A 55644-nucleotide genomic window follows, 5' to 3' on the forward strand; every position below is an offset into this window, starting at 1 on the left:
CGAGACGGGCACCATCGTGCTCAAGTGCTTCCTGCACATCTCCGCGGACACCCAGCGCGAGCGGCTGCTGGCCCGGCTCGACGACCCGGACAAGCAGTGGAAGTTCAAGCCCGGTGACGTCGACGAGCGCCAGCACTGGCGCGACTACCAGCGTGCCTACGAGACCGCGCTGGAGCGCTGTCACACCGACGCCGCGCCCTGGTACGTCATCCCGGCCGACCGCAAGTGGTACCGCAACTGGGCCGTCGCCCGGCTGCTGCTCGACGCGCTGCGCGGCATGGAGCTCGACTGGCCGGCGCCTGACTACGACGTGGCCGAGCAGCGCGCGCGGCTCGAGGCGGACAGCGACGCGTGAGGCCGGCATGAGATCGGTCCGCGCCACCCGCTACGTCACGCCGCTGCGCGAGGGAGGCTCCCTCCCCGGCGTGGTCGAGGCCGACGACCTCGGCGTCTACGTCTGCAAGTTCCGCGGCGCCGGCCAGGGCGTCCGCGTCCTGGTCGCCGAGGTGGTGGTGGCCGGCCTGGCCGCGCTGGTCGACGTGCCCGTGCCCGAGCTGGTGGGCGTCGACCTCGCGCGCGACATCGCGCGCTACGAGGCCGACGAGGAGGTCCAGGACCTGCTCACCGCGAGCCTCGGGCTCAACCTGGGGGTCGACCTCCTGCACCGCGCCTTCGGGTACGACGCGTCGTACGAGCCGGATCCCGACCTCGCGGGTCGCGTGCTGTGGCTCGACGCCCTGACCGCCAACGTCGACCGCTCCTGGCGCAACCCCAACCTGCTGCTGTGGAGCGGGGCGCTGTGGGCCATCGACCACGGGGCGGCGCTCTACTTCCACCACAGCTGGCCCGGCGGTGGCGGCAGCCCCGAGCGGTTCGCGGGCCAGGCCTACGACGCGAGCGAGCACATCATGCGGCGCTTCACCCCGCAGGCGCGCGCCCAGGACACGGCGCTGGCCGCCCGGGTCGACGAGACGGCGCTGCGCCGGGTGCTGGCCGAGGTCCCCGACGAGTGGCTGGAGCCGGTCCCGGGGGCCGAGGACGCCGAGGCGCTGCGCGAGCGCTACGTCGCCTTCCTGCTCGCGCGGGTGTCGGGGGAGCGGCCGTGGCTGCCGGAGGACGGGGCGTGAACGGCTACCAGTACGTCGTGCTGCGCTGCGTCCCGCGCGTGGAGCGCGAGGAGTTCCTCAACGTGGGCGTCGTCCTCTACTCCGAGGCGGCCGGGTTCCTGGCCAGCGCCGCCCACGTCGACGACGAGCGGCTGCGCGCGCTCGACCCGGGCCTGGACCCCGCGCAGGTCCGACGGGCGCTGCGGGGCGTCGAGGAGGTGTGCCGCGGCGAGGGGCGCCTCGACCTCGCCGTGGGGGCGCGCGCCACGGCGTACGGCACCCGCGAGGCGGCCGACACGCTCGGCACCCGGTTCGGGCTGCTGCGTGCACCTCGGAGCACCGTCGTGCAGCCGGGGCCGGTGCACGGCGGCCTGACCGAGGATCCCGCGGCCGAGCTGCCGCGGCTGTTGGCGGCGTACGTCGGCTGAGGCCTCAGACGGGGACGAGCTCGACGGCGCCGACGGCGTAGCGGGCGAGCACGGTGCGGGCCAGCTCGGGGTCGGCCCCGAGCGGCTCGGAGACCGCGACGGCGCCGGCCTCCAGGGCCAGCTCCGCTGCGCGGTCGGGCAGGAACCCGGGCGCGAGGAACATCGAGGCGACCGCCACGTGGCGACGACCCTCGCGACGGAACGCACGGACGGCCTCACCGGTCGCCGGCGGGGCCGAGGAGGCGAACGCCGCGACGACGGGCAGGTGGTGACGCGCGCCCCACACCCGGGCCAGCCGGGCGACGGCCTGGTTGGCGACGGTGTCCGAGGACCCCGACGCGGCCAGGACCAGGGCGTCGAGCTCACGCACCCGCGCGCCGCGCAGGGCGTCGCGCAGCCGTGCGTCGAGGACGCCGAGGAAGGCCGGCTCCAGGCCGAGGATGCGGGTGGCGCGCACCTGCAGGCGGGCGTGGCGGTCCATGGCCTCCTGCACGACCCGCGGCACGTCGACCTTGGCGTGGTAGCCCTCGTTGAGCAGCAGCGGGACGACGACGACCTCGTCGTGGCCCTCGGCGACGAGCCGGTCGACGACCGCGTGGAAGCCGGGCTCGGCCAGCTCGAGGAAGGCCGCCTCCACACGCAGGTCGGGGCGCAGCCGGCGGGTCTCGGCCGCGAGGGCCTCGACGGTGGCGGCCGAGCGGGGGTCACGGCTGCCGTGGGCGAGGGTGACGAGGGCTGGAGCGGTCACGTTCCGGCTCCCTTCGAGCTCGTGCGGCGGACGCCGTTGTCCGGTGCGGGTGGTCGCCGGGGGACCGGCGGGGTGTCGGGTGGGACGGGGCGGACTACTGGTGGATGCCGCACTCGGTCTTGTTGCTGCCGGCCCAGCGGCCGCTGCGCGGGTCCTCACCGGGGGCGACCCGGCGGGTGCAGGGCCAGCAGCCGATCGAGGGGTAGCCGTCGTACTGCAACGGGTTCACGAGGATGCCGTTCTCGTCGATGTAGCGCTGCACGTCCTCGTCGGACCAGCGCGCCAGCGGCGAGACCTTGACCTTCTGCTTCTTCTCGTCCCAGCCCACGACGGGGGCGATCACCCGGTTGTGGGTCTCGGCGCGACGCAGGCCGGTCGCCCAGGCGTCGTACGACGCGAGGCCCTCGGCCAGCGGCTGCACCTTGCGCAGCTTGCAGCACAGGTCGGGGTCGGTGCGGAACAGGTCCTTGCCGTACGTCGCGTCCTGCTCGGCCACCGACTGCACCGGCGTGATGTCGATCAGGTTGACCGGCATCGTCGCCTCGACGGCGTCGCGGGTGCCGATGGTCTCGGCGAAGTGGTAGCCGGTGTCGAGGAAGACGACGTCGACGCCGGGGGTGACCTTCGCGGCGAGGTGCGACAGCACGGCGTCGCTCATCGAGGAGGTGACGCAGAACCGCGAGCCGAAGGTGGCCGTGGCCCACTCGATGATGTCCTCGGCCGGAGCCAGCTCGAGCTCGGCACCGACGTGGAAGACGATGTCCTTGAGCTCCTCGGTGCTGCGGCCCTCGGTCTCCGAGCCTCGGTAGTCGCGGGCGGCGAGCGTGGTCGGGATCGTCATCGCGGGCCCCCGGCGGTCGTGCTGCTCGAGGTGGCGGAGGCGGGGCGACGCAGCTGACCGATCATGCTGACCTTGAACGCCCGCAGGCAGGAGTGGCATTCCCACGAGCCGTGGGGGGAGGTGCCGTCCTCGGCCTCGTGCGGGCGGAGGTCCTCCTCGCCGCAGTAGGGGCAGTGGAACGGCACGGCCCGGGCGCTCACGACGCCTCCTCGGCCAGCGACTTCTCGCCACGGAGCAGGACGTCGTCGGCTCGTGTGGCCCAGGCGGCGAAGCCCTCACCGGTCTCGCGGTCCGCGAGGTAGTTGCCGACGACGGCGGTGACGTAGTCGTCGAGGCCGGCGCTGGTGACCTTGTGGGCCCGCAGCTTCTTGCCGAACTGCTCGGTCAGGCCCAGGGCGCCACCGAGGTGGACCTGGAAGCCCTCGACCTGGTCGCCGGCGTCGTCGAGCACGAGCATGCCCTTGAGGCCGATGTCGGCGACCTGGGTGCGGGCGCAGGCGTTGGGGCAGCCGTTGACGTTGACGGTGATGGGGACGTCGAGCGCAGGGAAGCGCTTCTCGAGCTCGCTGACGAGGTCGGTCGCGCGCTGCTTGGTGTCGACGATCGCGAGCTTGCAGAACTCGATGCCGGTGCAGGCCATCGTGTTGCGGCGCCAGTTGGACGGCTCGGCCTCGAGACCGAGCTCGCGCAGGTCGCGGACCACGGCGTCGACGTCGGCCTCGGCGACACCGAGGACGACGAGCTTCTGCTGCGCGGTCAGGCGGGCGCCCGCAGCGGCGTACCGCTCGACGACGTCGCCGACCCCGGTCAGCACCGCGCCGTTGACGCGTCCGGCGACCGGCGCGACCCCGACGTAGAACCTGCCGTCCTTCTGGGCGTGCACGCCGACGTGGTCGCCGCTGACGCCGGAGGCCTCGGGTGAGGGGCCGTCGAGGAGCGGCCGCTGGAGGTACTCGGTCTCGAGGACCTCGCGGAACTTCTCCTTGCCCCAGTCGGAGACGAGGAACTTCAACCGGGCGCGCGAGCGCAGCCGGCGGTAGCCGTAGTCGCGGAACACCGAGACGACGGCCTCCCACGCGTCGGGGACCTCCTCGACCGGGATCCAGACGCCGAGCCTCTGCGCCAGCATCGGGTTGGTCGAGAGACCGCCGCCGACCCACAGGTCGAAGCCGGGGCCGTGCTCGGGGTGCACCGTGCCGACGAAGGAGACGTCGTTGACCGAGGGCACGCAGTCGAGGCTGGGGTGGCCGCTGGCGGAGGTCTTGAACTTGCGCGGCAGGTTGGAGTAGTCGCGGTTGCCGATGTAGCGGCGCTTGATCTCCTCGAGCGCCGGCGTGGCGTCGATGATCTCGTCGGCGGCGACCCCGGCGACGGGGGAGCCGAGGAACGGGCGCGGCGAGTCGCCGCAGGCCTCGAGGCTGGTCATCCCGACGGCGTCCAGGCGGTCCCAGATCTCGGGGACGTTCTCGACCTCGATCCAGTGGTACTGGATGTTCTGGCGGTCGGTGATGTCGGCGGTGCCACGGGCGAAGTCGGTGGAGATCGAGCCCAGGGCGCGCAGCTTCGCGGCGTCGAGCAGCTCACCGTCGGAGCGGACCCGGAGCATGAAGAACTCGTCGTCGAGCTCCTCCTCCTCGAGCATCGCGGTCTTGCCGCCGTCGAAGCCCGGGGCGCGCTGGGTGTAGAGGCCCATCCAGCGGAACCGGCCGCGCAGGTCGGCGGGGTCGATGCTGGCGAAGCCGCGCTTGGAGTAGGTGTAGAGGATCCGGTCGCGGACGTTGAGCGGGTTGTCGTCCTTCTTGGACTGCTCGTTCTTGTTCAGCGGCTCGTTGTAGCCGAGCGCCCACTGGCCCTCGCCCTTCTTGCGGCGGGTGCGGCCGGAGCGGCCGACGCGGCCCTCGGAGGGTGCCGGGGAGGTGCTGGAGGTCATCGTTACCTGTTCCTGGTCGGGAGGGACGCGGTGCGCGCAGCGCGGATCGGCGCGGCGACGAGGCGTCCGGCGGGGCCGTGAGCTCGGCGGGTGGAGGCGGGGCTCGCGGCGCTCAGGAGGAGTGACGACACATCATGCTGCGGGTGCGACCGAGGTCGACGTGGCGGCGGGCCACGAGCCAGGTCGTCGATGCAGCGGTGATCACGGGAGCAAGTCTCACGTCGCGGACAGGCGCCCACAAATCTCGGTCTCATGCAGTGAGATGCGTGTCCGCATATTGGACGCGACGGTCCGCCCCCGGTGGCCCCGCCGAGGGGCCGCTCTAGGCTGGTCCCATGACTGACGAGCGCCTGGCCAAGACCGTCTCCTCGGCGTACGACGCCGCCCTCGAGGTCATCGCCTCGGTCGAGCCGCGTGTGGCGGAGGCCACGCGCCAGGAGCTGGCCGACCAGCGCGGATCGCTCAAGCTGATCGCCTCGGAGAACTACGCCTCGCCGGCCACGCTGCTCACGATGGGCACCTGGTTCAGCGACAAGTACGCCGAGGGCACGGTCGGCCACCGCTTCTACGCCGCCTGCCAGAACGTCGACACCGTCGAGTCCCTCGCCGCCGAGCACGCCCGCGAGCTCTTCGGTGCGCCCTATGCCTACGTGCAGCCGCACTCGGGCATCGACGCCAACCTCGTCGCCTTCTGGTCGATCCTGGCCAACCGCGTCGAGACGCCCACGCTGCAGCGCCTCGGCGCCAAGAACGTCAACGAGCTGACCGAGGAGGACTGGGAGACGCTGCGCCACGAGTTCGGCAACCAGCGCCTGCTGGGCATGTCGCTGGACGCCGGTGGTCACCTGACCCACGGCTTCCGCCCCAACATCAGCGGCAAGATGTTCCACCAGCAGCAGTACGGCACCGACCCCGAGACCGGGCTGCTCGACTACGACGTGGTCCGCGCCAAGGCCCAGGAGTTCCGCCCGCTCGTGCTGGTGGCCGGTTACTCGGCGTACCCCCGCCGGGTGAACTTCGCGAAGATGCGCGAGATCGCCGACGAGGTCGGCGCCGTGCTGATGGTCGACATGGCCCACTTCGCCGGGCTGGTCGCGGGCAAGGTGTTCACCGGCGACGAGGACCCGATCCCGCACGCCCAGATCGTCACCACGACGACCCACAAGTCGCTGCGCGGCCCGCGCGGGGGCCTGGTGCTGGCCCAGGAGGAGTTCGCGGCCGACGTCGACCGCGGGTGCCCGATGGTGCTCGGCGGCCCGCTCTCGCACGTGATGGCGGCCAAGGCCGTCGCGCTGGCCGAGGCCCGCCAGCCGGAGTTCCGCACCTACGCCCAGCACATCGCCGACAACGCCAAGTCGCTCGCCGAGGGCTTCCTGACCCGCGGCGCGAAGCTCGTCACCGGCGGCACCGACAACCACCTGGTGCTGCTCGACGTCTCCGGCTTCGGCCTGACCGGACGCCAGGCCGAGTCGGCGCTGCTCGACGCCGGCGTGGTCACCAACCGCAACTCGGTCCCCGGCGACCCCAACGGCGCGTGGTACACCTCCGGCATCCGCTTCGGCACCCCCGCGCTCACCACCCGCGGCTTCGGCCACGAGGAGTTCGACACCGTCGCCGACCTCGTCGTCGAGGTGCTCTCGAAGACCCGGCCCGGCACCAACAAGGCCGGTGCCCCGTCGAAGGCGACGTACGCCACCGAGGACGGCGTCGCCGACCGCGTCAAGGACCGCGCCGCGGAGATGCTCGACCGCCACCCGCTCTACCCGGGTCTCCAGCTCTCCTGACCGCGAGCGGGCAGTTCTGCTGGTCCCGAGCGCGCCGACCGGGCAGTTCTGCTGAGCCTGATGACGCCGACCGGGCAGTTCTGCGGCGGCCAGTCCGGCGGACGACGGCAGAACTGCCCGCTCGGCGGTCCTGGCGCGCGCAGAAGTGCCCGCTCGGCGGTCCTGGCGCGCGCAGAAGTGCCCGCTCGGCGGTGCTGGAGCGCGCGCAACTGCCCGGTCGACGGTGCTGGCGCGCGCGGAAGTGCCCGGTCGGCGGGTCAGCGCCTCCAGCCGTAGGCCACCTCGGGTCGGCCCGCGCCGCCGTAGCGAGGACGACGCTCGACCGCGCCGTCGTCGGCGAGGTGCTCGAGGTAGCGGCGGGCGGTGACGCGGGAGACGCCGACGGCCTCGGCGACCTCGGAGGCCGACATCGGTGAGGGCGTACGACGCAGCACGTCGGTCACCTGCCGCAGCGAGTCCGGGCTCATCCCCTTGGGCAGCGACGACCCGGTGCCCCGGGCCCGGAGCGCGCCGAACAGCTGGTCGACGTCGTCCTGCACCACGTCGTCGGCGGTCCCGCGCAGCTGCTCGCGGTAGGCGGCGTACTGCTCGAGCTTGGTGCGGAACGCCGCGAACGAGAACGGCTTGAGCAGGTAGAGCACGACGCCTTGCGACACCGCCCGTCGTACGACGTCGCTGTCGCGCGCCGACGTGACCGCGATGACGTCGCACAGGTGGCCGGCCGCCCGGATCCGCTGCAGCAGCCCGAGGCCGTGGCCGTCGGGCAGGTGCATGTCGAGCAGCACGAGGTCGACCTCGCCGGGGCGGGAGTCGAGCAGCCGCATCGCCTCGCCGGCCGACCGGGCGACGCCGGCGAGGTCGAACCCCGCCACCCTCCCGACGTACGCCGCGTGGGCCTCGGCCGCGATCTCCTCGTCCTCGACGACGAGCACCCGGACGCTCACGAGGGCGGCCCCAGCGTCACGGTGAACCGCGCTCCGCCCAGGTCGGAGGAGTCCACCTCGACCGCGCCGCCGTGCCGTCGGGCGACCTGGCCCACGAGCGCGAGGCCCAGGCCGCGGCCCTCGACCGCCTTGGTCGACCAGCCGCGCTCGAGGACCCGCTCCGCGTCCTGGGGAGGTACGCCGGGACCGCTGTCGTCGACCTCCACGAGCAGCCCCGCCCCGCGGTCCTCCAGCCGCAGCCGCACCTGCCGCCGGTCGGAGCCGGCCACCGCGTCGAAGGCGTTGTCGAGCAGGTTGCCCACCACCGTGACCAGCTCGCGCGACGGCACGGCCACGTCGGCGCCCACGGAGCCCGTGAGCCGCAGCTCGACGCCCTGCTCGGCGGCCTGGGCGGTCTTGCCGAGCAGCAGCGCCGCCAGCGCGGGCTCCTCGACGGCGCCCACCACCTCGTCGGCGAGCGCCTGCGCCACGGCGAGCTCCTCGGTGGCGAACTCGACGGCGTCCTCGTGGCGGCCGAGCTCGATCAGCCCGACCACGGTGTGCAGCCGGTTGGCCGCCTCGTGGTTCTGCGCACGCAGCGACGCGGTCAGCCCGCGCACGAGGTCCAGCTCGCCGGTCACCGACTGCAGCTCGGTGCGGTCGCGGACGGTGACGACGGCACCGACCTCGGCGCCGCCCCAGTAGGCGGGAGCCGAGCTGATCACCAGCACCTGGTCGCGCAGCACGTAGAGGTGGTCGCTCTCGGCGACCCGGCCCCGCGCCGCCTCGACCATCGCCGGCGGCAGCCCGAGGTCGTCGAAGCGCCGCCCCAGCACGTCGTCGGGGAGGCCGAGCAGCCGTCGGGCCTCGTCGTTGACCAGCTGCACGCGGCCGGCCTCGTCGAGCAGCACCAGTCCCTCGCGCACGGCGTGCAGCACGGCGCGGTAGTACTCGTACATCCGGGTGATCTCGCGCTCGCCCATCCCGTGGGTCTGCCGCCGCAGCCGCCGCGAGATCAGCCAGGCGCCGGCCAGCCCCACCACCAGCGCGCCCAGCGCGGCCAGCCCGATGGAGGGCAGGTCGCCGAGCAGCTGCTGCTGGATCCGGTCCAGGGTGATGCCGACCGAGACCAGCGCGACGACGCGACCGCCGTCCTCGACGGGCACGACCGCCCTCACCGAGGGGCCGAGCGTGCCGGCGTACTCCTGGGTGAAGGGGCGTCCCTGCGGTGCGGTGCCCAGGTCGCCGATGAACCTCTCCCCGATGCGGTCCGGGTCGGGGTGGGTGAAGCGGGTGCGGTCCAGCGCCATCACCACCACGAAGTCGGTGTCGGTGTCGGCGCGGACCTCCTCGGCGTACGGCTGCAGCGTCCGCGACGGGTCCGCACCGACCACGGCGGTGCGCACGGTGGGGGAGTCGGCGAGCGACTCCGCGACCGCCAGGGCCTGGTCGCGGGACTCCGCGCGGACGTCGCGGCGGGCGTCGACGGCGGCCAGTGCCACGGCGCTGACCACCAGGGCGAGCACCACCAGCACCTGGAGGAGCAGGATCTGCCGGGCCACGGGGGAGTCCCGGGGACCGCCGCGCCGTGCCATGCGCCGCATCATGCCGTACGCCGGGCGCCGTGAACCGGGCCCCGCCGCGCCAGCCGCCGCCGGGGTCCCACCCGGTGAACACAACCTACGAAAGGGTGACGGCAGTCACAGGGGGTCGCAGGATGTGGTCCAGGGCACACGCCCGTGACGCCGCACGACCAAGAGCCGGAGGACGCATGAGCAGCACCGACACCCAGGGGACGACGGTCAAGAGGGACCGCACCCACTACCTGTACATCGCGGTGATCGTCGCGGTGGTCCTCGGCATCATCGTCGGCTTCGTCGCCCCCGACTTCGCGGTGAAGCTGAAGTGGATCGGCGAGACCTTCGTCGCCCTGGTCAAGATGATGATCCAGCCGGTCATCTTCTGCACCCTCGTCATCGGTGTCGGCTCGGTCCGCAGTGCCGCCAGCGTCGGCAAGGTCGGCGGGCTCGCGCTCGGCTACTTCCTGACCATGTCGACCTTCGCGCTCGCCATCGGCCTGGTCGTCGGCAACCTGATCGACCCGGGCGAGGGCCTCAACCTCACCGACGAGACCGCGGGCGTGGGCGCCGAGCAGGCCGAGGGCGCCGGCTCCACCACCGAGTTCATCACCGGCATCGTGCCCGACTCGCTGTTCTCCTCGCTGACCTCGGGCGAGGTGCTGCAGACCCTCTTCGTGGCGCTGCTCGTCGGCTTCGCGCTGCAGGCCATGGGCCGCTCCGGCGAGCCGATCCTCCGGGGCATCGGCCACCTCCAGCGCCTCGTCTTCCGGGTGCTCGCGATGGTGATGTGGGTGGCGCCGATCGGTGCCTTCGGCGCCATCGCCGCGGTGGTCGGCGAGACCGGCCTGGACGCGCTGAAGAGCCTCGCGGTGCTGATGGGCGCGTTCTACCTGACCTGCTTCATCTTCGTCTTCGGCGTGCTCGGCACCATCTTGAAGCTGGTCACGGGCGTCAACATCCTGAGCCTGTTCAAGTACCTCGCCCGCGAGTTCCTGCTCATCGTCTCGACCTCGTCCTCGGAGTCCGCGCTGCCCCGCGTCATCGCGAAGATGGAGCACGCCGGCATCGACAAGAGCACCGTCGGCGTGGTCATCCCGACCGGCTACTCCTTCAACCTCGACGGCACCGCGATCTACCTCACGATGGCCTCGATCTTCATCGCCGACGCGCTCGGCAAGCCGCTGTCGATCGGCGAGCAGATCTCGCTGCTGGTCTTCATGGTCATCGCCTCCAAGGGCGCGGCGGGCGTCTCCGGCGCCGGTCTGGCCACCCTGGCCGGCGGCCTGTCCTCGCACCGGCCCGAGCTGCTGGACGGCGTCGGCCTCATCGTCGGCATCGACCGGTTCATGTCCGAGGCCCGGGCGGTCACCAACTTCGCCGGCAACGGCGTCGCCACGGTGCTGGTCGGTCACTGGACCGGCACGCTGAACCGCGAGCGGCTCGACGAGGTGCTCGCGGGGCGGGCGCCGTTCGACGAGATGACGATGCTCGACGACGACCACTCCGAGGGCGACCGCGCCAGGGACCTCGACGCCCCGAGCACCAGCACCGGCAGCACGACGAGCAGCAGCACCACCGGCTGAGCACGGCACCGGCACCCCGGGCCCTGGTCCGCCGCGAGGCGGGTCAGGGCCCGTCGTGCGTCCCGTCGTGCGGCTCGGTCCGGTCCAGCAGGTCCAGAGAGTACGCCGCCAGCGTGGCCCGCCGTCGGGCGAGGACCAGCAGGTCGGGGGTCGGCTCGGATCCGAGGTGCTCGAACGGGACCGCGGAGAGGCCGGCGTACAGCACCAGCTGCAGCGCGTGGGCGCGGCGTACGACGTCGGCGGGGGTGTCGTCGCCCTCGGCCCGCAAGCCCGTGACGTACGCCGCGAGGCAGGCCTCGTCGCGCGCGGCCAGCGCCCCGACGTCCTCCTCGACCGAGCGGCCGGTCTGCACGTCGCCGACGAGCAGCTGGGCCAGGTCGAACCCGACCGGAGCCGCGCCGAAGAAGCCGTAGTCGATCAGCACGAACCCCTCCACGCCCGTCGAGGTGAGCAGGTTGTGGGGGCAGGCGTCGCCGTGCGAGGCGAGGAGCGGCATCGCGGCGAGCTCGGCGGTCAGCGCCTCGGCGCGGTGGGCGGCGCCGCGCAGGCCGTCACGCACCGCGGCGAAGGGCCCGGCGAGGAGCGGGTGCTCCCAGAGCCCGTCGTCGAGGAGCGCCGGGAGCACCTGCCCGGCCAGTCGCCCGTGCAGGTAGCTCCACACCGACAGCCCGTGGCCGACGTGGCCCGCGGCCTCGCGCACCCCGGGGCTCGCGGCCAGCCGGCCGAGCAGGTGGGCGGCGACGACGTAGCGGTCCAGCCCCCAGGGCCGCGGGCGGGTCCGCACCTCCGGCAGCCAGATCGCGGCCGACAGGTCGTCGAGGTCCTCGACCAGCAGCGCGCGCGGCATCGCGAGACCCTCGGGCAGCCGGGCGCCCAGGTCGGAGCGGTAGGCCAGCGGCTCGGTGCGCCACGGCAGGCCCGCCGCCGCGAGCTCCCGCATCTCCGGTGGCACGAACGCGAAGGCCGGGTGCCGGCTCCAGCACTGCACCTGCTTGACGAACACCGACCACGTCCGGACGCTCGTGCCCCCGTCGGTCGTGCCCCCGTCGGTCGTGCCCCCGTCGGTCGAGCCCCCGTCTCCGGGGGTTCGGGCTCGTCGAGACGAGCGCCTCGCCCCGCACCCAGTGCCGCGCCGCGGTGGTGATCGCGTCGAGGTCGTAGTCGACGGGCTCGACCCTGACGCCGCGCAGCCGGACGTGCTCGGGCCGCTCGACCAGCAGGTCGGCGACGAGGGTGGTCAGCGTCTCCTCGTCCACGGCGGCGGGTCCGAGCGGCTCCAGCGCGCGTGCAGGAGTGGCGGTGGGCTGGGCCATGACGGCCTCCGATCGGCAGACGGCTCTACCACCTCGAAGGTAAACTCGCTTTATGAGTTCGGTCAAGGGAGCTCCGCCGCGCGCCGAGTGGCACGCCGCCCTGCTGCTCGGCCAGCTGTTCCGACGGCTCGGTGACGCGTTCGGTGAGGGGCCGGGGCTGCGCCAGTCACAGCTGCGGGTGGTCTCCTCCGTGCCGGCCGAGGGGATCAGCGTCACCGACCTCGCCCGACGGGTGGGCATGACCAAGCAGGGCTGCGGCCAGTTCGTCGCGGTGCTCGCCGACTCCGGCCACCTCGCGGTGGAGCCCCGGCCCGAGGACCGGCGGGTCCGGCTGGTGCGTCGTACGCCGGAGGGGGAGCGGGCGACCCACGCGGCCCGCGACCGGGTGCTGGAGCTGGAGGACGCCTGGGCGGCGCAGGTCGGGCCGGAGCGCTACCGCGTCTTCCGCGAGGTGCTCGAGGAGGTCGCGACCGGCGTCTGGCAGGCCGAGGGAGCGACCGTGCCTCAGAGCAGCGAGCGGTAGATCTCCAGGGTCCGCCCGGCGATCGCGGGCCAGCTGAAGTGCTCCTGCGCCCGGCGTCGCCCGGCCCGGCCGTACGCCGCCGCCCGCTCGGGGTCGCTGACCGCATCGACGAGCGCGGCGGCGAGGTCCGCGACGTACTGCTCGGGCTGCAGCGGCGTCCCGGTGCCGTCGGTCGCCTGCTCGATCGGGACCAGCCACCCGGTCTCGCCGTGCACGACGACCTCGGGGATCCCGCCGGTCGCCGTCGCCACCACGGCGGTCTCGCAGGCCATCGCCTCGAGGTTGACGATGCCGAGCGGCTCGTAGATCGACGGGCAGGCGAAGACGGTGGCTGCCGTCAGCAGCGCCACCACGTCGGGGCGGGGGAGCATCTCGGAGATCCAGACGACGCCGTCGCGCTCGGCGGCGAGCTGCTCGACGAGACCGCGCACCTCGGCCTCGATCTCAGGGGTGTCCGGCGCTCCGGCGCACAGCACCAGCTGCACGTCGGGCGGCAGCTGGGCCGCGGCACGCAGGAACAGCGGCAGCCCCTTCTGACGGGTGATGCGGCCGACGAAGATGACGCTCGGCCGGTCGGGGTCGAGGCCGAGCTCGCGGACACGGTCGGGGTTCGGCACCGGCTGCCAGTCCTCGGTGTCGATGCCGTTGTGGACGACCTGCACCCTGGCCGGGTCGATCGCGGGGTAGGCCCGGAGCACGTCCTCGCGCATCGCGGCGCTCACCGCGATCACGGTGTCCGCGGCCTCGTAGGCCGACTTCTCGACCCAGCTCGACACGGCGTACCCGCCGCCCAGCTGCTCGGCCTTCCACGGCCGCATCGGCTCCAGGCTGTGCGCCGAGACGACGTGGGGGACGCCGTGCAGCAGCTTGGCGAGGTGGCCGGCCAGGTTGGCGTACCAGGTGTGCGAGTGCACCAGGTCGGTGCCCGCGCACCCACCGACCATCTCGAGGTCGACGCCGAGGGTGCGGACGGCCGCGTTGGCGTCGGCGAGGCCCGTCGGGTCGGCGTACGCCGTGGTGCCGGCCTCCGCGCGCTCCCCGCCGAAGCAGTGGACGCGGGTGTCGACGCCGTCGACCGCCCGCAACGCGCGGACCAGCTCGGCCACGTGGACGCCGGCGCCGCCGTACACCTCGGGCGGGTACTCCCTGGACAACACGTCGATGCGCATGACAGCAACCTAGTGCGCGTCGGGCGCCGGCGCTCGCGCGTGACCGCGGTCACCCCTAGGGTCGTGCCATGAGTGCATCGTCGCGGCGCAAGAAGGTCCTGGCCATCGTGCTGGCGGGCGGGGAGGGCAAGCGGCTGATGCCGCTGACCGCCGACCGCGCCAAGCCGGCGGTGCCGTTCGGCGGCATCTACCGCCTGATCGACTTCGCGCTGTCCAACGTCGTCAACTCCGGCTACCTCCAGGTCGTCGTGCTGACGCAGTACAAGTCGCACAGCCTGGACCGCCACGTCACCACCACCTGGCGGATGTCGACGCTGCTCGGCAACTACGTCACCCCGGTGCCCGCGCAGCAGCGGGTCGGCAAGCGGTGGTACCTCGGCAGCGCCGACGCCATCTTCCAGTCGATGAACCTCCTCGACGACGAGAAGCCCGACATCGTCGTGGTGGTCGGCGCCGACCACGTCTACCGGATGGACTTCTCCCAGATGGTCGACGCGCACGTCGAGAGCGGCGCCGCGGCGACGGTCGCGGCGATCCGGCAGCCGATCTCGCTGGCCGACCAGTTCGGCGTCATCGACGTCGACCCGGAGGACCCCGCCCGCATCCGGGCGTTCCTGGAGAAGCCGACCGACCCCACCGGCCTGCCCGACTCGCCCGACGAGGTGCTCGCCTCGATGGGCAACTACGTCTTCGACGCCGACGCGCTGCGCGACGCCGTCACCCGCGACGCCGACGACGAGGGCTCCAAGCACGACATGGGCGGCGACATCGTGCCGGCCTTCGTGGCCCGCGGCGAGGCCGGCGTCTACGACTACAAGGACAACGACGTGCCGGGCTCCAACGAGCGCGACCGGGGCTACTGGCGCGACGTCGGGACGATGGGCTCCTACTACGCCGCGCACATGGACCTCGTCGCCCACCTGCCGGTCTTCAACCTCTACAACCAGCAGTGGCCGATCTACACGACCTACGGCCCGCAGCCGCCGGCCAAGCTCGTCGAGGGCGACGGCATGGCGCCGGTGACGGTCTACAACTCGATCCTGTCCCCGGGCGTCGTCGTGACCGGCGGCTCGGTCCGCGAGTCGGTGCTCTCGCCGTCGGTCCGCGTCGCCTCCGGCGCGCGCGTCGAGGGCTCGGTGCTGCTCAACGGGGTCAGCGTGGGGGAGGGGGCGATCGTCAAGAACGCCATCCTCGACAAGAACGTCGTGGTGCCCGCCGGGGCCCAGGTCGGCGTCGACGCCGAGGCCGACCGCGCCCGCGGGTTCGTCGTGGAGGACGGGCTGACCGTGCTCGCCAAGGGCCAGGAGGTCACCTGATGGCCGCCAGCCGGGCCGGCACGCCCGCCCGCCCCGAGGACCTCGTCGACGTCGCGCACCTGGTCACGGCCTACTACACCGGCGACCCGGACCCCGACGACGTCGACCAGCAGGTCGCGTTCGGCACCAGCGGCCACCGCGGCTCCTCGCTCAGGACGTCGTTCAACGAGACCCACATCGCCGCCACGACGCAGGCGATCGTCGACCACCGCCGCGAGCAGGGCTACGACGGCCCGCTGTTCGTCGGCCGCGACACCCACGGCCTCTCCGAGCCGGCGTGGGCGACCGCCCTCGAGGTCCTCGTCGCCAACGACGTCACCGTCCTGGTGGACGACCGCGACGGCTACACCCCGACGCCGGCCGTCTCCCACGCGATCATCCGGGCCAACGGCGGCCGCACCTCCGGGCCCGGCCTGGCCGACGGCATCGTGGTCACGCCGTCCCACAACCCGCCGAGCGACGGCGGGTTCAAGTACAACCCGCCCCACGGCGGCCCCGCCGACTCCGACGCCACCACGGTGATCGCCGCCCGCGCCAACGAGCTGATCCGGGCGGGGCTGTCCGGCGTCCAGCGGGTGCCGTTCGCCCGCGCCCGCGCCGCGGCCCAGGGCTACGACTTCCTCGGCACCTACGTCGACGACCTGCCCTCCGTGCTCGACGTCGACCGCATCCGCGAGGCGGGCGTGCGCATCGGCGCCGACCCGCTCGGCGGCGCCGCGGTCCACTACTGGGGCGAGATCGCCGAACGGCTGCGCCTCGACCTGACCGTGGTCAACCCGCTCGTCGACCCGACGTGGCGCTTCATGACGCTCGACTGGGACGAGAAGATCCGGATGGACTGCTCCTCGCCCCACGCCATGGCCTCGCTGATCGGCCGCAAGGACGAGTACGACATCGCGACCGGCAACGACGCCGATGCCGACCGGCACGGCATCGTCACCCCCGACGCCGGGCTGATGAACCCCAACCACTTCCTGGCCGTGGCCATCGGCTACCTCTTCGGCGGCGCCCGGCCCGACTGGCCCGAGACCGCCCGGATCGGCAAGACCCTGGTGTCGAGCTCGATGATCGACCGGGTGGCCGCCTCGCTCGGCAAGCCGTTGGTCGAGGTCCCGGTCGGGTTCAAGTGGTTCGTGCCCGGCCTCATCGACGGCTCGTTCGGCTTCGGCGGGGAGGAGTCGGCCGGCGCGTCGTTCCTGCGTCGTGACGGCTCGACGTGGACCACGGACAAGGACGGTCTGCTGCTGGCCCTGCTCGCCAGCGAGATCCTCGCCGCGACCGGTCGCACCCCCAGCGAGCACTACGCCGACCTGGTCGCGCAGCACGGCGAGCCGGCGTACGCCCGGGTCGACGCCCCCGCCGACCGCGCGCAGAAGGCGGCGCTGGCCGCCCTCTCGCCCGAGGCCGTCGCCGCCACCTCGCTCGCCGGCGAGGAGATCACCGGCAAGCTCACCGAGGCCCCCGGCAACGGCGCTGCCATCGGCGGCCTCAAGGTCACCACCGAGTCGGCCTGGTTCGCCGCCCGGCCCAGCGGGACCGAGGACGTCTACAAGATCTACGCCGAGTCCTTCCGCGGCCCCGACCACCTCGCCGAGGTCCAGGCCGAGGCCCGCGACGTCGTCTCCGCCGCCCTCGGCGGGTAGTCGCCGCGGTCCGTCTGCACGGATGAGTACCCAACCTCACGGGCAGTCCGTCTTGCCCAGCTCCTAGGCCGCACAGCTCGGGCAGCGACCGACGTGGGTACGCATCTGTGCAGCTGCGGTGAGGACCTCTCGGACGTGATCGGGGTCGAACATGACGTCCTCCCACGAGAAGCGCAGCACGATCCAGCCGTCCACGACCAGGAGGTTGTAGCGACGGGCATCCCGGCGCAGGTCGGCGCGACCGCCGTGCCACTCGAAGGAGTCCGCCTCGACCACGATGCGGAGGTCGTCGTCGACGAGGTCGGGGCGCACCGTCTGCCGCGTGCCGATCACGACGCGCTGGGGGACCAGTCTCAGGCCGGGGACGTCGAGGGCGAGGTGGCGCAGCACGGACTCGAAGGGGTCGGGCGGCACGTCCGTCCGCCCGACCGAGGACGCGGCGCACCTTCGCGGCCCCGGGCCCCTGGGCGGTCGCGGCCACGCGCGCGAGGACCTGCGGAGGTACGCCGCTGCGGAGCGCGGAGTCCGCGACCGCGAGGCCCTCGTCGTCCGGCAGCTGCCGGACGCACTGCTCCAGCGTCGTCTCGACGTCGGTCGCCACGCCGTCGCGCACCTGCTCGGGCAGGAGCGTGCCGCGGTGCACCTCCGCGCGCCGACGTTGGTCGGGCGTCAGCCGTCGGCTCCTGCTGAGCAGGACGTGGGGCCTGGTGGGGACGGTCGTGACCGCCCAGCCGTGCCACAGCGCCGCGCTGGTCAGGCAGAGCACGCCTCGGAGGCCGTGGGCGACCGCCGTGGCCTGGTCGCAGGACCTGAGCGTGAGGCAGCCACGCCCGGAGGCCAGCAACGAGCCGTCGGCCAGCGCACGGTCCACCTGGCCCCGCGACGTCGCGGCGACGGCCGAGGCGCGCTGGGCCACGCCGCCCTGCTGCTCGACGTACGCCACGACCAGGCCCATCTGCCCACCCTGCATGCGACGGACTGCGGCGTCGAACGACGATCCACAGGCGGGCGACCCTCAGAGGGCGGGGGTGGCGCGGGTGACGATCGTGGCGAGGTCGATGCCGACGGGGAGGGTGCCGAGGGTGCCGTTGTAGTCCCCGCCGAGGCGGGTGGCGCAGAAGGCGTCGGCGACGTCAGGGTCGGCGTGGCGCAGCAGGAGCGAGGCCTGGAGGCAGGCGGCCATCTGGCCGGCGAGGCGGCGGGCCGAGTGCTCCAGGGTGCCGACGTCGCCGAGCATCGTCAGGACGCCCTCCACGGCTAGGTCGAGGCGGGGGTCCTCGCCGCGGGCGAGGCCGACCTCGGTCAGCCAGGCGCCGAGCGCCTCGGGCTCGCGGGACAGCGCGCGCAGCACGTCGAGCGCGTTCACGTTGCCCGAGCCCTCCCAGACCGAGTTCAGCGGCGACTCGCGAAACAGCAGCGGCAGCCCGGACTCCTCGACGTAGCCGTTGCCGCCCAGGCACTCCAGCGCCTCGGCGACCATCATGGGCGTGCGCTTGCACACCCAGAACTTCGCCAGCGGCAGCGCGATCCGGCGCAGTGCCGCCTCGTGGGGGTCCGTACGCCGGTCCACGGCACTCGCCAACCGCATCGCCAGCACGGTCGCCGCCTCGGACTCCACCGCCAGGTCGGCCACCACGTTGCGCATCAGCGGCTTGTCACCCAGCAGCCCGCCGAAGGCCGACCGGTGCGCCACGTGCCACGACGCCTCGGCCAGCGCCTTGCGCATCAGCGACGCCGACCCGATCACGCAGTCGAGGCGGGTCGCGGCGACCATCTCGATGATCGTGCGTACGCCGCGCCCCTCGTCGCCGAGCCGCTGCGCCCAGGTGCCCTCGAGCTCGAGCTCGGCGGAGGCGTTGGACCGGTTGCCCAGCTTGTCCTTGAGCCTCACGACGTCGATGCGGTTGCGCTCGCCCGAGGGCAGCACCCGGGGGACCAGGAAGCACGACAGTCCGTCCGGTGCCTGGGCCAGCACCAGGAAGACGTCGTTCATGGGGGCGGAGGTGAACCACTTGTGGCCGTGCAGGGTGTACTCCCCGTTGACCGACGTCGGCCGGGCCTGCGTCTCGTTGGCGCGTACGTCGGACCCGCCCTGCTTCTCGGTCATCCCCATGCCCGCCAGCGCGCCGCCCTTGTCGGCCAGCAGCCGCACCCCGGGGTCGTAGGAGGTCGCGGCCAGCTTGGGCGTCCACTGCTCGGCCAGCGCGTCGTCGGCGCGCAGGGCGGGGACGGCGGCGTACGTCATCGAGATCGGGCAGCCGTGCCCCGGCTCGGTCTGGGACCAGGCGAAGAACCCGGCGGCCCGGCGGAGGTGGGCGTGCTCGGAGTCGGACTCCCACGGCGCCGCCTGCAGTCCGTGGCCGACCGCGCGCTCCATCAGCCAGTGCCACGAGGGGTGGAAGCGGACCTCGTCGACGCGGTTGCCGTAGCGGTCGACGGTGACCAGCTCGGGGTGGTGCACGTTGGCCAGCCGGCCGTGCTCGCGGGCCTCCTCGGTGCCGGCCTCGAGGCCCAGCCCGGACAGCGTCTCGACGACGCCGTCGGGGGCGTGGCTGCGGACCGCGTCCAGGAGCGCGGTGTCGGACGTCACGACGTCGTGGCCGACGAGCGGCGGGGCCTGGTTGCGGGCTACCCGGGAGTCGGCGCTCATGGCCTTACCGTAGTGCTCATGGCCGTCCAGAGCAGTCCGCGCCGGCAGGTGCGCGGGTTGTCGTGGGCGACGATGCGGACCTCGACCTGGCAGCTGGTCGTCAACACCGTCGGCACCTGCATGCGCCACCGGGTCACGGGGCTGGCGGCCGAGGCGGCGTTCTTCGCCGTGCTCTCGCTGCCGCCGCTGATCTTCGCGCTGGCGGGCTCGATCGGCTACATCTTCGCCCAATTCAGCGACAGCCAGATCGCGGAGGTCCGCGACACGATCATCGCGCTGGCCAGCCAGGCGCTGACCCCGCAGACGGTCGACAGCATCATCCGGCCGACCCTCGACGAGGTGCTCTCCGGCGGTCGCTACGACGTGATCTCGATCGGCTTCGTGCTCGCGCTGTGGTCCGGCTCCCGCGCGCTCAACGTGTTCCTCGACACCATCACGATCATGTACGGCCTCGGCGGCCAGCGCGGCATCCTGTCGACCCGCGCGCTGTCCTTCGGCCTCTACCTGCTCGGCATGCTGATGGGGGTGGTGCTGGTGCCGCTCGTGGTGGCCGGCCCGACGCTGATCGGCCGGTGGCTGCCCGAGCGGCTGGCGTTCCTGGACCAGCTCTACTGGCCCGTGGTGCTGCTGCTGGGCATCGTCTTCCTCGCGCTGCTCTACCACCTGTCCGTGCCGGTCCGGACCCGCTGGCGCTGGAACCTCCCCGGCGCGGTGTTCACGATGTTCTGCTGGGTCTTCGGCTCGGCGCTGCTGCGCTGGGTGCTGGTCGGCACCGCCCAGGGCTCGACCTCGATCTACGGCCCTCTGGCCGCGCCGATCGCGGTGCTGCTGTGGCTCTACCTGCTCTCCATCGCCATCCTCATCGGCGCGGCCCTGAACGCCGCCTTCGACCAGGTCTGGCCGCAGAAGGAGCTGACCACCGCCCGCGCGGAGCGGCTCAGCCGGATCTCGCTCGACAACGTGCTGCCCTGGCGGGCCGGCCCGACGACGGCCAGGACGGACGACGAGCCCGACGCCGCCACCGAGGACGAGCCGCCGGCCGGTGAGCCCGTCGCGCCCGCCCAGCCGGTGGCCCCCGGCCGCAAGGCCTGAGGGTCGCTGCCGCGGCGCCCGTCGCGTGCGTGCCATGCTTCGGCCGTGGCCAACGTGACCCTGCCGACCCCGGTGGTCCTCGCCGGAGCCGGGCTGTGCCTGCTCGGGGGCTACCTCGTCGGCTCGGTGGCCGGCGCGACCGACCAGGTCGAGCGGCGTACGGCGGAGGTCGCCTCCTACGACCCCGCCGACCAGCGGGTCTGCCTCACCGGTGCCGCGGTGGAGGACCTGCCCGGCGCCGACGACGAGGGCCGGCTGTGCGGCTCCCTGCGTCGTACGCCGTCCAGCGCCGTGCCGCGCGAGGGCGACACCATGCGCTTCGTCTCCGTCGCCACCACCGGACAGGTCGACGGCAAGCCCCGGCAGTCCGTCGTCGTCATCGGCGACGTGGTCGGCTAGTCGTGGCGGCCGCCCCCCGCTCCTTCGGGATGCTGACGCTGCCGGCCCGGCAGCGCTCCCCGTGGTGGGAGCTCGGCCGCCGGCTCCTGGCGGCGATCGGGATCCTGGCGTTCACGGTCGCGATCGTGTGGTTCGACCGTGACGGCTACGTCGACAACAGCGACCCGAGCAACGAGGTCAGCCTGGTCGACGCGATGTACTACACGACCGTCACCCTGAGCACGACCGGCTACGGCGACATCGCCCCGGCCACGGACACGGCGCGGCTGGTCAACGCCTTCGTCGTCACGCCGCTGCGCATCGCCTTCCTGGTGCTGCTGATCGGCACGACGCTGGAGGTGCTGGCCGCGCAGGGCCGCGAGATGTTCCGGGTCGCCCGTTGGAGGAGGAAGATGAACCAGCACGTCGTCGTCATCGGTTACGGCACCAAGGGTCGCAGCGCCGTCCAGACCCTGGTCAGCAACGGCACCTCCCGCGACTCCGTCGTCGTGGTGGACCCCTCCACGGTCGGGCAGGAGGAGGCCAACGCGGACGGCCTGGCCGTCGTCACCGGCGACGCCACCCGCCGCGACGTGCTGCGGCGCGCCGGCGTCGAGCACGCCCAGCAGGTCATCATCACCACCGCCCGCGACGACACGACGGTGCTCGCGACGCTCACGGTGCGCCAGCTGAACCCCGACGCCTACATCGTCGCGGCGGTGCGCGAGCAGGACAACGTGCAGCTGGTGCGGCAGAGCGGCGCCGACTCGGTGATCACCTCCTCCGACGCGGTGGGCCGGCTGCTCGGCCTCGCGTCGTACTCGCCCAACCTCGGCGCGGTGATGGAGGACCTGCTCACCTACGGCGAGGGCCTCGAGGTGGCCCAGCGCGAGCTGCTGGTGGGCGAGGTGGGCCGGGCGCCCCAGTCGTTGCCCGACCAGGTGATCGCGGTGGTGCGCGACGAGAAGGTCTACCGCTACTTCGACCCGACGGTCACGCTGCTGGCGCGCGGCGACGAGCTGATCGTCGTACGCCCGTCCAAGGAGCTGCCCTGGGCACCTCGGCCCGGCACCCACAACGAGACGCTGGCCGACGAGGAGGACTAGCGCCGGGCTGTACCGCCCGCGCGTAGCGGCTGCGCCATGAGGTCCGGCCTCGTAGGATCAGGGCGTGAAGGAAGCCGTGAAGGGCCTGGGGCTCAAGGTGCTGGGCTGGGTCCTGCTGGTGGCGGGCATCATCTTGATGCCGGCGCCCGGACCCGGGGCGATGGTCATCCTGCTCGCGATGGTCGTGCTGGCCACGCAGTACGAGTGGGCCGACAAGCGGCTGGACAAGGTCAAGGTCTGGGCCCTCAAGGGCGCCGCCGACAGCGTGAAGACCTGGCCGCGCATCATCGCCTCGCTGCTGGGCGTGGCCTGGCTGGTCGGTCTCGGCATCTTCTGGGGCATGCGACCCCCGGCCCCCGACTGGTGGCCGCTGCGCGAGAGCTGGTGGCTGATCGGCGGCTGGGGCACCGGCTCCACGTTGATCTTCTCCGGCGTCGTGGCCTTCGGGCTGCTGGTCTACAGCTTCGTGAAGCTGCGTGGCGCCACCAAGGCCGACATCGAGGCCCAGGCCACCCGCGGCGGCGCGAGCGATGCCCCCGGCGTGCAGCACGACCAGGAAGGCAACCGGCTCGAGCGCCCCCGCCCGGCCGACAGCGCCTCGCACCAGTAGCTCCCGTGGCCTCCCCGTCCTCGGAGATCGACGCCTGGCGCGCCGGCCACCGTCGCGTCTGCGACCTCGTCCTGCAGGCGAGCCCGGCCGAGCTCGAGCGGCACGTGCCCGCCACGCCCGACTGGACCGCGCGCGACCTGGTCTCCCACATGGTGGGGCTGGCCGCCGACGTGCTGGCCGGTGACGAGCCGGACGACCACCACGCGGGCTGGACGCAGGCGCAGGTCGACGCCCGCCTCGACCGCTCGGGCGTCAACCTGGTCGAGGAGTGGCGCGGGCTGGCCGACGACCTGGCCGCGTGGATGGCCGAGCACGGCACCAGGCCGCTCAACGACGTGCTCGTCCACGAGCAGGACCTCCGTGGTGCGCTGCGGAGGGCGGGTGCCCGTGACGCCCCCGGCGTCGACGTCGTACGCCGCAGGATGGCCGGCCGTCTCGGCACCACCCTGGCGGAGCTGCCGCCGCTGGGTCTGGTCGGACCCACCTGGCAGTGGGCCTCGCGCGGTGCTGCCGCCGACGCCGACACCGTGCTGGAGGCCTCCGACTTCGACCTGCTGCGGTCGCTGTGCAGCCGTCGCACCGCCGGGCAGCTGCGCGGCTGGACCACCCGCGGCGACGTCGCGACCTACCTGCCCGCCTTCGCCGGGCTCGGCGACCTGCCGCCCCGGCCCCTGGACGAGTAGCCGCCGCCGACCTGTCGACGGGGGTGTCGGTTCGTGCGCGCCCGGGGGCCGGTGCGAGGCTGGTCGGCATGGACCAGTCCGGCGCGCTCACTCCCACCCCACCGTCGCAGGGCGACACCGTGCCCTCGCGCGAGAAGGTGATCGGCCGCGGGCTCGCCTGGGTGGCGACCTGGAGCGGGCGGCTCGTGCTGGTGACGCTGGCGGCGATCGTCGTCGGGCTGATCATCAAGTACACCTGGACGATCCTGTTCCCCGTCGTGCTCGCGCTGGTGCTGGCGACCGTGCTGGCCCCGGTCTCGAAGTTCCTGCGCGCCCGGGCCGGCGTGCCCAGCGGCCTGGCCGCGGCGGCCACGCTGGTCGGCTTCCTCGGTGTCTTCGTGGTGGCCGGGTTCGCGATCGCGCCCTCGGTCGTCGGGCAGAGCGAGGACATCGTCAAGAGCACCAACGCGGGCCTGCAGAAGCTGCAGGACTACGTCCAGGGGCTCGACTTCGTCTCCTCGGCCCAGATCGACAACGGCCTGCAGAGGCTCCAGGAGCAGATCAGCGGCTCGGCGTCCTCGATCGCCTCGGGCGTGATCACCGGCGTCTCCGCCGTCACCAACGGCCTGATCACGCTGGTGATCACGCTGATCCTGACGTTCATGTTCCTCAAGGACGGCCGCCGCTTCCTGCCGTGGCTGCGTCGGATGGCCGGTCCCCGCGCCGGTGGCCACCTCCAGGAGGTCGGCAACCGTTCCTGGCGCACCCTGGGCGGCTTCATCCGCACCCAGGCGCTGGTCTCGCTCATCGACGCGGTGCTGATCGGCGCCGCGCTGCTGTTCGTCGGGGTCCCGCTGGCGGTGCCACTGGCCGTGCTGACCTTCTTCGCCGGCTTCATCCCCATCGTGGGTGCCGTGGTGGCGGGCCTCGTCGCCGTCCTGGTCGCCCTGGTCTCCAACGGCCTGACCGGCGCGATCATCATCCTCGTCGTGATCCTGCTGGTGCAGCAGCTCGAGGGCAACGTGCTCTCCCCGTGGCTGCAGTCCAAGTCGATGCAGCTGCAGCCGGCGGTGGTGCTGCTCTCGGTGACCCTGGGCTCGACGCTGTTCGGCATCACCGGGGCCTTCCTCGCGGTGCCCGTCGTGGCGGTGATCGCGGTCGTCCTGCGCTACCTCGACGACGTCGTCGAGGACAAGTCCACCCCGGGCGACAACCCGCCCTACCTGGCCGGGGGGCCGTCCGGAGACGAGCCCGACGCCAGCACCCGCCAGGGCGAGGACGACCTCACCCGCGCCCAGCGCGACCCCGACGACGACCTGGCGGTCGACGACGGCGAGGACGACCACCCGACCGCCCCGGCCGTGTCCTGATGAGCACCACCCCCGGCCCCGTCGTCGTGGTGGGCGCCGGCATCGCCGGCATCGCGTGCGCCCGCCGGCTGCGGACGGCCGGCCTCGACGTCCACGTGCTCGACCGCGGCCGTCGGATCGGCGGCCGGATGGCGACCCGGACCGTGGCGGGGCGCCCGGTCGACACCGGGGCGTCCTACTTCACCGTCTCGGACAGGCGCTTCGCCGCCGTGGTGCGCGAGTGGCGCTCCTCCGGGCTGGCGCACGAGTGGACCGACCGGTTCCACGTGCTCGGGGAGGGGGAGCCGGAGGTCAAGCAGGGTCCCGTCCGCTGGGGCACCGCCCACGGCAGCCGCTCCCTGGTGGAGGAGCTCGCCCGGGGCCTCGACGTGCGGCCCCGCGAGGTCAGGACCGTGCGCCGTCGCGCGGGCGGCCTCGAGGTCGACGGCGTCCGCGCCGCCGCGGTCGTGCTCGCGATGCCCGACGCCCAGGCCCGCCGGCTGCTGGGCCACGACCTGCAGGACGTCCGCGGCGTGCTGACCCGGGAGAGCGAGCCGGTGCTGGCGCTGACCGCGGCGTACGACGCCCGCACCTGGGACCGCGGCGAGCGCTTCGACGGCGCCTTCGTCAACGGCGACGACGTGCTGGCCTGGGTCGCCGACGACGGCCGCCGTCGCGGCGACGACGCGCCGGTGCTGGTGGCGCACTCCACGCCGGCCTTCGCGGCCGGGCACCTCGCCGACCCCGCCGCCGCCGCCCCGGCGATGCTCGCGGCGCTGGGCAGCCACCTCGAGGTCGACGAGCCGGTGACGACGCGGGTGCAGCGGTGGTCGCTGGCCCGCCCGACCGGCCGGCGGCTGCCCACCCACCACCTCCGCGACGGGGTCGGCGTCTGCGGCGACGGCTGGGGCCCGGTGTCGAAGGTGGAGGGTGCCTGGATCTCCGGCGACGACCTCGGCACGGCCCTGGCCCGCGAGCTCCGGTCGGCTCGCGCGGGCCGCCCGGCGTAGAGCAGTTCCCGTCGCGCCGCATGGCCGGGCGCTCTTCGGGCACGTAGGGACCTCACGACGAAACGGGGAACCCGTGTCACCGCTCCAGCTGGACGAGGTCTTCGAGGAGCCCCCGTCCGTGGTCAGCACGATCTTGTGCACCGCGATCGAAGCCGCCGGCTGGACGCTGGTGGGCGTCTGGGACGCCGGGCAGCGACTCGTCTGGACCGTCGACGACGACCAGCTCTCGACGCCGGCCACGATCCAGGCCGTCATCAGCGACCACGCCGACGGCGGCTCCCGGGTGCACGTCTCCTCGCTCGACGAGCTCTGGCGCGGCGACGTGCAGGACCCGCAGCTGCGCAGCACTCCGCGGCTCGACGACGCCGGGTCGGACGACCCCGGCACCCGCTGACCCAGGGCGTCGGTCGTGCACGTCCTGCCCGACGTCGTCGGCGAGGTCCCTGTCGTCGTCTTCTGCGGCCGCGCCGGGGCCGACAGCCCGAAGGCGCGTGAGCACCGCTACGACGCTCCGGGCAACCGGTTCTGGTCGCTGCTCCACGAGAGCGGGCTGACCCCGCGCCTGCTCCGCGCCGACGAGGAGGACCTGCTGCCGGCGTACGGCCTGGGCAGCACCGACCTGGTCCGCACCGGCGAGGAGTGGACCCGTCCCTCGTCGTACGCCGTGGCGGAGCTGGTCGCCAAGGTGGAGGCGTGGCAGCCCGAGTGGCTGGCGTTCACGAGCAAGACCGTCGCCGCGCTGGTCGCCCGGGCTGAGGGGCGGCGGCCACCGGGGCTCGGCCCGCAGGACTGGTACGTCGGCGGCGCCCAGGTGTTCGTGCTCCCGGGCACCAGCGGCGCCAACCAGCGCAAGGACTACGACGGCCGGGTGGACCGCCTGTCGTGGTTCGCCGAGCTCGCCGCGCTGGCCGGGCCACCGCGACTCAGCGGCGCTTGCGGTCCTTCTTGACCCGGCGGCGCAGCTGCAGGATGCGCAGGGCGCCCGCCGAGGCGACGAGGAGCGCTCCGCCCGCGGCCGCGATCAGCAGCGTGGCCGACAGCGGCGCCTGGCCGGTCCAGCCGAAGTAGCTGACCTCCACCCGCTGGGTGTTCTGCAGGATGAACACGGCCAGCAGGATCAGCACCACGATGAGCGCGACGGTGGCCGACCAGATGCCGCTGGTGCGCGAGCCGCGCAGCGGGTCCTTGGCCGACCCGGAGCCCGTCGACCGGGTGGCGGGTGCCTCGTCGGCGGACGCGGAGGCGGGGGAGCCGGGCTCGGTGGGGGACGGGTGCTCAGTGCTCACGGTCTGCTCCTGCGTGGGTGGCGGGTCGATCTCGGCTGGATCTCGCTCCCGGTGTCGTACCCGGGGAGCCGCCGGCCACGCGTGGGCCGGCACCCCACCCTAGGAGGCCCGGCTGGGTCGGGGTGTCAGGATCGACACGTGTTCCTCCAGTGCTCCTGCGGTCAGCGTCACTGGGGGCGCTACGGAGCGGCGGGACTGCTGCTCACCGACCCGGGTCGCACGGGCGTGCTGCTGCAGAAACGCTCGGTGCACGTGCACAGCGGCGGCACCTGGAGCGTGCCGGGCGGCGCCATCGAGCGGGGCGAGGATCCTGTCGACGCCGCGCTGCGCGAGGCGCACGAGGAGGCGGGCCTGCGGGCCCGCGACCTGGCCGTCTCGCGCACGGTCGTGGGCACCGACCACGGCACCTGGTCCTACACCTACGTCATCGCCGAGGCGCCGCGCCCCGAGCTGGCCGAGCTGCGCAGCGCCGGCGCCACGAGCTGGGAGGCCGACCGGACGGTGTGGGTGGACCTCGACCGGGTCGGCTCCTACCGTCTCCACCCGGGTCTGCGCGAGGTGTGGCCGCGGCTGCGCGAGGAGCTGCTCGCGCCCTGAGCGCCGAGGCTGCACCCCCAGTCGTCGGAGACGGTTCACCGGTTCGTCGTGGCGTATTCACGGTTAGGACTATTGACTTAGTAGACTTTGCCGCATGACGCGGCAGAGCAGTCTGGCGAGCCTTCCCCGACCCACGTCCACCCACGCACCCGATCCCGTCTCCCAGCCCGTCCCCGGGCCCGACTCCGGTCCCGCGCTCGGCGGGCCGGTGCTCGGCGAGGTCGTCGACGTCGGTGTCGTGGTCCTCACCCAGGGGCACCGCCCCGACGACCTGGCCGCCGCTCTGGCGGCGGTGCTCGGCCAGCAGGGCGTCACCTGCGACGTCGTGGTGGTGGGCAACGGCTGGGAGCCGACCGGCCTGCCCGCGGGGGTGCGCGGCCTCGCGCTGCCCGTCGACGACGGCATCCCGGCCGGCCGCAACGCCGGGGTGCCCCACGTGTCCGGCGACCTGCTGCTCTTCCTCGACGACGACGCCCGGCCCGCAGGGCCGGACTACCTGGCGCGCGCGGTCGCCCTCTTCGCCGCCGACCCCGGGCTGGGCCTGGTGCACCCGCGGGTCGACGCGACGTACGGCGAGGCGCCGACGCGCTGGGTGCCGCGCGTCCGCACCGGGGACCCGCGCCGTTCCTCGCCGGCCTTCGTGCTGTGGGAGGGCGCCACCGTCGTACGCCGGGACGCGCTGCTCGCCGCCGGCGGGTGGCCGGAGGTCTACCGCTACGCCCACGAGGGCATCGAGCTGGTGTGGCGGGTGTGGGACGCCGGGTTCAGCGTCCGCTACGTCGGCGACCTGGTCGCCCTCCACCCCCCGATCGACCCCGCCCGCCACGCGACGTACCACCGCTTCAACGCCCGGCACCGGGTCTGGCTGGCCCGGCGCAACCTGCGCTGGCCGTTCACGTGGGCCTACGTCGCCACCTGGACGCTGGTGCAGCTGCTGCGCTCGGTGGGGAGCCCCGAGGGCCGGGCCTCGCTGCGTCCGTGGACCGCCGGCTGGTGGGAGGGCTGGCGGGTCGACCCCGGCGGCCGCCGCCCGCTGCGGTGGCGCACCGTGTGGCGGATGACCCGCCTCGGTCGACCGCCGGTGGTGTGAGATGACGACCTTCCTCCCGCAGTCCACCGTCCCGGCCCAGCGACGGGCACGCCCGCGCCGCACCGGCGTCGTGACGCAGCCGCCGGTCTCGGTCTTCATGGCCGTGCGCGACGAGCAGGCCGACCTCGCCGCCAGCGTGGCCCGCGTCCTCGAGCAGGACTACCCCGGCGAGCTCGAGGTCGTCCTGGCCGTCGCACCCTCCACCGACGACACCTGGGGCGAGGCGCAGCGGCTCGCGGCGCACGAGCCCCGGGTCCGCGTGGTGCGCAACCCGGCCGGGGCCACGCCCCACGGCCTCAACGCCGCGATCGCGCACGCCCGCCACGACCTGCTGGTGCGCGTCGACGGCCACGCCCACCTGCCCGCCGGCTACCTGGTCGACGTGGTCGCGCTGCTGGAGTCCACCGGTGCCGCCAACGTCGGCGGCCGGATGGTGCCCGAGGGCGACACCCCGGTCTCCCGGGCCGTGGCGGTGACGATGAGCTCCCGGCTGGGGATCGGTGGCGGCGCCTTCCACGTCGGCGGCGAGGCCGGCCCGCAGCCCACGGTCTACCTCGGGGCGTTCCGCCGCGAGGCGCTGGTCGGGGTCGGGGGGTACGACGAGCGCTTCCTGCGCGCCCAGGACTGGGAGCTCAACCACCGGCTGCGGCTGGCCGGTCACACCGTGTGGTTCGACCCCGACGTGGCCGTCACCTACCGGCCGCGCTCGAGCTGGCGGACCTTCGCCCAGCAGCAGCTCCGCACCGGCGGCTGGCGGCGACGGGTGATCGAGACCCACCGCGGCACCGCCGACCTGCGCTACCTCGTCCCGCCCGTGGCGGTGCTGACGATGGTGGCGGGGCTCCTGGCCGGGCTGGCCGCCCCGTTCCTCGGCGCGTGGCTGGCCCTGGGCCTGCTGGCCCCGGCCGTCTACGCCGGCGGGGTCACCGTGCTCGGGCTGGCCCTGGCCCGGGTGCGGCGGCTGCCGCGCGCGGTGGCGTGGCGGATGCCGCTGGCGCTGGCCGTGATGCACCTGTCGTGGGGCACCGGGTTCGTGCTCCGGGCGCGCTGACCGGCGGCGAGCGGACGGTCCGACCCGACCGCGGGGGGAGGGTCAGACCGTCAGGTCCGCGGAGGCGCCCTGCCCGACGAGCGCGACGGCCTCCTCGAGCCGCTGCTGCACGGCGTCGAGGACGTCCTCGGCGACGGTCCGCGTCTCCAGCAGGCCGGTGAGCCCGGCCTGCTGCAGGTCCGGGCCGACGGGGTGGACGACCGGCTCGTCGAGGCCGAGCCCCAGCGCCAGGTCGCGCAGCACGAACGCCAGGTCCTCGCGCGGCTCCAGGGCCACGGTGGCGCACGGCAGGCCGAGCGCGAGGCACAGTGCCAGCACGCCGGGGTCGCTGGTCACCACCCCGTCGTACGCCGTCAGGCGGGTGAGCAGCCCGACCACGTCGTCGGGCCGGGAGACCCGGGTGCTCAGCTCGTCGACGTCGTCGGGCAGGGAGAGCCGCAGCCGGGACTGGCTGACGTGGCGCAGCAGCGCAAGGCGGCCCTGGGGCTCGGGGCGGGCGAGCGGCAGCAGCCGGGCCGCGAGCACCAGCGGGTCGCCGTACGCCGTGACGTCGGGACCGCCCGCCCGCCGCAGCGCCTCGGCGCTCAACGGCCCCCGCACGCCGAGGTAGCGCCCGTCCGGACCGGGCCGGTCACCGTGCCCCGCCGTGCCCGCCCCCACCACGACGCTGCTGCGCTGCACGTGGGCCAGCACCGACCCGGACACCACGAGGTGCGGACGCGGCGTCGCGGCGGTGGGCTTCTGGTAGCCGACCGGATGACCGGTCAGCCGGCGCACCAGCAGCGGGGTCAGCCAGTTCTCGGCCGTGCCGGGGAACGGGCGCGGCCACCACAGCGCGGGCAGCGCGCCGGCGTGCTCGGCGGGGGAGGCGAGGTGGCCGAACGCCTCGGCGACCTCCTGGTCGTCGAGCTCCTCCTGCCGGGGGCGGGCCGTGGCGCGCAACCGGGCGGCGTACGCGTCCACCTGGGCGAGGTCGCCGTCCTGGCCCGCGAGCAGCATCTGTCGCAGCAGCCGGTTGCGGTGCGGGGTCGGGGTGGCGGGCGGCAGGTCGACCTCGGCCCGGGCGGCCTCGTCGTCGGGCTCGTCCTCGTCGCCCTCGCCGTTGCCGTCGGGCTCCGCGGCGCCGCCCCGACCTCCGGCGGTCAACCGTGCCTCGACCCGGGCGAAGCGCATGGCGCTCGCCGAGAGGTGGCCGACCTGGCTGTACATCATCCGCAGCCCGATGAAGAGCACGATCGCGTCCGCGCCGGCGAGCGCGCCGGAGACGGCGCGCAGCAGCACCACGGCCAGGGCCAGGGCCATCGCGAGGCTGGCGAGGACGGCGCCGAGCTCGGCGTCCCGCAGCCGGCGGCCGACGCGCTCGCCCACACCGGTGGCGGTGTCGCGCGCCTCGTCCAGGTAGGCCAGCTGCCGGGCCAGCTGGCGGCGGTAGATCACCGCGACCAGGGCGAGCACGGCGGTGCCGATGCCGATGTTGAGCACCCCGAAGAGGGGGTCGAGCCAGACGAAGAGCAGGCAGAAGGCCACCACCTGGATCAGTGCGACGCTGGCGGTGGAGAGCTCGAAGGCCGACGCCCACCTCCACGCCTCCTGGTGGCGGGGCCGCTCGGCCTGCGAGGACTCGAAGCCGCGCCGGAACACCCGCACCCGGTTGAGGCGCACCACGTGGTGGATCGCCCGGCTCAGCGCGAAGGCCGCGAAGAAGCCCGCCCCGGCGAGGACCAGCGCGGTGCGCTCGGCCTCCAGCCGCTCCGCGCCGTGGAGGACCAGCTGGGAGAACATCCGGGTGACGAGCAGCTCGCTGACCGGCAGCATCGCCATCGTCAGCAGCAGCGCCGAGACCTCCAGGCGGCTGCGCCGCTCGGTGAACAGGCCCGTGAAGGCGCCCAGGAGGTCGCGGAACACGCCTCAGCCCCGGCGTTCGTCGTACGCCGCGATGCCGGCCGCCACCGCGGCCTCGACCTCGTCGAGCTTGTCCTCGCCGATGCGGACCTGGCGCACCAGGTCGTCGACGTGGGTGCGGCGCAGGTCGAGGTGGACCACCACGGGCTGCCAGTCGCCGGTGAGCCCGGCGCCGAGGGCGTAGTCGCGGTACTTGATGCCGCTGCCGTGGACCGCGCCCTCGAAGCCGCGGAAGCCGACCAGCGCGCACGGGATGCCGTAGCTGTGGCACGCGATCATCACGTGCATCGCGCTGGTCACCACGGCACGGTAGCCCGCCAGGTGCTCGAGGAAGCTCCTGATCTCCTCGGGGTGCGACATCAGCACGCTGAGCTCGTCCATGTCCTCGGGCAGGGTCAGCGGGAGGCCGGCGTGCTTGAAGTGGCGGACCAGGGCGACGCGACCGTTGTGCGGGCCGCGCTCGATCGGCAGCAGCCGGGAGAGCAGCACGCCGGGGTCGCCGAGACTGGTGACGGCGGGTCCGCCCTGGCGTCGCAGCAGGTCGGCGGTGACGGGCCCCCGCACGGAGACGTAGTGCGCGCGGCCGTCGAGCTCGACCTCCTCGGTCGAGATGCCCGTCCCGACCACGACCGAGCGCGGACCGATGAAGCGCCCGATGGAGCCCACCATGACGAGGTGCGGCTGCGTCGTGGGTGCGGTGGGGGACCGGAAGGTCACCGGCCGCTGCGAGACCGACTGCAGCACCAGCGGGCTCAACCAGTCGCCGAAGTTGCCGGGGAAGGGCCGCACCCACCAGCTGAGGGTCAGCGGGTCCTGCGACCCCCCGCCGAGGGCGTACTGCGCGAACGACTCGGCCGCCCGCTGCGCGCCGGCCTCGGCCGCCGTCGGGACGTCGGCCGCGTTGAGGCGCGAGGCGAGGGTGCGCACACCCTCGAGGTCACCGCGCTGCCCCTGGACCACCATCTGGTTGACCAGGCCCTGGCGGTGCCGCGAGCTGCCGGTGGGCTGGTGGGACCCCTGCGTCAGGACGTGGGTGAGACCGGAGCGGTCGGCGACGAGCCGGAGCCGGTGGGTGAGCCGTCCGGACCGCTGGCCGAGCCGGCGCTCGGCGGCCTTGGCCGCACGGAGCGCCAGCCGACGGGAGCCGCTCCCGCGGCGCGACGGGCCCTGCACCTGGGCGTGCTGGACGACCTTGGACTTGAACTCCGCGACGTTGCCGCTGGAGCCGAAGGTGAAGAACGGCGCGACCCCCGGTGCGCCGCCGCGCCCCACGACCGCCGAGGAGGGGATGACCTGGAAGCTCATCGAGGGCGCGTTGGTGCGCCACGACTCCTCGAAGAAGTAGTCGTCGGTGGCCTTCAGCCGCGACGTCGCCTCGAGGGCGACGGCGTCGGCGACGAACCTGCGGGCGGCCGGGCTGGTGCCGATGCCGAAGAAGCAGGGCTCCCAGAACCGCGTGCGGTTGCCGTAGCCGATCGTCGACGGCGCACTGAACCCGCGCTGGAAGCCGACCAGGTCGGCGGTCGCGTCCCGGACGTACGCCGGCAGGTCGTGCAGCCGGCAGTCCACGTCGATCCAGAAGACCCGCGCGTCGGGGTGTTGGTCGCAGACGCGGCCGAGGAAGGCGATCTTGCGGCGGCAGATGTCGGCCCAGTCCTCGCCGGGCGCCTTGACGATCTCCTCGAGCTCGCTCCGCACGCCCAGGTCGGCGAGGTTCTTGCGCAGCTTCTCGGCGTGGTCGCGGTAGTAGTCGTCGGCGGTGTAGAACGAGCAGACGACGACGTCGGTGTGGCCCATGGTTCCCTCACGTGGACTGCCTCAGGTCCCGGGTCGGGACCAAAGTGCAGTCGCTCACTCTACATTGGCCCGGTGGCGTCGGGGTGACCTCGACACGACATCGGGACGTCGGTCCCGCGACGGTTCGGGGGGCCTGCAGGTCGGGGTCCGGCGGCTCGGTCAGGCCGGTCGCAGGGCCGTCTCGTCGACGGGTCGCGCCGCCGGGCCGTGGAGGGCGACCAGCTGGGCAGCCACCTCGACGAGGTCGGTGCGCTGCTCCTCGGCGTACGACGTGAGCAGGGCGGCCGCCCCCGCGAGATCGACCCGCTCGTGCTCGACGAGCAGCTCGAGCGCGTCGGTGACGACGGTGTCGGGGGAGTCGATGACCCAGGAGGCGTCGAAGTCGGGGTGGCGGCGGTGGCGCAGCGCCAGCCGCCGGAAGCGGGCGATGACGCTGCGACGGCGCTCGGGGTGGGCACGCGCCTCGGCGTGCCCGAGCTGGAGCTCGCGCAGCGTGCGCAGCTCGGCCAGGCGCCCCTCGGTGCCGCCCGCGTCGGCGGTGCCGACCTGGTCGCGGACCCGCTGCCGGAGGAACAGGGTGAGCTGGTCGAGCAGCTGCGTCTCGTGCCGGGTGTCGCTGAGCCTCATGCCGGGCCGCCTGGGGAAGGAGGTGGTGCGCCCGGAATGCCCGGTTGCGTGGTGTCGGTGTGGACGTACCCACCCGCACCGTTCGTACGCCGCCCCGCCCCGTCCGTCGGTGCGACCACCCTCTCCCCACCGGGTCGGCCGGGCTAGCGTGGCGCCATGAGCGAGCAGACGTCCCCGGCGGACGACCAGCAGGAGTGGCCCGAGAACTGCCCGACGTGCGGGACCCGGCTGCAGCAGGTCGCGGTGGACTTCGCCGCCGACTCGCCCGACGAGGTCGGGGCCACCGCCGACGTCGCGGGGGCGATCTTCGAGGACCGGTGCCCCGACCCGGAGTGCCCGGCCCACCAGGCGGCGACGGGTGCGGGGGAGCGGGCCGGCGGTTCGCTCGGCGACCGTCAGCCCGACCAGCCGACGACGCCGGGCTCGCTCGGCGGCGACAACGGCGGCGCCTGAGCCCTCATCGGGTCAGCAGCAGCACCAGCACGATCGTCACGGCGGCGGACAGCACCAGGGAGCCGAAGCAGCCGAGGCGGTTGCTGAAGAACAGGAACACGGGAGGACTCCGGGGGATCGGCGGGCGGCACGTCGGTGGACGGCCGGGTCACCGATACCCCCGGCAGTCCACCTCAGACGGGCGCCGGCTGCGTCTCGGGCGCGGTGTCGGGGTCGGCGCCGGGCTCCGGCACGACCTGCGGACCCGACGGGACGACCTCGGGGTCGCTCTGCGGGGTGGCGCCCGGGTCCTCGCCAGGAGCGACGGGACTGACCTCGGGGGTGCTCTCGGGGGCGTCGTCGGGCACGGCTCCGGGGTCGGTCACCGGCTCGACGGGAGCGGTGGTCATCGCTGGGGGTCCAGGTCGGGGTTGCCCGTGCCCGGGGTGGTGTCGGGCTGCGACGGCTCGTCGGGCTGGATGATGGGCTGCTGGTCCGGGTCCTGCACGGGTTCGGCTGGTGTCGTGGTCATGGGTGCGTCGTACCCACCTGGCGGTGCGTCGTACGCCGACCGCAGGTCGTGACGCGGCGGGTGTGGTCCCAGCCGGCCAGCGAAGCGCTCAGTCCGTCCAGGGTCGTGCGAACGGGCGCAGCACACGGTGACCCGCCCAGGCGATCGCGAGGCCGGCGACGAAGGGGGCGACGTACGGCTGGGGCGACTTGTACGGCGGGTCCATGTCTTGCGTCACCGCACAGCCGACGAAGAAGCAGCCCGCAGCAAGGATTCAGCCGACGGTGACGAGCAGGTAGCCGAGCAGCCGCCGTCCTGGCGCACGCTGCGAGACCGGCTCGGGATCCTCCATCACGGCAGCCTAGGTCGCGGGGTCGGCATGTCGTCGACGATCTCAACGGTGGAGGAGTCGGCCATCGGGGTCCCAAGGGCTTGAGTTCAGTCCACTGAACTGGGCGCGCAAAGGTGCGAACATGCCCGCCGATGCTGGCGAGCGCGATGGTGGGGACCGGCTGGGCGAGCAGTTGCGGTTCACGGGGCGAACAGCCCTCGCAGACAGTCGTGTCGCCGTCGTGACCCTGACGCCCCTGGCAGCGACCCCAGCCGCCCACTCTGCGGACCCCCGCCTTGTTCGACTCACGGGGTGAATGGTGACGTTCTCCCATCTCGGGCGGAGGCCAGTGGCGCCCGTCAGCACCACTCACCTCCAGGAGCCTCGGATGTCCAGCCAGTTCCCGCCCAACCCGCATCAGCCCGGTTATCCACCGCGGGGCAACTACCCGCAGGGCGGCCACTACCCGCCTCCCCCGCCGCAGAAGAAGAGCCACACGCTGCGCAACGTCCTGCTGGCCATCCTGGCCGGGTTCGTTCTCCTGCTTGGCGGCTGTGCGGTGCTCTTCTCAGTCGCAAGCACGGAGTTCAGCACTGACAGCGATGGCACCACCAGCGGCGGCGGTGGCGACGCGGAGGAGACAGCGGACGACACGGCGAGCTACTCGTGCAAGGACCTGGCCAAGGAAGCGGCGGAGCTGTCTGAGAAGGCCGACGTGAGCCTGCTCAAGGTTCGTCAGCTGAAGATGGTGCGCGACCTGCGAACGACCTACGACGTGCCCACTGGCGACGACGAGGCACCGGTGCTGGTCTGCCGCGGCTCGGGCGTCTGGAGCGACACCACGAAGTCGCCAGTTCGCCTGCGCCTTCTCGTCGACTCCGATGAAGAGTTCTTCGTGGAGTACCAAGAGCTCTAGGAACCAGGTTTGGCGGCGCGGCGGAGATCGTGCTGGTGGAGCACGGGGCTGATCTGCAACTCGTCGTGGAGCGCCGCATCGCGGGTCTCGTCATCAGTGAAGGTCCGCTGTGAGAACGCCAGGATGCCGCGGAGCTCGTGGTCAAGGGTGGCGGGGCGGAGGCGGCCAGCGGGGACGGTGTCGGCGTAGTTCTCGGCTGGGTCGAGGGAGTACCTCACGTGAGCCCACCAGCCGGTCTCGCGGCACAGGGTCCAGACGCGGAGCTCGCCCGCGCGTCGCTGCTCGTCGACGAGGACCTCGTGCGTCCCACGTGTCGGGGAGAGGTCACGGGTGGCGACGATGCGATCCGTGGCGTCGTCCGGGCGAGTCGTCGTTCTGTGACGTTGCCACGACGGGCTGAGAACCCGCCCTGCCTGCGCGATGCGGGGTGTCCTTCGGGGTTCTGACTTCACCCCTTGAGGTTCTGTTCAGCATGCGGGCACTTCCGCGACTCTCGTCTAGCCCAGCTGAGCGTGATCCGAGGTGGGAAAGCGGACGGACCCCGACTCGGACCTAATCTTCCGGAGGCGCCCGCTCGGGGCGGTCACGGACTCACTTTCGCAGGGACCTCACATGTCGAACTTCTCGGGACGCGGCGGCCGCAAGTTGCTCACCCTCATGCTCTCCGTTGGCGCGCTTCTCGCCTCCATGCTGACCATGGGCGCATCGCCAGCGGCTGCCTACGGCACCTGCTCGGTGCAGCTGCCCTCGAAGTTGACGGTTGACGCGCCCTTCAAGCGGTTCGTGGGACGCCTGGCCCCTGATTGCTACGAGTCCGGCACGGATTACGCCGCATGGGACGTCGAGCACGACTACTACGGACCCGACGACATCTTCATCTTCGATTCGGGCGAGACGTCGTCGGACTGGGCGTTCTACGATTGGGGCAACCTCGGCAGCTACACGATCCGCCCTTCGGGCGCCTGGGATTACGACTACAACGACGTCTCCCAGAACACCGTGACTACCTCGGTCCGTCTTGGGTCGAGGTTGTCGATGACCTCGTCGCGCAGTGGTCGATACGTCACCCTGCGGGCCACCGCTACCCGCTACAAGCCCAGCGCCTCAGGCTTCCGCGCATGGGGTGGCCGGCCGGTGTCGGTCTACACGCGCACCTCCAGCACCGCGCCTTGGAAGTACCTCCGCACGAGGACGACGGACAAGTACGGCAAGATCGCCACGCGCATCGACCAGCGGTACGTCCGGGACTACCAGGCCCGACTCGGCAACACCGCAGCCGTGTGGGGCAAGACCGCCAGTACGCGCCGCTGAGCGTGGCCTCGTCGTCGTAGGCCCTGGGTCGAGTTCCTCTTCCGCTGAGGGCTGTCGCGGAGCCGAACCTGGTGGCCTGCACCCGTACGGCCAGGTGGTCGGCTCGCACCCAGATCCGCTCCCGTGCGAGACGTGGAGGCTCGTCCCGCGCTCGGCTCGAGCTCCCACTGACTGCCCGTTCACCCGAGCCGCTGCGCGACCCGCTCGACGGACCACCATTCCTGGCGCCCGATCTCGGATGGGGTGCCCTGAGGTCGAGGAACGACCCAGGCGTACTTGACGCGCTGACTCTCTGCTGGTCACCATCTCGCCCGCACCAATGTCGCGCCGATGACGGAAGGCCAGCGCGCGGTGGAGCGGCACGTGCACGCCTCGGAGCGGTGCCTCGAGCGTGCTCGTCGGGCGCTGGGCGCACGTGGGGCGCACGGCGGTGGGGGAGCAGCAAGAAACCCCGCCTCCCCAGAATCGGGAAACGGGGTTTGACCTGCGGGTTCTAGCTGGTGGGCGATACTGGGTTTGAACCAGTGACCTCTTCCGTGTCAAGGAAGCGCGCTACCACTGCGCCAATCGCCCCGGGTGTTGCTGGTTGTTCAGTTCGAGGTGGGTACGGGATTCGAACCCGTGTTCACGGATTTGCAGTCCGTTGCCTCGCCTCTCGGCCAACCCACCGTGGAGTCCCGGCAAGACGGGGTGTTCCCGAGCGGACGACGAGACTCGAACTCGCGACCTCAACCTTGGCAAGGTTGCGCTCTACCAACTGAGCTACGTCCGCTTGCGACCGCCGGTTTCCCTGCGGTGCGAACAGAACCATAGCCGAACCCGACGGGAGCACAAATTCGGGGGGTCCCCTCGGGTCCGGCCGGGTGGGGGAGCCTCATCCCGGGCAGTTCGGACACGCCTTCCGACGCGCTCGCTCGAGGCCCACACACGTCCGTCCGACTAGGGTCGCGAGCATGCAGGTGTGGGTGGACGGCACGGTCCTGGACGACCCGGAGGCCCCCGCGGTGCGGGTGGTCGACCACGGCTTCACCGTCGGTGACGGCGTGTTCGAGGCCGTGAAGGTGGTGCGCGGGCAGCCGTTCGCGCTGACCCGCCACCTCGAGCGGCTGCAGCGCTCCGCGGCGTCGCTCGCACTGCCGGAGCCGGACCTCGACCGGGTGCGGGGAGCGATCGGCGAGGTGCTGGCGCGCGAGGAGCTGGCGCTGGGCAAGCTGCGGATCACCTTCACCGCAGGGCCGTCACCGCTGGGCTCCGGACGGGGGAGCGGGGAGCCGACGCTGGTGGTGGTCGCGACGGCGATGGACCCGACCCCGCGCACGACGTCGTTGCACCTCGTGCCGTGGCCGCGCAACGAGCGCGGCGTGCTCGCCGGCGTCAAGTCCACGTCGTACGCCGAGAACGTGCTCGCGCTCGCCGAGGCGCAACGCCACCACGCGACCGAGGCGCTGTTCGCCAACCTCGCGGGACACGTGTGCGAGGGCACCGGCTCCAACGTGGCGTACGTCGTCGACGGGGAGCTGCGGACGCCGACGCTCGCGTCGGGCTGCCTGGCCGGCATCACGCGGGCCCTGCTCCTGGAGTGGGCCGAGGTGACCGAGGTCGACGAGCCGGTCGAGGTGCTGACGCGGGCGGACGAGATCGTGCTGCTCTCCACGACCCGTGACGTGCAGGGGGTGCACCGCTACGGGACGCGCGAGCTGACGGCGCCGGGGCCGACCACGCGGATGCTGATGGAGACGTGGGCGGCGCGGGAGGCCGAGCACCTGGACCCGTGAGGGTCCCCGGGAGGGGTGCCGGCCGCCGGGGCGGTCCTCGTCAGTCCGCGAGGATGCGGGCGAGCTCGGTGTCGAAGTCGACGAACGCGGCCTCCTGGCCGTCCGGCACCGCGGCGAGCATCCTGCCCACGAAGGTGTTGACCGCGCGGGAGCCGGCCTGGACGAGCAGCTCGCCGTCGGGGGAGCAGAGCTCGACGATCACGACGGCGGAGCCGTTGGAGCTCAAGCAGGGCCACACGTGGACGTCGCCGTCGCCGGTGGGCTCGTACAGACCCTCGACCAGCAGCTCGCGGCCGAAGGTCCATCGGACCTCCTGGACGCCGGTGCGGAACACCATCGTCACCGCGAACGGGTCGGCCGGGTCGAAGACCAGGTCGGCCTCCAGCGCGGTGGACTCGCCCTGCGGGTCCACGAACTCCAGCTCGACGCTCTCCGTGATGACCTGAGCGGTCTTGGTCTGCTTCATGATCTTTCCCCTTGATGTCCCGCGAGGCCCCCTCCACGGGACCTCTTCGCGCCCTCGACGCGATGACCAGAGTGTGCTGAATACCGAGCCTGGCTGACAGGCGTTCCTCCGAAATGTGGCTTTTGTCTAGGGGGTGGTCTACACATTCCCCGCGACTGGTCTATTTCCGTGGTGCATTGGTCTAGTCAGGTTGTCTCCCCGGGCTGGCCAACTGGTCGGGGGCGAGGTAACGCAAAGGGACTAGTCCCACGTGCGCCACGTGGACTACTCGCCCGGTGACCCGGGGCGCAGCACCCCGTCGACGGCCCGGGAGGATGCCCCGTGAAGGGGGCGGCGGGGGTGCGCTAATGTGTGCCGCGCACCGGTTCGGCCGGATGCGCTCGGGCGATTGGCGCAGTGGTAGCGCGCTTCGTTCACACCGAAGAGGTCACTGGTTCGAACCCAGTATCGCCCACCGAGCACCACCCCTCCTGACGTACGCCGCCCCCGCGCGGCCGTCGCCGTCGCGCCGATACGATCGCCGGGTCCGCCGTACCCGTGCCCCAGGAGCTGTTGTGCCCGACATCAAGGTCGTCCTCGTCCACGCCGACGCGCGTCAGGACCAGACGGTGACCGCGGGCACCAAGGCCTGGGAGCTGTTCCGCGACGACCCCGACGTGATCGCCGTGCGGGTGACCGGCGCCGACGGCGAGCCCGCGCTGCGCGACCTCGCCACCGAGCTGGCCGACGGCGACGTCGTCGAGTCGGTGCTCATCGACAGCGCCGACGGCCACGACATCCTGCGCCACTCGACCGCCCACGTGATGGCCCAGGCGGTCCAGGAGCTGTTCCCCGACGCCCGGCTCGGCATCGGCCCGCCCATCGAGAACGGCTTCTACTACGACTTCGACGTCGCGACGCCGTTCCAGCCTGCGGACCTCGAGAAGATCGAGACCCGGATGCGCAAGATCGTCAAGGCCAACCAGCGGTTCTCGCGCCGCGTGGTCTCCGACGAGGACGCCCACGCCGAGCTGGCCGAGGAGCCCTACAAGCTCGAGCTGATCGGTCTCAAGGGCGCCGCCGGGCAGGCGTCCCAGGAGATCGCCGAGGGCGCCGACGCCGAGGTCGGCGCCGGCGAGCTGACCATCTACGACAACCTCGGCCGCAACGGCGAGGTCGTGTGGAAGGACCTCTGCCGCGGTCCGCACCTGCCCACCACCAAGCGGATCCCGGCCTTCAAGCTGATGCGCTCCGCCGCGGCGTACTGGCGGGGCGACGAGAAGAACAAGCAGCTGCAGCGCCTCTACGGCACCGCCTGGGAGTCCAAGGAGGCGCTGGACGCCCACCTGCACCGGATCGAGGAGGCCGAGCGCCGCGACCACCGTCGCCTGGGCCGCGACCTCGACCTGTTCAGCTTCCCCGACGAGATCGGCTCCGGTCTGCCCGTCTTCCACCCCAAGGGCGGGGTGATCAAGCGGGTGATGGAGGACTACGTCCGGCAGCGGCACATCGAGGAGGGCTTCGAGTACGTCGGGACGCCCCACATCTCCAAGGAGCAGACCTTCCACCTCTCGGGCCACCTGCCCTACTACGCCGACGGCATGTTCCCCCCCATGGAGATGGAGGGGGCGACGTACTACCTCAAGGCCATGAACTGCCCGATGCACAACCTGATCTTCCGCTCGCGCGGCCGGTCCTACCGTGAGCTGCCGCTGCGGCTCTTCGAGTTCGGGCACGTCTACCGCAACGAGAAGTCGGGCGTGATCCACGGCCTCACCCGGGTGCGCGGGTTCGCCCAGGACGACTCGCACTCCTACGTCACTCCCGAGCAGGCGCCCGGGGAGATCAAGCACCTGCTCGACTTCGTGCTGGGGCTGCTCCGCGACTTCGGGCTCGATGACTTCTACCTCGAGATCTCCACCCGCGACGACTCCAAGCCCGACAAGTTCGTGGGCAGCGACGAGGACTGGGCCGAGGCGACGGCGGTGCTGGAGCGGGTCTGCACGGAGTCGGGCCTCACGCTCGTGCCGGACCCCGGTGGCGCTGCGTTCTACGGGCCCAAGGTCTCGGTCCAGGCGCGTGACGCCATCGGCCGCACCTGGCAGATGTCGACCATCCAGTACGACTTCAACCAGCCCCGCGGCTTCGACCTGCAGTACCAGGCCGCCGACGGCAGCCGGCAGCAGCCGGTGATGATCCACTCCGCCAAGTTCGGCTCGATCGAGCGGTTCATCGGCGTGCTCGTGGAGCACTACGCCGGCGCCTTCCCGCCCTGGCTCGCGCCGGTGCAGGTCCAGGGCATCCCGATCGCGGAGCGGCACGGCGACTACCTCGCCGACGTGGCGCGGCGGATGAGGGCGCAGGGCGTGCGCGTCGAGGTCGACCACTCCGACGACCGGATGCAGAAGAAGATCCGCAACGCCCAGCTGCAGAAGGTGCCCTTCATGGTCATCGCCGGCGACCAGGACGTCGAGGCGGGCGCGGTCAGCTTCCGCTACCGCGACGGGCGCCAGGACAACGGCGTCCCCGTCGAGGAGGCCATCGCCCGCGTCACGCAGGCGGTCGCCGCGCGCGAGCAGGTCTGAGCGTGAGCCACACCTCGGGGGAGCCGCGCGACGGCTTCGAGGGCTTCGACCGGCTCTGGACGCCCCACCGGATGGCCTACGTCGCCCCGTCGGTGCCGACCGGTGACGGCGGGTGCCCGTTCTGCGCGATGGAGCACCTGCCGCCCGAGGAGAGCCTGGTCGTGGCCACGGGGGAGCGGTGCTTCACCGTGCTCAACCTCCACCCCTACAACCCGGGGCACCTCATGGTGCTGCCGCTGCGCCACGTCGCCGACCTCGAGGACCTCGACGACGCGGAGGCCGCCGAGCTGATGACGACCACGCAGCGCGCCATCCGGGTGCTCCGCGAGGTCAGCGGGCCGCACGCCTTCAACGTCGGCCTCAACCTGGGCGGGGTGGCCGGGGGGTCGCTCTCGCAGCACCTGCACCAGCACGTGGTCCCGCGCTGGTCGGGCGACGCCAACTTCATCACCGTGGTGGGCGGCACCAAGACGCTGCCGCAGCTGCTCGGCGACACGCGCGACCTGCTGGCCGCCGCCTGGTGACCCGCGGCCCGGGCGCGGCACCCGGGCCGGACGGCCTCAGCCCTTCTTGCCCTTGAGGGCCTGCTTGGCCAGGAGCGTGGACTCCTCGGCGGCGCCGCGCTTGTCGGCGCGCTTCTCCTTGATGGACTTGCTGGTCTTCTTGGTCATGCCCTGCCGTGGCGACTTGTCGCTCATGTGGCGTCCTCGGAGATCGGATTGCCTGAGTGGCTCCGTGCTGCGACCGTACGCCCCTGCCCGGCGGGAGGCGTGTCCACCGGTAGCCTCTCGACCCGAGATGTTGGACCGGTTCAAGAACTTCTGGCAGGGCGTCGTGCTGGCGCCCGTGATCGACCTCCTCATCCGCCTCGGGGTCAGCCCCGACGTCGTGACGCTGGTGGGGACGCTCGGCGTCAGCGCGGGCGCGCTCGTGTTCTTCCCGCAGGGGATGCTGCTGACCGGGGTGCTGGTGATCACGGCCTTCGTCTTCAGCGACCTCGTCGACGGGGCGATGGCGCGCAAGACCGGGCGGGTCTCGGTGTTCGGCAACTTCTTCGACTCCACCCTCGACCGCATCGGCGACGGCGCGATCTTCGGCGGGCTGGTCCTCTACTTCGCCGGCCCCGGCGACAGCGTGCTCTACACCTCGCTCACGCTCTACTGCCTGGTCATGGGCGCGGTGACCTCCTACGCCCGCGCCAAGGCGGAGTCGCTCGGGCTGCAGGCCAAGGGTGGTCTGGCCGAGCGCGCCGACCGGCTGGTGGCGATCCTGGTGATGACCGGGCTGAGCGCGATCTTCGGGCTGCCGTGGCTGATGCACCTCACGATCTGGGTGCTCGCGGCGGCCAGCACCGAGACCGTCGTACGCCGGGTGCTGATGGTGCGACGGCAGGCGCTGGCGCTCGACCAGGAGCCACGGCCCGGGGTGTCGTGAACCCGCCGTAGCCTGGACCCATGGACGCACGCCCCGAGCAGACCCCCCAGCAGACCCCCCAGCAGACCCCCGAGAGCGCCGGACAGCCCACCGGCACCGGCACCGTGAAGCGCGGCATGGCCGAGATGCTCAAGGGCGGCGTCATCATGGACGTCGTCACCGCCGAGCAGGCCAAGATCGCCGAGGACGCCGGCGCCGTCGCCGTGATGGCGTTGGAGCGCGTGCCCGCCGACATCCGCGCCCAGGGCGGCGTGGCCCGGATGAGCGACCCCGACATGATCGACGGCATCATCGAGGCCGTCTCGATCCCGGTGATGGCCAAGGCGCGGATCGGCCACTTCGCCGAGGCGCAGGTGCTGCAGAGCCTGGGCGTCGACTACATCGACGAGTCCGAGGTGCTGACCCCGGCCGACTACGCCCACCACATCGACAAGTGGCGCTTCACCGTGCCCTTCGTGTGCGGCGCGACCAACCTGGGCGAGGCGCTGCGGCGCATCACCGAGGGTGCGGCGATGATCCGCTCCAAGGGCGAGGCCGGCACCGGCGACGTCTCCAACGCGGTCACGCACATGCGCACCATCAACGGCGAGCTCCGCCGGCTCGCGGCGCTGTCGGCCGACGAGCTCTACCTGGCGGCCAAGGAGCTGCAGGCGCCGTACGAGCTGGTGCGCGAGGTGGCCGCCACCGGCAAGCTGTCCGTCGTGCTCTTCACCGCGGGCGGCATCGCCACCCCGGCCGACGCCGCGATGATGATGCAGCTCGGCGCCGAGGGCGTCTTCGTCGGCTCGGGCATCTTCAAGTCGGGCAACCCCGCGGAGCGGGCGGCGGCCGTCGTGGCCGCCACGACCTTCCACGACGACCCCGACATGGTGGCCAAGGTCAGCCGCGGGCTGGGCGAGGCCATGGTCGGCATCAACGTCGAGGACCTGCCCCAGCCGCACCGGCTGGCCGAGCGGGGCTGGTGACGTCCGTCCGGTATAGCCCACTTGGGGCGATCTGACCGATCTGCCGCTCGCCGCCGGGCGGCTCCGTCAGACTTCACCCACATCGCCCCAGCGCGAGGACCTGGTCCCGGCGTGACGCATCGGGGGACGCGTCACGCCGGGATCCGTGGTTCCCGGCACCTGCCTCGCAGGGAGCCCGTGTCCCGACCGGCGCTCCCGCCCACCTAGGCTCGCCCGGTGTCCGCCACCGCCCCCACCGTCGGCGTGCTGGCCCTCCAGGGCGACGTCCGCGAGCACCTCGCGGCGCTGCGTCGCCTCGGGTGCGAGCCCCGCGCCGTACGCCGCCCCGAGGAGCTCGCCGCGGTCGAGGCCCTCGTCGTCCCCGGTGGTGAGTCGACGACGATGGTGCGGCTGGCCCGCACCTTCGGCCTCCTGGAGCCACTGCGCGAGCGCATCCGCGGGGGGATGCCGACCCTCGGGACCTGCGCCGGCATGGTGCTGCTGGCCGACCGGCTGCTCGACGCCGCCCCTGGCCAGGAGACGCTCGGTGGCCTCGACGTCACGGTCCGCCGCAACGCCTTCGGTCGGCAGGTGGCCTCCTTCGAGGACGAGGTCGAGCTGACCGGGGTCGCGGGCCCGGTGCCGGCGGTCTTCATCCGGGCGCCGTGGGTCGAGGACGCGGGACCCGGCGTCGAGGTGCTCGGCCGGGTCGCCCGGGGGCCGGCCGCGGGTAGGATCGTCGCGGTTCGGCAGGGCCCGCTCATGGCGACGTCGTTCCACCCGGAGGTGGGTGGGGACGACCGTGTCCACGAACTGTTCCGAGACCTGGTCTCGGCCACCGCACGCGAGGGAAGGAACCGCTGATGTCAGGCCACTCCAAGTGGGCGACCACCAAGCACAAGAAGGCCGTCGTCGACGCCCGGCGCGGCAAGATGTTCGCCAAGCTGATCAAGAACATCGAGGTCGCGGCCCGGATGGGCGGCGGTGACGTGTCGGGCAACCCGACGCTCTACGACGCCATCCAGAAGGCCAAGAAGTCCTCGGTCCCCAACGACAACATCGACCGCGCCGTCAAGCGCGGCTCCGGCGCCGAGGCCGGTGGGGCGGAGTACAGCACGATCATGTACGAGGGCTACGGCCCTCACGGCGTCGCGTTCCTCATCGAGTGCCTCACCGACAACAAGAACCGCGCCGCGATGGAGGTCCGCACCGCGATGACCCGCAACGGCGGCTCGCTCGCGGACCCCGGCTCGGTCTCCTACCTCTTCCACCGCAAGGGCGTCGTCGTCGTGCCCTCGGCCCAGGAGGCCAAGGCGGTCAGCGAGGACGACCTCGTCGAGGCCACGCTCGAGGCCGGCGCCGAGGACGTCCACGACCTGGGGGATTCCTTCGAGGTCGTCAGCGAGGCCACCGACCTGGTCGCGGTGCGCACCGCGCTGCAGGACGCCGGCATCGACTACGACTCCGCCGACGCCGCCTTCGTGCCCTCGATGCAGGTCGAGCTCGACGCCGACGGCGCCGGCAAGGTGTTCCGCCTCGTCGAGGCGCTCGAGGACCTCGACGACGTGCAGAACGTCTACGCCAACTTCGACGTCTCCGACGACGTGATGGCCACCGTCGACGCCTGACCCGGCTCGTGTCGCTCCCGGTGACGGGGAGGCCGCCGGGCTAGCGTGGTGCGAACACGTGTTCGGACGGCGACGGGAGCAAGGATGCGCGTCCTCGGGATCGACCCCGGCCTGACCCGCTGCGGCGTCGGCGTGGTCGAGGGCTCCATCGGGCGCCCCCTGTCGCTGGTCGACGTGGGCGTCGTACGCACCTCCACCGAGCTGCACGTCGCCCACCGGCTGCGCGAGCTCGAGGTCGGCCTCGAGGAGTGGCTGGACCGCACCCGGCCCGACGCCGTCGCGGTGGAGCGGGTCTTCAGCCGCAGCGCCGTCAGCACCGTCATGGGCACCGCCCAGGCCAGCGGCGTCGCGATGCTGGTGGCCGCCCGCCGGGGCCTGCCGGTCGCGCTGCACACCCCCAGCGAGGTCAAGGCCGCCGTCACCGGCAACGGCCGCGCCGACAAGGCGCAGGTCGGCGCGATGGTGGCGCGGCTGCTGCGGCTCGACGCCGTGCCCAAGCCGGCCGACGCGGCCGACTCGCTCGCCCTGGCCATCTGCCACGTCTGGCGCGGAGGCGCCTCCGACCGCATCGCCGCCGCCCTGGAGAAGCAGGTCGCGGCCCGAACCCGAGGAGTCCGTCCGTGATCGCCTTCGTCCGCGGCCGTGTGGCCGGCATCAGCCTCACCTCCGCCGTGCTCGAGGTCGGCGGCGTCGGCCTGGAGCTGCAGTGCACCCCCGACACCATCGCCGGCCTGCGCCACGGCGCCGAGGTCTCGCTGCCGACCAGCATGGTGGTCCGCGAGGACTCGCTGACGCTGTTCGGCTTCGCCGACGACGACGAGAAGCAGATGTTCGAGCTCGTCCAGACCGCCAGCGGCGTCGGACCCAAGCTCGCCCAGGCGATGCTGGCCGTGCTGCGCCCCGAGACGCTGCGGCGTGCGGTCGCCGGCGACGACGTCAAGACGCTGACCACCGTGCCCGGCATCGGCCAGAAGGGTGCGCAGCGGATCATCCTGGAGCTGCGCGACCGCATCGGCACCCCGGGGTCCTACGCCGAGCCCGGCACCACGTCGCCCGCGACGACCGGCACGGCCGACTGGCAGGCGCAGGTGCAGACCGGCCTGGTGGGCCTGGGGTGGAGCGCCAAGGAGGCCGACCGGGCGATCAGCGCCGTGGCGCCCGAGGCCGACCAGATGTCCACCCCCGACGTCGCCCGACTGCTGCGGCTGGCGCTGCGCGCGCTGAGCAAGGCCTAGGCGGTCGACGTGGACGAGTCGCAGCTCGAGGCCGCCGAGGCGGCGTACGTCACGGGACGGGCGCTGGTCGCCGCCGACGCCGACGGGGACGAGCGCGTCGTCGAGGCGGCGCTGCGCCCCCGCACGCTCGACGAGGTGGTCGGCCAGGAGCGCGTCCGCGAGCAGCTCTCCCTGCTGCTGGAGGCCGCCCGCCGCCGCGAGCGCGTGCCCGACCACGTGCTGCTGAGCGGGCCTCCCGGCCTGGGCAAGACGACACTGGCGATGATCATCGCCGCGGAGATGAGTTCGCCGCTGCGGCTCACCAGCGGCCCGGCCATCACCCACGCCGGCGACCTCGCGGCGATCCTGTCGGGCCTCAACGAGGGCGACGTGCTCTTCGTCGACGAGATCCACCGGATGTCACGGCCGGCCGAGGAGATGCTCTACATGGCCATGGAGGACTTCCGGGTCGACGTGGTCATCGGTAAGGGCCCCGGCGCCACGGCCATCCCGCTCGAGATCCCGCCCTTCACCATGGTGGGCGCCACCACGCGGGCCGGCCTGCTCCCCAGCCCGCTGCGCGACCGGTTCGGTTTCACCGCCCACCTGGAGTTCTACGAGCCCGCCGAGCTCGAGCGCATCGTGCGCCGCTCGGCCCGGCTGCTCGAGGTCGAGCTCGGGGCGGACGGGGCGGGGGAGATCTCCGGCCGGTCCCGGGGCACCCCGCGCATCGCCAACCGGCTGCTGCGGCGGGTCCGCGACTACGCCCAGGTGCGCGCCGACGGCGTGGTCACCCGCGCCCTGGCCCGGTCCGCGCTCGACCTGTTCGAGGTCGACGAGTCCGGGCTCGACCGGCTCGACCGCGCGGTGCTCGACGTGCTGTGCCGTCGCTTCGGCGGTGGCCCGGTGGGCGTCAGCACCCTCGCGGTCGCCGTGGGGGAGGAGCGCGAGACCGTCGAGGAGGTCGCGGAGCCCTTCCTGGTGCGCCTGGGGCTGCTCGCCCGCACCCCACGGGGTCGCGTCGCGACCCGCGCCGCCTGGCACCACCTCGGCCTGACCGCCCCGGAGACGGTCGACGCCACGCTGTTCGGGTCGGACACCGACCTGCCCCGGTAGCCCGGTTACACTGCCTCGTCGGTGCCCCGGCGACGCGCGCGCTCCGACCTGCCTCCGGGCGGGTCCCGTGCCCCGGAGGTGCCACTCGGCCTCTTTCCCCCCGTTCTTGGAGTTGGTGTCGTCGTGCCTCCCGCTGCACAGCTGCTGGTCGTCGTGGTGGCGCTGGCGGCCTTCTGGTTCGTCGTGATGCGCCCCGCCCGGGTGCAGCAGCGCAAGGTCGTCGAGCTGCAGCAGGCGTTGCAGGTCGGTGACGAGGTCGTCCTCTCCGCGGGGATCTTCGGCACCGTCCGCTCGTTGTCCGACGCGCGGGTGGACATCGAGATCGCCCCCGGCGTGGTCATCACGGTGGCCCGCCAGGTCGTCGTACGCCGGGTGCAGGACCTGCCCGACCAGGACCGTCCCGCCGAGCCCGGCAGTGCGTCCGAGGACCCCACCGACCCCGACCACGGCCAGGACCCCCGCGCCCCGCGCGGCCCGGCCGACCCGACCCAGGACTGAGGCAGCAGTGGCCAGCACCCAGCGCGTGCCCCGTCCCGTGCGCACGCTCGTCGTCTTCTTCCTCACGATCCTGGTGCTCTTCGGCCTCGCCGGTGCCGGTGGCACCTGGAAGCCGCGCCTCGGGCTCGACCTCGAGGGCGGCACGCGGATCACCCTCTCCGCCCTGGACAGCGGCGGCTCGGTCACCGCGACCAAGCTGCAGCAGGCGGCGGGCATCGTCGACCAGCGCGTCAACGGCAGCGGCGTCTCCGAGGCCGAGGTCTCGACCCAGGGCGACCGCAACATCATCGTGGAGATCCCCGGCGACAACCGTTCCGACCTCGTCGACGCGGTGACCCGGACCGCCCAGCTGCGGTTCCGGCTCGTCGCCGGTGCACCGCAGCCGGGCCGGCCGGCCGAGGAGCCCAGCGCCTCGCCCAGCGGATCGCCCAGCGGTTCGCCCAGCGGTTCGCCGGGTGCCTCCTCCAGCGCCTCCCCGAGCGCGAGCCCCAGCCCGTCGGCCACTGCCGGCCAGGGCGAGGCGACCCCCGCGGGTCGCCCGGCGCCGTTCGCCGAGCCCAGCGACTCGCCCAGCGCATCGCCCAGCGCCAGCCCCTCGGCCCCGCCGAGCGCGCCGGCGTCCCAGGCGCCCGCCGACCCGCAGCAGCCCCAGGTCACCGAAGAGGGCGCGTCGGTCGACGACCCGCTCGCCTGGTCGACCAACCCGGGGGTGACGTGGCTGCAGAACTTCCAGCAGTTCGAGTGCCCCGCGGCCGGTTCCGCGGCCAAGCCCGAGGCCGACGACCCCGACGAGCCGCTGGTGGCCTGCGACGAGGACGGCAACAAGTACCTCCTCTCCAAGGCGGTCGTCGAGGGCACCGAGCTCCGCTCGGCGTCGTACGGCATCCCGCAGAACGGCACCGGCTACGCCGTGCAGCTCGGCTTCAAGGCCAGCGCCCGCGGCACCTTCGGCGACGTCACCACCGCGCTGCAGCGCAACGGCGGCAGCTTCGCGATCGTCCTCGACGGCACCGTGCTCTCCGCGCCGGGCGTCAACGAGCCGATCCTGGACGGCAACGCCCAGATCACCGGCGACTTCACGGAGTCCGAGGCGCGCTCGCTCTCCAACTCCCTGAAGTACGGCGCACTGCCGATCCGCTTCGCCGAGCCCACCGTCGAGACGATCGGCCCCTCGCTGGCCGGAAACCAGCTCTCGGCCGGCGTGCTCGCGGGCGTCGTGGGGCTGGCGATCGTGATGATCTACTGCCTGTTCTACTACCGCGGCCTCGGCCTGGTGGTGATCGCGTCGCTGGTCGTGGCGGCGGTGATCACCTACGGAGCCGTGCTGGTGCTCTCGGCGTCCGCCGGGTTCACCCTCACCCTGCCCGGCATCGCGGGACTGATCGTCGGTGTGGGCATCACGGCCGACTCCTTCATCGTCTACTTCGAACGCATCCGCGACGAGATGCGGGACGGCAGGTCGATGCGCGTCGCCGTCGAGACCGGCTGGGCCCGGGCGCGCAACACCGCGCTCGCGGCGGACGCCGTCTCGCTGCTCGCGGCGGTCGTGCTCTACATCTTCGCCGTGGGCGTCGTGCGGGGCTTCGCCTTCGCGCTCGGCGTGAGCACGCTGATCGACATCGCCGTGTTCTTCTTCTTCACCAAGCCGGTGATGACCCTGCTCGCACGGCGTAGGTTCTTCAACACCGGCACCCGCTTCTCGGGTCTCTCCCGGGAGACGCTCGGGGTCGACGAGGCGCCACCCGCCCGCACGGGCCTGGCCGGAGGGAGTGCCTGATGGGCCGGATGAGTCGCCTGGGCAACAGGCTCTACGAGGGGGAGACCTCGATCGACTTCGTCGGTCGCAAGTGGCTCTGGTACGCCATCTCCGGCGTCATCGTCGTCATCGCGTTCGCCGGGGTCCTGATCCGGCCCCTCAACTTCGGCATCGAGTTCGAGGGCGGCGTCGAGTACCAGGTCAACCTCCCCGCCAACGAGGTCACGCAGGAGAACGCCGACGTCATCCGCTCCGCGGTGGCCGACACGGGCCTGGACGCCGCGTCCGCGCCGATCGTCAACACCTCCGGCACCGACTCGATCCGGGTGCAGACCGAGGAGATGACCAACGACCAGGCGACCGAGGTGCGCGACGCCATCGCCGAGGCCGTCGGCGTCGACGCGCGCAGCGACATCTCCACCCAGGAGGTCGGCGCGAGCTGGGGCCAGCAGGTCGCCGAGCGCGCGCTGCTCGGCCTGGTGGTCTTCCTCGTGCTCGTGGTCCTCTTCATCTGGGCCTACATGCGCGAGTGGAAGATGTCGGTGGCCGCGCTGGTCGCGCTCGCCCACGACCTCGTCATCACCATCGGCATCTACGCCATCTCCGGCTTCGAGGTCACGCCCGCCACCGTCACCGGCGTGCTGACCATCCTGGGCTTCTCGCTCTACGACACCGTCGTGGTCTTCGACAAGGTCAAGGAGAACACCCGCACCACCAAGGGCTCCCGACGGACGTACGCCGAGCAGGCCAACCTGGCGGTCAACCAGACCCTGGTGCGCTCGATCAACACCTCGATCGTCGCGCTCCTGCCCGTCGGCGCGATCCTCTACGTCGGTGTCGCCACCCTCGGGACCGGGGCGCTCAAGGACCTCGCGCTGTCGCTGTTCGTCGGCATGGCCGCGGGTGCCTACTCCTCGATCTTCATCGCCACGCCGCTGGCGGTGCACCTCAAGCAGGGCGAGAAGGAGATCAAGGTCTCCGACGCCCGCGCCAAGGCGCGGTCGCGGCGCAGCGTCGACCGCTACGCCGACGTGCCCGTGTTCCACGAGGGCATGCCCGCGGTCGACGACGGTGCGGCGTACGACCCCGACGGCCCGGACGCCGAGCCCGAGGACGACCGCGCCGCGGCTGCTCCGGTGCGGGCCCCCGCCCGTCGCCCGGAGGCGTCCGGCTCCGGCCGGGTCGTCCCCGACGCCCACTCGCCCCTGCGCGACGGCGGCGCCGCCAAGCGCAGCCAGCCCACCCGCCAGCCGCGCTCCAAGCGGCAGAAGTAGGAGCCCCGTGACTTCCCTGCCTGCGACGGGCGCGCTGTCCGCCGAGATCGACCGTCTCGTCCGTGACGTGGAGGGATTCCCGAAGGCGGGGGTGACCTTCAAGGACATCACTCCGCTGCTCGACGACCACGCCGCCTTCACCGCGGTCGTGCAGGCACTGGCCGACGCCGGCCGCGACGCCGAGGGTCGGGTGGTGGTCGACAAGGTCGTCGGCATGGAGGCCCGCGGCTTCATCCTGGCGGCCCCGGTGGCGCTCGCGCTCGGCGTGGGCTTCGTCCCGGTGCGCAAGCCCGGCAAGCTGCCGCACGAGACGCGCTCGGTCTCCTACGAGCTGGAGTACGGCCAGGAGACGCTCGAGATGCACCTCGACGCCCTCGACGAGGGCGACCGCGTCCTGGTCGTCGACGACGTGCTCGCCACCGGCGGCACCGCCGCGGCCACGGTCTCGCTGGTGGAACAGGGCGGCGGCACCGTCGCCGGGCTCGCCGTGCTCATGGAGCTCGGCTTCCTGCCCGGCCGTGAGACCGTGGGCGCGCTGCCGCTGACCGTGCTCCACACCGTCTGAGCGACCACCCGGCCGCGCACGACCTAGACTGGACCGCAGAGGTCCGCACCGCACGGAGGGAGGCCTCGTGGCCGAGGAGCCGGTGGTCACCGACCACCCCGTCGACGAGGGGCCTGCGCCCGCCCGTGACGACGCTCCAGCGCCGAGCCCGGCGCCGCTCCCCGTCGCATCCCGCCCTGCCCGGCCCGCCGAGCGCGCCCCCGCCCTGTCGGGCCGCGGTGTCCGCGCCCGCCTGGCCCGCATCGGCACCAGCAAGCAGGTCGGCAACCCGGTCCTGGAGCCGCTGTTCCGCACCGTGCGCGCCAACCACCCCAAGGCCGACCTGGCGCTGATCGAGCGGGCCTACGACGTCGCCGAGCTCCACCACCGCGGCCAGAACCGCAAGAGCGGCGACCCCTACATCACCCACCCGCTCGCGGTGACGACCATCCTGGCCGACATCGGCATGACCGAGCCCACGCTCGTGGCGGCCCTGCTCCACGACACGGTCGAGGACACGCCCTACACGCTCGACCAGCTGCGCAAGGACTTCGGCGACGAGGTCGCGCTGCTGGTCGACGGCGTCACCAAGCTCGACAAGGTCAAGTACGGCGACTCCGCCCAGGCCGAGACCATCCGCAAGATGATCGTGGCGATGAGCAAGGACATCCGCGTCCTGGTCATCAAGCTGGCCGACCGGCTCCACAACATGCGCACCCTGCGCTACGTCAAGCAGGAGACGCAGGAGCGCAAGTCCCGCGAGACCCTCGAGATCTACGCCCCGCTGGCGCACCGACTGGGCATGAACACACTCAAGTGGGAGCTCGAGGACCTCGCGTTCGCCACCATGCACCCCAAGATCTACGACGAGATCGTGCGGCTCGTCGCCGAGCGCGCGCCGTCGCGCGACCAGTTCCTGACCGAGGTGACCGGTCAGGTCGACCGCGACCTCAAGACCGCGCGGATCAACGCGCGGGTGACCGGCCGGCCCAAGCACTACTACTCGATCTACCAGAAGATGATCAACGGCGGTCGCGAGTTCTCCGACATCTACGACCTCGTCGGCATCCGCATCCTGGTCGACTCCGACCAGGAGTGCTACGGGGTCCTCGGTGTGCTCCACAACCGCTGGAACCCCCTGCCCGGGCGGTTCAAGGACTACGTCGCGATGCCGAAGTTCAACATGTACCAGTCGCTGCACACCACGGTGATCGGTCCCTCCGGCAAGCCCGTGGAGATGCAGATCCGCACCGTCGCGATGCACCGCCGGGCGGAGTACGGCGTCGCCGCGCACTGGAAGTACAAGGAGGACTCCCGCAACGGGGTCGACACCGAGCGGGCCGCCGGCTCCGACGGCGACCTGCAGTGGCTGCGGCAGCTCCTCGACTGGCAGAACGAGGTCGAGGACCCGGGGGAGTTCCTGGACTCGCTGCGCTTCGAGATCAACAGCGCCGAGGTCTTCGTCTTCACCCCGCGCGGCGACGTCATCGGCCTGCCGATCGGCTCGACGCCGGTCGACTTCGCCTACGCCATCCACACCGAGGTCGGTCACCACACCATCGGGGCCCGGGTCAACGGGCGGCTGGTGCCGCTGGAGTCCGCGCTCGAGCACGGCGACGTCGTCGAGGTCTTCACCTCCAAGTCGCCCAACGCCGGGCCGTCGCGCGACTGGCTGCAGTTCGTCACCTCGCCGCGGGCGAAGAGCAAGATCCGCCACTGGTTCACCAAGGAGCGGCGCGAGGAGGCCATCGAGCAGGGCAAGGAGCAGATCGGCCGCCTGCTGCGCAAGGAGGGGCTGCCCCTCAAGCGCGTGATGACGCACGACTCGCTGACCCAGGTGGCCAACGAGCTGCGGCTGCCCGACGTCTCCGCGCTCTACGCCGCGGTCGGCGAGGGCAACCTCGGCGCCCAGACCGTCGTCCGCAAGGTGATCGAGGTCGCCGGCGGCAAGGACGGTGCCGCGGAGGACCTGGCCGAGGCGGTGACGATCACCCGGCCCCGGCGTACGTCCTCGGCGGGGGTGGACTCCGGCATCGTCGTCAAGGGCGTCAGCGACGTCCTGGTCAAGCTGGCCCGGTGCTGCACGCCGGTCCCCGGCGACGAGATCCTCGGCTTCGTCACCCGCGGCGACGGCATCTCGGTGCACCGCCGCGACTGCACCAACGCCACCTCGCTGCTCAGCCAGCCCGAGCGGCTCGTCGACGTCGAGTGGGCCCCGACCTCGCAGTCGACGTTCCTGGTCCAGATCATGGTGGAGGCCCTCGACCGGGCTCGGCTGCTCTCCGACATCACCATGGTGCTCTCCGACCAGCACGTGAACATCCTCTCGGCCAGCCTCTCCACCAGCCGCGACCGCGTCGCCAAGAGCCGCTTCGCCTTCGAGATGGGCGACCCCAAGCACCTCGGCGCCATCTTGAAGTCGGTGCGCCAGGTCGACGGCGTCTTCGACGCCTACCGCGTCACCCACTGACCAGCCAGCCGAGCGGGCAGTCGTGCTCGCCTCAGGTACGCCGAGCGGGCAGTCGTGCTCGTCTCAGGTACGCCGAGCGGGCAGCTCTGCCGGCGTGCACCGACACAACTGCCCGGTCGGAGTCCTCAGACGGGACACAACTGCCCGGTCGGAGTCCTCAGACGCGACACAACTGCCCGGTCGGCGCGCTCAGATGTGACACAACTGCCCGGTCAGGAGAAGTCGGACGCCGCCTGGCGGGCCATGTCGAGGAACTGCTGGCGTGAGGCGAGCTGGGACTCGAGGTCCTTGACGCGACGGTCGTCCCCGGCGGCGCGGGCCTTCTCGAGGTCGGCCTCGAGACCGGCGACCGCACGCTCGAGCTGT

The 55644-nt window shown here is 72.7% G+C and carries 58 protein-coding genes and 4 tRNA genes (2 of these 62 running past the window's edge); 39 read left to right on the forward strand and 23 right to left on the reverse strand.

Annotated features, from left to right (window positions below):
- The 3 genes in view from EDD33_RS06740 to EDD33_RS20270 are tightly spaced (at most 7 nt apart) and all read left to right on the forward strand, a layout consistent with a single transcriptional unit that may run on beyond the window.
- Positions 1-355, forward strand: partial view of a PPK2 family polyphosphate kinase gene (locus EDD33_RS06740; protein ID WP_123389654.1) — the final stretch only. It extends 512 nt beyond the left edge of the window; 355 of the gene's 867 nt are visible here — the last part of the coding sequence; its start codon lies beyond the left edge, outside the window; its stop codon occupies positions 353-355.
- Positions 356-362: 7 nt separating this feature from the next.
- Entirely contained in the window at positions 363-1127 is a 765-nt protein-coding gene (locus EDD33_RS06745) for a HipA family kinase (protein WP_123389655.1), read from the forward strand.
- Positions 1124-1534 (forward strand): DUF3037 domain-containing protein, encoded by a 411-nt coding sequence (locus tag EDD33_RS20270; protein ID WP_123389656.1) that lies wholly within the window; start codon positions 1124-1126, stop codon positions 1532-1534. Before EDD33_RS06745 ends, EDD33_RS20270 begins: the two co-directional genes overlap by 4 nt.
- Positions 1535-1538: 4 nt before the next feature.
- On the opposite strand, the gene EDD33_RS06755 is transcribed toward EDD33_RS20270, so the two are convergent.
- From EDD33_RS06755 to EDD33_RS06770, 4 genes are all read right to left on the reverse strand, one after another.
- Positions 1539-2282 carry a sirohydrochlorin chelatase gene (locus tag EDD33_RS06755; protein WP_123389657.1) on the reverse strand — a complete coding sequence of 248 codons (744 nt, stop codon included), beginning with the start codon at positions 2280-2282 and terminating at the stop codon, positions 1539-1541.
- A gap of 94 nt (positions 2283-2376) precedes the next feature.
- The gene (locus EDD33_RS06760) at positions 2377-3123 is read right to left on the reverse strand and encodes a phosphoadenylyl-sulfate reductase (protein ID WP_123389658.1); all 747 of its coding nucleotides are present in this window, start codon (positions 3121-3123) and stop codon (positions 2377-2379) included.
- Positions 3120-3323, reverse strand: a complete 204-nt coding sequence (locus EDD33_RS06765) for a hypothetical protein (RefSeq protein ID WP_123389659.1) — start codon at positions 3321-3323, stop codon at positions 3120-3122. Before EDD33_RS06765 ends, EDD33_RS06760 begins: the two co-directional genes overlap by 4 nt.
- Complete coding sequence (locus tag EDD33_RS06770; protein WP_123389660.1) at positions 3320-5053, reverse strand: nitrite/sulfite reductase; 1734 nt, start codon at positions 5051-5053, stop codon at positions 3320-3322. Before EDD33_RS06770 ends, EDD33_RS06765 begins: the two co-directional genes overlap by 4 nt.
- A 335-nt stretch (positions 5054-5388) precedes the next feature.
- Here EDD33_RS06770 and EDD33_RS06775 point away from each other — a divergent pair, with 335 nt between their 5' ends.
- On the forward strand, positions 5389-6837 hold the full coding sequence (locus EDD33_RS06775) for a glycine hydroxymethyltransferase (RefSeq protein ID WP_123389661.1): 1449 nt from the start codon (positions 5389-5391) through the stop codon (positions 6835-6837).
- 257 nt (positions 6838-7094) lie between these two features.
- Here the strand turns inward: EDD33_RS06775 and EDD33_RS06780 are convergent, their stop codons facing one another.
- Both EDD33_RS06780 and EDD33_RS06785 read right to left on the reverse strand, forming a co-directional pair.
- A complete protein-coding gene (locus tag EDD33_RS06780) occupies positions 7095-7781 on the reverse strand; it encodes a response regulator (RefSeq protein WP_123389662.1) in 687 nt (228 codons plus the stop codon).
- The gene (locus EDD33_RS06785) at positions 7778-9355 is read right to left on the reverse strand and encodes a sensor histidine kinase (protein ID WP_246003400.1); all 1578 of its coding nucleotides are present in this window, start codon (positions 9353-9355) and stop codon (positions 7778-7780) included. Before EDD33_RS06785 ends, EDD33_RS06780 begins: the two co-directional genes overlap by 4 nt.
- A gap of 176 nt (positions 9356-9531) precedes the next feature.
- Between EDD33_RS06785 and EDD33_RS06790 the strand changes: the two genes are divergently transcribed.
- Complete coding sequence (locus EDD33_RS06790; RefSeq protein ID WP_123389663.1) at positions 9532-10923, forward strand: cation:dicarboxylate symporter family transporter; 1392 nt, start codon at positions 9532-9534, stop codon at positions 10921-10923.
- A gap of 43 nt (positions 10924-10966) precedes the next feature.
- Here the strand turns inward: EDD33_RS06790 and EDD33_RS06795 are convergent, their stop codons facing one another.
- On the reverse strand, positions 10967-11926 hold the full coding sequence (locus EDD33_RS06795; protein WP_123389664.1) for a phosphotransferase: 960 nt from the start codon (positions 11924-11926) through the stop codon (positions 10967-10969).
- 362 nt (positions 11927-12288) lie between these two features.
- Between EDD33_RS06795 and EDD33_RS06800 the strand changes: the two genes are divergently transcribed.
- Positions 12289-12759 (forward strand): MarR family winged helix-turn-helix transcriptional regulator, encoded by a 471-nt coding sequence (locus EDD33_RS06800; RefSeq protein ID WP_123389665.1) that lies wholly within the window; start codon positions 12289-12291, stop codon positions 12757-12759.
- Here the strand turns inward: EDD33_RS06800 and glgA are convergent.
- Positions 12741-13928, reverse strand: coding sequence for a glycogen synthase (gene glgA / locus EDD33_RS06805; protein ID WP_123389666.1), 1188 nt, complete (start codon positions 13926-13928; stop codon positions 12741-12743). The two genes, EDD33_RS06800 and glgA, sit on opposite strands and share 19 nt — an antisense overlap.
- A gap of 68 nt (positions 13929-13996) precedes the next feature.
- Here glgA and glgC point away from each other — a divergent pair, with 68 nt between their 5' ends.
- Positions 13997-15244, forward strand: coding sequence for a glucose-1-phosphate adenylyltransferase (gene glgC, locus EDD33_RS06810; RefSeq protein ID WP_123389667.1), 1248 nt, complete (start codon positions 13997-13999; stop codon positions 15242-15244).
- The gene (gene pgm, locus EDD33_RS06815) at positions 15244-16887 is read left to right on the forward strand and encodes a phosphoglucomutase (alpha-D-glucose-1,6-bisphosphate-dependent) (protein ID WP_123389668.1); all 1644 of its coding nucleotides are present in this window, start codon (positions 15244-15246) and stop codon (positions 16885-16887) included. The genes glgC and pgm overlap by 1 nt, the downstream gene beginning before the upstream one ends.
- Positions 16888-16950: 63 nt before the next feature.
- Here the strand turns inward: pgm and EDD33_RS06820 are convergent, their stop codons facing one another.
- Positions 16951-17301, reverse strand: a complete 351-nt coding sequence (locus EDD33_RS06820; RefSeq protein WP_123389669.1) for a DUF559 domain-containing protein — start codon at positions 17299-17301, stop codon at positions 16951-16953.
- 601 nt (positions 17302-17902) lie between these two features.
- On the reverse strand, positions 17903-19537 hold the full coding sequence (locus tag EDD33_RS06830; RefSeq protein WP_123389671.1) for an acyl-CoA dehydrogenase family protein: 1635 nt from the start codon (positions 19535-19537) through the stop codon (positions 17903-17905).
- Positions 19538-19555: 18 nt separating this feature from the next.
- On the opposite strand from EDD33_RS06830, the gene EDD33_RS06835 reads away from it, so the two are divergent.
- The 9 genes from EDD33_RS06835 (at position 19556) to EDD33_RS06875 (ending at position 26693) form a co-directional block, all read left to right on the forward strand.
- On the forward strand, positions 19556-20629 hold the full coding sequence (locus tag EDD33_RS06835; RefSeq protein ID WP_246003401.1) for a YihY/virulence factor BrkB family protein: 1074 nt from the start codon (positions 19556-19558) through the stop codon (positions 20627-20629).
- Positions 20630-20674: 45 nt separating this feature from the next.
- Entirely contained in the window at positions 20675-21028 is a 354-nt protein-coding gene (locus tag EDD33_RS06840; RefSeq protein ID WP_123389672.1) for a hypothetical protein, read from the forward strand.
- Positions 21029-21057: 29 nt separating this feature from the next.
- Positions 21058-22113 carry a potassium channel family protein gene (locus tag EDD33_RS06845; protein WP_123393115.1) on the forward strand — a complete coding sequence of 352 codons (1056 nt, stop codon included), beginning with the start codon at positions 21058-21060 and terminating at the stop codon, positions 22111-22113.
- Between the two features lie 64 nt (positions 22114-22177).
- Positions 22178-22723, forward strand: coding sequence for a PGPGW domain-containing protein (locus tag EDD33_RS06850; RefSeq protein WP_123389673.1), 546 nt, complete (start codon positions 22178-22180; stop codon positions 22721-22723).
- Between the two features lie 5 nt (positions 22724-22728).
- Complete coding sequence (locus EDD33_RS06855) at positions 22729-23406, forward strand: maleylpyruvate isomerase mycothiol-dependent enzyme family protein (RefSeq protein ID WP_211332446.1); 678 nt, start codon at positions 22729-22731, stop codon at positions 23404-23406.
- A gap of 68 nt (positions 23407-23474) precedes the next feature.
- Positions 23475-24755 (forward strand): AI-2E family transporter, encoded by a 1281-nt coding sequence (locus EDD33_RS06860; protein ID WP_123389674.1) that lies wholly within the window; start codon positions 23475-23477, stop codon positions 24753-24755.
- On the forward strand, positions 24755-25744 hold the full coding sequence (locus EDD33_RS06865) for an NAD(P)/FAD-dependent oxidoreductase (RefSeq protein WP_123389675.1): 990 nt from the start codon (positions 24755-24757) through the stop codon (positions 25742-25744). Before EDD33_RS06860 ends, EDD33_RS06865 begins: the two co-directional genes overlap by 1 nt.
- Positions 25745-25817: 73 nt before the next feature.
- Positions 25818-26138, forward strand: a complete 321-nt coding sequence (locus EDD33_RS06870; protein WP_123389676.1) for a hypothetical protein — start codon at positions 25818-25820, stop codon at positions 26136-26138.
- A gap of 15 nt (positions 26139-26153) precedes the next feature.
- Positions 26154-26693 (forward strand): mismatch-specific DNA-glycosylase, encoded by a 540-nt coding sequence (locus EDD33_RS06875; protein ID WP_123389677.1) that lies wholly within the window; start codon positions 26154-26156, stop codon positions 26691-26693.
- Here EDD33_RS06875 and EDD33_RS06880 read toward each other — a convergent pair.
- Entirely contained in the window at positions 26668-27030 is a 363-nt protein-coding gene (locus tag EDD33_RS06880; RefSeq protein ID WP_211332447.1) for a LapA family protein, read from the reverse strand. The genes EDD33_RS06875 and EDD33_RS06880 overlap by 26 nt on opposite strands.
- A gap of 138 nt (positions 27031-27168) precedes the next feature.
- On the opposite strand from EDD33_RS06880, the gene EDD33_RS06885 reads away from it, so the two are divergent.
- The 3 genes from EDD33_RS06885 (at position 27169) to EDD33_RS06895 (ending at position 29768) form a co-directional block, all read left to right on the forward strand.
- The gene (locus tag EDD33_RS06885) at positions 27169-27627 is read left to right on the forward strand and encodes an NUDIX domain-containing protein (RefSeq protein ID WP_123389678.1); all 459 of its coding nucleotides are present in this window, start codon (positions 27169-27171) and stop codon (positions 27625-27627) included.
- 94 nt (positions 27628-27721) lie between these two features.
- The gene (locus tag EDD33_RS06890) at positions 27722-28717 is read left to right on the forward strand and encodes a glycosyltransferase family 2 protein (RefSeq protein ID WP_123389679.1); all 996 of its coding nucleotides are present in this window, start codon (positions 27722-27724) and stop codon (positions 28715-28717) included.
- A 1-nt stretch (position 28718) separates the two neighbouring features.
- Entirely contained in the window at positions 28719-29768 is a 1050-nt protein-coding gene (locus EDD33_RS06895) for a glycosyltransferase family 2 protein (protein ID WP_211332448.1), read from the forward strand.
- A 42-nt stretch (positions 29769-29810) separates the two neighbouring features.
- Here EDD33_RS06895 and EDD33_RS06900 read toward each other — a convergent pair whose 3' ends face one another.
- The 3 genes from EDD33_RS06900 to EDD33_RS06910 form a co-directional block, all read right to left on the reverse strand.
- The gene (locus EDD33_RS06900) at positions 29811-31673 is read right to left on the reverse strand and encodes a hypothetical protein (protein WP_123389680.1); all 1863 of its coding nucleotides are present in this window, start codon (positions 31671-31673) and stop codon (positions 29811-29813) included.
- A gap of 3 nt (positions 31674-31676) precedes the next feature.
- Entirely contained in the window at positions 31677-33467 is a 1791-nt protein-coding gene (locus EDD33_RS06905) for a polysaccharide pyruvyl transferase family protein (RefSeq protein ID WP_123389681.1), read from the reverse strand.
- Positions 33468-33626: 159 nt separating this feature from the next.
- Entirely contained in the window at positions 33627-34094 is a 468-nt protein-coding gene (locus tag EDD33_RS06910) for a hypothetical protein (RefSeq protein WP_123389682.1), read from the reverse strand.
- A 156-nt stretch (positions 34095-34250) separates the two neighbouring features.
- Between EDD33_RS06910 and EDD33_RS06915 the strand changes: the two genes are divergently transcribed.
- A complete protein-coding gene (locus EDD33_RS06915; RefSeq protein WP_123389683.1) occupies positions 34251-34547 on the forward strand; it encodes a hypothetical protein in 297 nt (98 codons plus the stop codon).
- A gap of 173 nt (positions 34548-34720) precedes the next feature.
- On the opposite strand, the gene EDD33_RS06920 is transcribed toward EDD33_RS06915, so the two are convergent.
- Both EDD33_RS06920 and EDD33_RS20670 read right to left on the reverse strand, forming a co-directional pair.
- Positions 34721-34936 carry a RodZ family helix-turn-helix domain-containing protein gene (locus EDD33_RS06920; RefSeq protein ID WP_123389684.1) on the reverse strand — a complete coding sequence of 72 codons (216 nt, stop codon included), beginning with the start codon at positions 34934-34936 and terminating at the stop codon, positions 34721-34723.
- Positions 34933-35058, reverse strand: coding sequence for a hypothetical protein (locus tag EDD33_RS20670; RefSeq protein WP_281274126.1), 126 nt, complete (start codon positions 35056-35058; stop codon positions 34933-34935). The genes EDD33_RS06920 and EDD33_RS20670 overlap by 4 nt, the downstream gene beginning before the upstream one ends.
- Positions 35059-35756: 698 nt before the next feature.
- Here EDD33_RS20670 and EDD33_RS06925 point away from each other — a divergent pair.
- The gene (locus tag EDD33_RS06925) at positions 35757-36284 is read left to right on the forward strand and encodes a hypothetical protein (RefSeq protein WP_123389685.1); all 528 of its coding nucleotides are present in this window, start codon (positions 35757-35759) and stop codon (positions 36282-36284) included.
- Here EDD33_RS06925 and EDD33_RS19640 read toward each other — a convergent pair.
- The gene (locus EDD33_RS19640; RefSeq protein WP_148076957.1) at positions 36281-36502 is read right to left on the reverse strand and encodes a hypothetical protein; all 222 of its coding nucleotides are present in this window, start codon (positions 36500-36502) and stop codon (positions 36281-36283) included. The two genes, EDD33_RS06925 and EDD33_RS19640, sit on opposite strands and share 4 nt — an antisense overlap.
- 394 nt (positions 36503-36896) lie before the next feature.
- Here EDD33_RS19640 and EDD33_RS06935 point away from each other — a divergent pair, with 394 nt between their 5' ends.
- Positions 36897-37595: a hypothetical protein gene (locus EDD33_RS06935; RefSeq protein ID WP_148076958.1), complete on the forward strand. Its 699-nt coding sequence runs from the start codon at positions 36897-36899 to the stop codon at positions 37593-37595.
- A gap of 498 nt (positions 37596-38093) precedes the next feature.
- Here the strand turns inward: EDD33_RS06935 and EDD33_RS06940 are convergent.
- From EDD33_RS06940 to EDD33_RS06950, 3 genes are all read right to left on the reverse strand, one after another.
- A tRNA-Val gene (locus tag EDD33_RS06940) sits at positions 38094-38168 on the reverse strand.
- 25 nt (positions 38169-38193) lie between these two features.
- Positions 38194-38264, reverse strand: a tRNA-Cys gene (locus EDD33_RS06945).
- 30 nt (positions 38265-38294) lie between these two features.
- A tRNA-Gly gene (locus EDD33_RS06950) sits at positions 38295-38367 on the reverse strand.
- A 181-nt stretch (positions 38368-38548) separates the two neighbouring features.
- Here EDD33_RS06950 and EDD33_RS06955 point away from each other — a divergent pair.
- Positions 38549-39370 (forward strand): aminotransferase class IV, encoded by an 822-nt coding sequence (locus EDD33_RS06955; RefSeq protein WP_123389688.1) that lies wholly within the window; start codon positions 38549-38551, stop codon positions 39368-39370.
- A gap of 40 nt (positions 39371-39410) precedes the next feature.
- Here the strand turns inward: EDD33_RS06955 and EDD33_RS06960 are convergent, their stop codons facing one another.
- On the reverse strand, positions 39411-39836 hold the full coding sequence (locus EDD33_RS06960; protein ID WP_123389689.1) for an SsgA family sporulation/cell division regulator: 426 nt from the start codon (positions 39834-39836) through the stop codon (positions 39411-39413).
- 382 nt (positions 39837-40218) lie between these two features.
- Between EDD33_RS06960 and EDD33_RS06965 the strand changes: the two genes are divergently transcribed.
- From EDD33_RS06965 to EDD33_RS06975, 3 genes are all read left to right on the forward strand, one after another.
- A tRNA-Val gene (locus EDD33_RS06965) sits at positions 40219-40290 on the forward strand.
- A gap of 100 nt (positions 40291-40390) precedes the next feature.
- On the forward strand, positions 40391-42400 hold the full coding sequence (thrS, locus tag EDD33_RS06970; protein WP_123389690.1) for a threonine--tRNA ligase: 2010 nt from the start codon (positions 40391-40393) through the stop codon (positions 42398-42400).
- A gap of 2 nt (positions 42401-42402) precedes the next feature.
- On the forward strand, positions 42403-42924 hold the full coding sequence (locus tag EDD33_RS06975) for an HIT family protein (protein WP_246003402.1): 522 nt from the start codon (positions 42403-42405) through the stop codon (positions 42922-42924).
- Between the two features lie 36 nt (positions 42925-42960).
- Here the strand turns inward: EDD33_RS06975 and EDD33_RS19905 are convergent, their stop codons facing one another.
- Entirely contained in the window at positions 42961-43098 is a 138-nt protein-coding gene (locus tag EDD33_RS19905) for a hypothetical protein (protein WP_170169719.1), read from the reverse strand.
- Positions 43099-43198: 100 nt separating this feature from the next.
- Between EDD33_RS19905 and pgsA the strand changes: the two genes are divergently transcribed.
- The 12 genes from pgsA to EDD33_RS07035 all read left to right on the forward strand — a co-directional run bounded on the left by pgsA (position 43199) and on the right by EDD33_RS07035 (position 55278).
- Positions 43199-43834 carry a phosphatidylinositol phosphate synthase gene (gene pgsA / locus EDD33_RS06980; protein ID WP_123389691.1) on the forward strand — a complete coding sequence of 212 codons (636 nt, stop codon included), beginning with the start codon at positions 43199-43201 and terminating at the stop codon, positions 43832-43834.
- Between the two features lie 20 nt (positions 43835-43854).
- On the forward strand, positions 43855-44799 hold the full coding sequence (gene pdxS / locus EDD33_RS06985) for a pyridoxal 5'-phosphate synthase lyase subunit PdxS (RefSeq protein ID WP_281274127.1): 945 nt from the start codon (positions 43855-43857) through the stop codon (positions 44797-44799).
- Between the two features lie 216 nt (positions 44800-45015).
- Positions 45016-45642 carry a pyridoxal 5'-phosphate synthase glutaminase subunit PdxT gene (gene pdxT, locus EDD33_RS06990; protein ID WP_246003403.1) on the forward strand — a complete coding sequence of 209 codons (627 nt, stop codon included), beginning with the start codon at positions 45016-45018 and terminating at the stop codon, positions 45640-45642.
- Complete coding sequence (locus EDD33_RS06995) at positions 45642-46406, forward strand: YebC/PmpR family DNA-binding transcriptional regulator (protein ID WP_123389692.1); 765 nt, start codon at positions 45642-45644, stop codon at positions 46404-46406. The genes pdxT and EDD33_RS06995 overlap by 1 nt, the downstream gene beginning before the upstream one ends.
- Positions 46407-46490: 84 nt before the next feature.
- Complete coding sequence (ruvC, locus tag EDD33_RS07000; protein WP_123389693.1) at positions 46491-47030, forward strand: crossover junction endodeoxyribonuclease RuvC; 540 nt, start codon at positions 46491-46493, stop codon at positions 47028-47030.
- A complete protein-coding gene (gene ruvA / locus EDD33_RS07005) occupies positions 47027-47641 on the forward strand; it encodes a Holliday junction branch migration protein RuvA (protein WP_123389694.1) in 615 nt (204 codons plus the stop codon). The genes ruvC and ruvA overlap by 4 nt, the downstream gene beginning before the upstream one ends.
- Before the next feature lie 9 nt (positions 47642-47650).
- The gene (gene ruvB, locus EDD33_RS07010) at positions 47651-48736 is read left to right on the forward strand and encodes a Holliday junction branch migration DNA helicase RuvB (protein ID WP_211332449.1); all 1086 of its coding nucleotides are present in this window, start codon (positions 47651-47653) and stop codon (positions 48734-48736) included.
- Between the two features lie 123 nt (positions 48737-48859).
- A complete protein-coding gene (gene yajC, locus EDD33_RS07015; protein WP_211332450.1) occupies positions 48860-49234 on the forward strand; it encodes a preprotein translocase subunit YajC in 375 nt (124 codons plus the stop codon).
- Between the two features lie 25 nt (positions 49235-49259).
- Positions 49260-51011: a protein translocase subunit SecD gene (gene secD / locus EDD33_RS07020; protein ID WP_246003404.1), complete on the forward strand. Its 1752-nt coding sequence runs from the start codon at positions 49260-49262 to the stop codon at positions 51009-51011.
- Positions 51011-52264 carry a protein translocase subunit SecF gene (gene secF, locus EDD33_RS07025; protein ID WP_123389696.1) on the forward strand — a complete coding sequence of 418 codons (1254 nt, stop codon included), beginning with the start codon at positions 51011-51013 and terminating at the stop codon, positions 52262-52264. Before secD ends, secF begins: the two co-directional genes overlap by 1 nt.
- 7 nt (positions 52265-52271) lie before the next feature.
- Positions 52272-52829, forward strand: coding sequence for an adenine phosphoribosyltransferase (locus EDD33_RS07030; RefSeq protein WP_211332451.1), 558 nt, complete (start codon positions 52272-52274; stop codon positions 52827-52829).
- 67 nt (positions 52830-52896) lie between these two features.
- A complete protein-coding gene (locus EDD33_RS07035; RefSeq protein WP_425463840.1) occupies positions 52897-55278 on the forward strand; it encodes a RelA/SpoT family protein in 2382 nt (793 codons plus the stop codon).
- 212 nt (positions 55279-55490) lie between these two features.
- Here the strand turns inward: EDD33_RS07035 and EDD33_RS07040 are convergent, their stop codons facing one another.
- On the reverse strand, positions 55491-55644 hold the end of the coding sequence (locus EDD33_RS07040; RefSeq protein ID WP_342773597.1) for a DUF349 domain-containing protein. 1196 nt of this gene lie beyond the right edge of the window; the window shows 154 of its 1350 coding nt (coding positions 1197-1350); its start codon lies beyond the right edge, outside the window; its stop codon occupies positions 55491-55493.

Source organism: Nocardioides aurantiacus (genome assembly GCF_003752505.1).
Taxonomy (GTDB): Bacteria; Actinomycetota; Actinomycetes; order Propionibacteriales; family Nocardioidaceae; genus Marmoricola; species Marmoricola aurantiacus.

Bases quoted from the DNA above. Each gene is read 5' to 3' on its own strand.
- EDD33_RS06995 (WP_123389692.1), top strand. From the start codon at position 45,642: ATGTCAGGCCACTCCAAGTGGGCGACCACCAAGCACAAGAAGGCCGTC.
- pdxS (WP_281274127.1), top strand. From the start codon at position 43,855: ATGGACGCACGCCCCGAGCAGACCCCCCAGCAGACCCCCCAGCAGACC.
- glgC (WP_123389667.1), top strand. From the start codon at position 13,997: ATGAGTGCATCGTCGCGGCGCAAGAAGGTCCTGGCCATCGTGCTGGCG.
- EDD33_RS06745 (WP_123389655.1), top strand. From the start codon at position 363: ATGAGATCGGTCCGCGCCACCCGCTACGTCACGCCGCTGCGCGAGGGA.
- EDD33_RS06775 (WP_123389661.1), top strand. From the start codon at position 5,389: ATGACTGACGAGCGCCTGGCCAAGACCGTCTCCTCGGCGTACGACGCC.
- EDD33_RS20670 (WP_281274126.1), bottom strand. From the start codon at position 35,058: ATGACCACGACACCAGCCGAACCCGTGCAGGACCCGGACCAGCAGCCC.
- EDD33_RS06955 (WP_123389688.1), top strand. From the start codon at position 38,549: ATGCAGGTGTGGGTGGACGGCACGGTCCTGGACGACCCGGAGGCCCCC.
- EDD33_RS06785 (WP_246003400.1), bottom strand. From the start codon at position 9,355: ATGGCACGGCGCGGCGGTCCCCGGGACTCCCCCGTGGCCCGGCAGATC.
- EDD33_RS06845 (WP_123393115.1), top strand. From the start codon at position 21,058: ATGCTGACGCTGCCGGCCCGGCAGCGCTCCCCGTGGTGGGAGCTCGGC.
- EDD33_RS06800 (WP_123389665.1), top strand. From the start codon at position 12,289: ATGAGTTCGGTCAAGGGAGCTCCGCCGCGCGCCGAGTGGCACGCCGCC.
- ruvC (WP_123389693.1), top strand. From the start codon at position 46,491: ATGCGCGTCCTCGGGATCGACCCCGGCCTGACCCGCTGCGGCGTCGGC.
- EDD33_RS06760 (WP_123389658.1), bottom strand. From the start codon at position 3,123: ATGACGATCCCGACCACGCTCGCCGCCCGCGACTACCGAGGCTCGGAG.
- EDD33_RS06925 (WP_123389685.1), top strand. From the start codon at position 35,757: ATGTCCAGCCAGTTCCCGCCCAACCCGCATCAGCCCGGTTATCCACCG.
- EDD33_RS06890 (WP_123389679.1), top strand. From the start codon at position 27,722: ATGACGCGGCAGAGCAGTCTGGCGAGCCTTCCCCGACCCACGTCCACC.
- EDD33_RS19905 (WP_170169719.1), bottom strand. From the start codon at position 43,098: ATGAGCGACAAGTCGCCACGGCAGGGCATGACCAAGAAGACCAGCAAG.
- EDD33_RS06790 (WP_123389663.1), top strand. From the start codon at position 9,532: ATGAGCAGCACCGACACCCAGGGGACGACGGTCAAGAGGGACCGCACC.
- EDD33_RS06910 (WP_123389682.1), bottom strand. From the start codon at position 34,094: ATGAGGCTCAGCGACACCCGGCACGAGACGCAGCTGCTCGACCAGCTC.
- pgsA (WP_123389691.1), top strand. From the start codon at position 43,199: ATGTTGGACCGGTTCAAGAACTTCTGGCAGGGCGTCGTGCTGGCGCCC.
- EDD33_RS06920 (WP_123389684.1), bottom strand. From the start codon at position 34,936: ATGACCACCGCTCCCGTCGAGCCGGTGACCGACCCCGGAGCCGTGCCC.
- pgm (WP_123389668.1), top strand. From the start codon at position 15,244: ATGGCCGCCAGCCGGGCCGGCACGCCCGCCCGCCCCGAGGACCTCGTC.
- EDD33_RS06860 (WP_123389674.1), top strand. From the start codon at position 23,475: ATGGACCAGTCCGGCGCGCTCACTCCCACCCCACCGTCGCAGGGCGAC.
- glgA (WP_123389666.1), bottom strand. From the start codon at position 13,928: ATGCGCATCGACGTGTTGTCCAGGGAGTACCCGCCCGAGGTGTACGGC.
- EDD33_RS06905 (WP_123389681.1), bottom strand. From the start codon at position 33,467: ATGGGCCACACCGACGTCGTCGTCTGCTCGTTCTACACCGCCGACGAC.
- EDD33_RS06830 (WP_123389671.1), bottom strand. From the start codon at position 19,537: ATGAGCGCCGACTCCCGGGTAGCCCGCAACCAGGCCCCGCCGCTCGTC.
- EDD33_RS06895 (WP_211332448.1), top strand. From the start codon at position 28,719: ATGACGACCTTCCTCCCGCAGTCCACCGTCCCGGCCCAGCGACGGGCA.
- EDD33_RS06835 (WP_246003401.1), top strand. From the start codon at position 19,556: ATGGCCGTCCAGAGCAGTCCGCGCCGGCAGGTGCGCGGGTTGTCGTGG.
- EDD33_RS06865 (WP_123389675.1), top strand. From the start codon at position 24,755: ATGAGCACCACCCCCGGCCCCGTCGTCGTGGTGGGCGCCGGCATCGCC.
- secF (WP_123389696.1), top strand. From the start codon at position 51,011: ATGGGCCGGATGAGTCGCCTGGGCAACAGGCTCTACGAGGGGGAGACC.
- EDD33_RS06770 (WP_123389660.1), bottom strand. From the start codon at position 5,053: ATGACCTCCAGCACCTCCCCGGCACCCTCCGAGGGCCGCGTCGGCCGC.
- EDD33_RS06960 (WP_123389689.1), bottom strand. From the start codon at position 39,836: ATGAAGCAGACCAAGACCGCTCAGGTCATCACGGAGAGCGTCGAGCTG.
- EDD33_RS06915 (WP_123389683.1), top strand. From the start codon at position 34,251: ATGAGCGAGCAGACGTCCCCGGCGGACGACCAGCAGGAGTGGCCCGAG.
- EDD33_RS06935 (WP_148076958.1), top strand. From the start codon at position 36,897: ATGTCGAACTTCTCGGGACGCGGCGGCCGCAAGTTGCTCACCCTCATG.